50 protein-coding genes, 2 rRNA genes and 1 pseudogene (2 of these 53 only partly in view) are annotated in these 56,612 nt (G+C 59.0%); 30 read left to right on the forward strand and 23 right to left on the reverse strand.

Features of this window, described 5'->3' with window-relative positions; translation table 11 throughout:
* The 6 genes from ABVN21_RS02275 to ABVN21_RS02300 all read left to right on the forward strand — a co-directional run.
* Positions 1-1,899, forward strand: a 23S ribosomal RNA gene (locus tag ABVN21_RS02275) (it extends 993 nt beyond the left edge of the window).
* Positions 1,900-2,068: 169 nt separating this feature from the next.
* Positions 2,069-2,184: ribosomal RNA gene (gene rrf, locus ABVN21_RS02280) — 5S ribosomal RNA — on the forward strand.
* Positions 2,185-2,531: 347 nt separating this feature from the next.
* Positions 2,532-4,136 (forward strand): response regulator, encoded by a 1,605-nt coding sequence (locus ABVN21_RS02285; RefSeq protein WP_339556452.1) that lies wholly within the window; start codon positions 2,532-2,534, stop codon positions 4,134-4,136.
* Positions 4,133-4,825 carry a HAMP domain-containing sensor histidine kinase gene (locus ABVN21_RS02290; RefSeq protein WP_339556453.1) on the forward strand — a complete coding sequence of 231 codons (693 nt, stop codon included), beginning with the start codon at positions 4,133-4,135 and terminating at the stop codon, positions 4,823-4,825. The genes ABVN21_RS02285 and ABVN21_RS02290 overlap by 4 nt, the downstream gene beginning before the upstream one ends.
* A 236-nt stretch (positions 4,826-5,061) precedes the next feature.
* On the forward strand, positions 5,062-6,303 hold the full coding sequence (locus ABVN21_RS02295) for a glutamine synthetase family protein (protein WP_339556489.1): 1,242 nt from the start codon (positions 5,062-5,064) through the stop codon (positions 6,301-6,303).
* A 70-nt stretch (positions 6,304-6,373) separates the two neighbouring features.
* A complete protein-coding gene (locus ABVN21_RS02300) occupies positions 6,374-7,744 on the forward strand; it encodes an MFS transporter (RefSeq protein ID WP_339556454.1) in 1,371 nt (456 codons plus the stop codon).
* A 59-nt stretch (positions 7,745-7,803) separates the two neighbouring features.
* Here the strand turns inward: ABVN21_RS02300 and ABVN21_RS02305 are convergent, their stop codons facing one another.
* The 4 genes from ABVN21_RS02305 to flgA form a co-directional block, all read right to left on the reverse strand.
* Positions 7,804-8,550, reverse strand: a complete 747-nt coding sequence (locus ABVN21_RS02305) for a flagellar regulator YcgR PilZN domain-containing protein (RefSeq protein WP_339556455.1) — start codon at positions 8,548-8,550, stop codon at positions 7,804-7,806.
* A gap of 92 nt (positions 8,551-8,642) precedes the next feature.
* Positions 8,643-9,110 (reverse strand): flagellar protein FlgN, encoded by a 468-nt coding sequence (locus ABVN21_RS02310; protein WP_339556456.1) that lies wholly within the window; start codon positions 9,108-9,110, stop codon positions 8,643-8,645.
* 48 nt (positions 9,111-9,158) lie between these two features.
* Entirely contained in the window at positions 9,159-9,485 is a 327-nt protein-coding gene (flgM, locus tag ABVN21_RS02315) for a flagellar biosynthesis anti-sigma factor FlgM (RefSeq protein ID WP_339556457.1), read from the reverse strand.
* A gap of 164 nt (positions 9,486-9,649) precedes the next feature.
* On the reverse strand, positions 9,650-10,411 hold the full coding sequence (flgA, locus tag ABVN21_RS02320; RefSeq protein WP_339556458.1) for a flagellar basal body P-ring formation chaperone FlgA: 762 nt from the start codon (positions 10,409-10,411) through the stop codon (positions 9,650-9,652).
* Between the two features lie 83 nt (positions 10,412-10,494).
* Here flgA and ABVN21_RS02325 point away from each other — a divergent pair, with 83 nt between their 5' ends.
* From ABVN21_RS02325 to flgE, 6 genes and pseudogenes are all read left to right on the forward strand, one after another.
* Positions 10,495-11,427, forward strand: coding sequence for a chemotaxis protein CheV (locus tag ABVN21_RS02325; RefSeq protein WP_034146130.1), 933 nt, complete (start codon positions 10,495-10,497; stop codon positions 11,425-11,427).
* A 46-nt stretch (positions 11,428-11,473) separates the two neighbouring features.
* Positions 11,474-12,299: pseudogene (gene cheR, locus ABVN21_RS02330) on the forward strand (protein-glutamate O-methyltransferase CheR).
* A 243-nt stretch (positions 12,300-12,542) separates the two neighbouring features.
* Entirely contained in the window at positions 12,543-12,950 is a 408-nt protein-coding gene (gene flgB, locus ABVN21_RS02335; RefSeq protein WP_034146131.1) for a flagellar basal body rod protein FlgB, read from the forward strand.
* A gap of 3 nt (positions 12,951-12,953) precedes the next feature.
* Positions 12,954-13,397 carry a flagellar basal body rod protein FlgC gene (gene flgC / locus ABVN21_RS02340; RefSeq protein ID WP_034146132.1) on the forward strand — a complete coding sequence of 148 codons (444 nt, stop codon included), beginning with the start codon at positions 12,954-12,956 and terminating at the stop codon, positions 13,395-13,397.
* A 15-nt stretch (positions 13,398-13,412) separates the two neighbouring features.
* Positions 13,413-14,135, forward strand: a complete 723-nt coding sequence (flgD, locus tag ABVN21_RS02345; protein ID WP_339556460.1) for a flagellar hook assembly protein FlgD — start codon at positions 13,413-13,415, stop codon at positions 14,133-14,135.
* 31 nt (positions 14,136-14,166) lie between these two features.
* A complete protein-coding gene (flgE, locus tag ABVN21_RS02350) occupies positions 14,167-15,510 on the forward strand; it encodes a flagellar hook protein FlgE (RefSeq protein WP_339556461.1) in 1,344 nt (447 codons plus the stop codon).
* Positions 15,511-15,752: 242 nt separating this feature from the next.
* On the opposite strand, the gene ABVN21_RS02355 is transcribed toward flgE, so the two are convergent.
* A complete protein-coding gene (locus tag ABVN21_RS02355; RefSeq protein WP_339556462.1) occupies positions 15,753-18,647 on the reverse strand; it encodes a ribonucleoside-diphosphate reductase subunit alpha in 2,895 nt (964 codons plus the stop codon).
* 733 nt (positions 18,648-19,380) lie between these two features.
* Between ABVN21_RS02355 and ABVN21_RS02360 the strand changes: the two genes are divergently transcribed.
* Both ABVN21_RS02360 and ABVN21_RS02365 read left to right on the forward strand, forming a co-directional pair.
* Complete coding sequence (locus tag ABVN21_RS02360) at positions 19,381-20,103, forward strand: response regulator (RefSeq protein ID WP_339556463.1); 723 nt, start codon at positions 19,381-19,383, stop codon at positions 20,101-20,103.
* Positions 20,100-21,710 carry an ATP-binding protein gene (locus tag ABVN21_RS02365; protein ID WP_339556464.1) on the forward strand — a complete coding sequence of 537 codons (1,611 nt, stop codon included), beginning with the start codon at positions 20,100-20,102 and terminating at the stop codon, positions 21,708-21,710. The genes ABVN21_RS02360 and ABVN21_RS02365 overlap by 4 nt, the downstream gene beginning before the upstream one ends.
* Before the next feature lie 55 nt (positions 21,711-21,765).
* Here ABVN21_RS02365 and ABVN21_RS02370 read toward each other — a convergent pair whose 3' ends face one another.
* Entirely contained in the window at positions 21,766-22,491 is a 726-nt protein-coding gene (locus tag ABVN21_RS02370; RefSeq protein ID WP_339556465.1) for a 4'-phosphopantetheinyl transferase superfamily protein, read from the reverse strand.
* Between the two features lie 90 nt (positions 22,492-22,581).
* Complete coding sequence (locus tag ABVN21_RS02375) at positions 22,582-23,373, reverse strand: dienelactone hydrolase family protein (RefSeq protein WP_339556466.1); 792 nt, start codon at positions 23,371-23,373, stop codon at positions 22,582-22,584.
* Between the two features lie 142 nt (positions 23,374-23,515).
* On the opposite strand from ABVN21_RS02375, the gene ABVN21_RS02380 reads away from it, so the two are divergent.
* The 3 genes from ABVN21_RS02380 to ABVN21_RS02390 are packed head-to-tail and all read left to right on the forward strand — an operon-like array spanning position 23,516 to position 25,930.
* The gene (locus tag ABVN21_RS02380; RefSeq protein ID WP_339556467.1) at positions 23,516-23,854 is read left to right on the forward strand and encodes a hypothetical protein; all 339 of its coding nucleotides are present in this window, start codon (positions 23,516-23,518) and stop codon (positions 23,852-23,854) included.
* Between the two features lie 55 nt (positions 23,855-23,909).
* Entirely contained in the window at positions 23,910-24,587 is a 678-nt protein-coding gene (locus ABVN21_RS02385; RefSeq protein WP_034146140.1) for a response regulator, read from the forward strand.
* Positions 24,584-25,930 (forward strand): ATP-binding protein, encoded by a 1,347-nt coding sequence (locus ABVN21_RS02390; RefSeq protein WP_339556468.1) that lies wholly within the window; start codon positions 24,584-24,586, stop codon positions 25,928-25,930. The genes ABVN21_RS02385 and ABVN21_RS02390 overlap by 4 nt, the downstream gene beginning before the upstream one ends.
* 85 nt (positions 25,931-26,015) lie before the next feature.
* Here the strand turns inward: ABVN21_RS02390 and ABVN21_RS02395 are convergent, their stop codons facing one another.
* The gene (locus ABVN21_RS02395; RefSeq protein ID WP_339556469.1) at positions 26,016-27,029 is read right to left on the reverse strand and encodes an AraC family transcriptional regulator; all 1,014 of its coding nucleotides are present in this window, start codon (positions 27,027-27,029) and stop codon (positions 26,016-26,018) included.
* 338 nt (positions 27,030-27,367) lie between these two features.
* On the opposite strand from ABVN21_RS02395, the gene ABVN21_RS02400 reads away from it, so the two are divergent.
* Positions 27,368-28,699 (forward strand): dicarboxylate/amino acid:cation symporter, encoded by a 1,332-nt coding sequence (locus ABVN21_RS02400; protein ID WP_339556470.1) that lies wholly within the window; start codon positions 27,368-27,370, stop codon positions 28,697-28,699.
* A 144-nt stretch (positions 28,700-28,843) separates the two neighbouring features.
* Positions 28,844-30,025 (forward strand): CaiB/BaiF CoA-transferase family protein, encoded by a 1,182-nt coding sequence (locus ABVN21_RS02405; protein ID WP_339556471.1) that lies wholly within the window; start codon positions 28,844-28,846, stop codon positions 30,023-30,025.
* A 40-nt stretch (positions 30,026-30,065) separates the two neighbouring features.
* On the opposite strand, the gene ABVN21_RS02410 is transcribed toward ABVN21_RS02405, so the two are convergent.
* Both ABVN21_RS02410 and ABVN21_RS02415 read right to left on the reverse strand, forming a co-directional pair.
* Positions 30,066-30,560 (reverse strand): SprT family zinc-dependent metalloprotease, encoded by a 495-nt coding sequence (locus ABVN21_RS02410; RefSeq protein ID WP_339556472.1) that lies wholly within the window; start codon positions 30,558-30,560, stop codon positions 30,066-30,068.
* A gap of 161 nt (positions 30,561-30,721) precedes the next feature.
* Positions 30,722-31,324, reverse strand: coding sequence for a Yip1 family protein (locus tag ABVN21_RS02415; RefSeq protein WP_034146146.1), 603 nt, complete (start codon positions 31,322-31,324; stop codon positions 30,722-30,724).
* A gap of 279 nt (positions 31,325-31,603) precedes the next feature.
* Here ABVN21_RS02415 and ttcA point away from each other — a divergent pair, with 279 nt between their 5' ends.
* Both ttcA and ABVN21_RS02425 read left to right on the forward strand, forming a co-directional pair.
* A complete protein-coding gene (ttcA, locus tag ABVN21_RS02420; RefSeq protein WP_060540767.1) occupies positions 31,604-32,428 on the forward strand; it encodes a tRNA 2-thiocytidine(32) synthetase TtcA in 825 nt (274 codons plus the stop codon).
* A gap of 129 nt (positions 32,429-32,557) precedes the next feature.
* A complete protein-coding gene (locus ABVN21_RS02425; protein ID WP_339556473.1) occupies positions 32,558-33,232 on the forward strand; it encodes a DNA-3-methyladenine glycosylase I in 675 nt (224 codons plus the stop codon).
* Positions 33,233-33,334: 102 nt separating this feature from the next.
* Here ABVN21_RS02425 and ABVN21_RS02430 read toward each other — a convergent pair whose 3' ends face one another.
* The 3 genes from ABVN21_RS02430 to arsC are packed head-to-tail and all read right to left on the reverse strand — an operon-like array spanning position 33,335 to position 34,709.
* On the reverse strand, positions 33,335-33,760 hold the full coding sequence (locus ABVN21_RS02430; RefSeq protein ID WP_339556474.1) for a DUF2069 domain-containing protein: 426 nt from the start codon (positions 33,758-33,760) through the stop codon (positions 33,335-33,337).
* Between the two features lie 2 nt (positions 33,761-33,762).
* Positions 33,763-34,359: an NAD(P)H:quinone oxidoreductase gene (wrbA, locus tag ABVN21_RS02435; RefSeq protein WP_273919074.1), complete on the reverse strand. Its 597-nt coding sequence runs from the start codon at positions 34,357-34,359 to the stop codon at positions 33,763-33,765.
* Positions 34,356-34,709, reverse strand: coding sequence for an arsenate reductase (glutaredoxin) (gene arsC / locus ABVN21_RS02440; protein ID WP_339556475.1), 354 nt, complete (start codon positions 34,707-34,709; stop codon positions 34,356-34,358). The genes wrbA and arsC overlap by 4 nt, the downstream gene beginning before the upstream one ends.
* Positions 34,710-34,823: 114 nt before the next feature.
* Here arsC and ABVN21_RS02445 point away from each other — a divergent pair, with 114 nt between their 5' ends.
* Positions 34,824-35,291, forward strand: coding sequence for a TlpA disulfide reductase family protein (locus tag ABVN21_RS02445; RefSeq protein WP_339556476.1), 468 nt, complete (start codon positions 34,824-34,826; stop codon positions 35,289-35,291).
* 134 nt (positions 35,292-35,425) lie between these two features.
* Here the strand turns inward: ABVN21_RS02445 and ABVN21_RS02450 are convergent, their stop codons facing one another.
* The 4 genes from ABVN21_RS02450 to ABVN21_RS02465 all read right to left on the reverse strand — a co-directional run bounded on the left by ABVN21_RS02450 (position 35,426) and on the right by ABVN21_RS02465 (position 40,189).
* Entirely contained in the window at positions 35,426-35,830 is a 405-nt protein-coding gene (locus ABVN21_RS02450) for an META domain-containing protein (protein WP_339556477.1), read from the reverse strand.
* Entirely contained in the window at positions 35,830-36,264 is a 435-nt protein-coding gene (locus tag ABVN21_RS02455; protein ID WP_339556478.1) for a hypothetical protein, read from the reverse strand. The genes ABVN21_RS02450 and ABVN21_RS02455 overlap by 1 nt, the downstream gene beginning before the upstream one ends.
* Before the next feature lie 77 nt (positions 36,265-36,341).
* A complete protein-coding gene (locus ABVN21_RS02460; RefSeq protein ID WP_339556479.1) occupies positions 36,342-37,334 on the reverse strand; it encodes a 2-hydroxyacid dehydrogenase in 993 nt (330 codons plus the stop codon).
* Positions 37,335-37,435: 101 nt separating this feature from the next.
* On the reverse strand, positions 37,436-40,189 hold the full coding sequence (locus ABVN21_RS02465) for a response regulator (protein WP_339556480.1): 2,754 nt from the start codon (positions 40,187-40,189) through the stop codon (positions 37,436-37,438).
* A 214-nt stretch (positions 40,190-40,403) separates the two neighbouring features.
* Here ABVN21_RS02465 and ABVN21_RS02470 point away from each other — a divergent pair, with 214 nt between their 5' ends.
* From ABVN21_RS02470 to ABVN21_RS02500, 7 genes are all read left to right on the forward strand, one after another.
* Positions 40,404-41,123, forward strand: a complete 720-nt coding sequence (locus ABVN21_RS02470; protein ID WP_339556481.1) for a response regulator transcription factor — start codon at positions 40,404-40,406, stop codon at positions 41,121-41,123.
* Complete coding sequence (locus tag ABVN21_RS02475) at positions 41,113-42,534, forward strand: sensor histidine kinase (protein ID WP_339556482.1); 1,422 nt, start codon at positions 41,113-41,115, stop codon at positions 42,532-42,534. The genes ABVN21_RS02470 and ABVN21_RS02475 overlap by 11 nt, the downstream gene beginning before the upstream one ends.
* A 104-nt stretch (positions 42,535-42,638) precedes the next feature.
* Positions 42,639-43,541: a cysteine synthase CysM gene (cysM, locus tag ABVN21_RS02480; protein WP_339556483.1), complete on the forward strand. Its 903-nt coding sequence runs from the start codon at positions 42,639-42,641 to the stop codon at positions 43,539-43,541.
* Positions 43,541-44,893 carry a 23S rRNA (uracil(1939)-C(5))-methyltransferase RlmD gene (gene rlmD, locus ABVN21_RS02485; protein WP_339556484.1) on the forward strand — a complete coding sequence of 451 codons (1,353 nt, stop codon included), beginning with the start codon at positions 43,541-43,543 and terminating at the stop codon, positions 44,891-44,893. Before cysM ends, rlmD begins: the two co-directional genes overlap by 1 nt.
* Before the next feature lie 122 nt (positions 44,894-45,015).
* Complete coding sequence (relA, locus tag ABVN21_RS02490; RefSeq protein ID WP_339556485.1) at positions 45,016-47,259, forward strand: GTP diphosphokinase; 2,244 nt, start codon at positions 45,016-45,018, stop codon at positions 47,257-47,259.
* Between the two features lie 127 nt (positions 47,260-47,386).
* Positions 47,387-48,220 (forward strand): nucleoside triphosphate pyrophosphohydrolase, encoded by an 834-nt coding sequence (gene mazG, locus ABVN21_RS02495; protein WP_339556486.1) that lies wholly within the window; start codon positions 47,387-47,389, stop codon positions 48,218-48,220.
* 28 nt (positions 48,221-48,248) lie between these two features.
* The gene (locus ABVN21_RS02500; RefSeq protein WP_339556487.1) at positions 48,249-48,791 is read left to right on the forward strand and encodes a DUF2058 domain-containing protein; all 543 of its coding nucleotides are present in this window, start codon (positions 48,249-48,251) and stop codon (positions 48,789-48,791) included.
* A gap of 69 nt (positions 48,792-48,860) precedes the next feature.
* Here ABVN21_RS02500 and ABVN21_RS02505 read toward each other — a convergent pair whose 3' ends face one another.
* From ABVN21_RS02505 to ABVN21_RS02530, 6 genes are all read right to left on the reverse strand, one after another.
* Positions 48,861-49,049 carry a hypothetical protein gene (locus ABVN21_RS02505; RefSeq protein WP_339556488.1) on the reverse strand — a complete coding sequence of 63 codons (189 nt, stop codon included), beginning with the start codon at positions 49,047-49,049 and terminating at the stop codon, positions 48,861-48,863.
* Between the two features lie 380 nt (positions 49,050-49,429).
* The gene (fabB, locus tag ABVN21_RS02510) at positions 49,430-50,650 is read right to left on the reverse strand and encodes a beta-ketoacyl-ACP synthase I (RefSeq protein WP_007957797.1); all 1,221 of its coding nucleotides are present in this window, start codon (positions 50,648-50,650) and stop codon (positions 49,430-49,432) included.
* 11 nt (positions 50,651-50,661) lie between these two features.
* On the reverse strand, positions 50,662-51,177 hold the full coding sequence (gene fabA, locus ABVN21_RS02515) for a 3-hydroxyacyl-[acyl-carrier-protein] dehydratase FabA (protein ID WP_003179264.1): 516 nt from the start codon (positions 51,175-51,177) through the stop codon (positions 50,662-50,664).
* A 247-nt stretch (positions 51,178-51,424) separates the two neighbouring features.
* On the reverse strand, positions 51,425-53,323 hold the full coding sequence (locus ABVN21_RS02520) for an ATP-binding protein (protein WP_339554056.1): 1,899 nt from the start codon (positions 53,321-53,323) through the stop codon (positions 51,425-51,427).
* A complete protein-coding gene (locus ABVN21_RS02525; RefSeq protein ID WP_339554055.1) occupies positions 53,320-54,252 on the reverse strand; it encodes an ABC transporter substrate-binding protein in 933 nt (310 codons plus the stop codon). The genes ABVN21_RS02520 and ABVN21_RS02525 overlap by 4 nt, the downstream gene beginning before the upstream one ends.
* 1 nt (position 54,253) lies before the next feature.
* Positions 54,254-56,377: a TonB-dependent receptor gene (locus tag ABVN21_RS02530; protein WP_339554054.1), complete on the reverse strand. Its 2,124-nt coding sequence runs from the start codon at positions 56,375-56,377 to the stop codon at positions 54,254-54,256.
* A 195-nt stretch (positions 56,378-56,572) separates the two neighbouring features.
* Between ABVN21_RS02530 and ABVN21_RS02535 the strand changes: the two genes are divergently transcribed.
* Positions 56,573-56,612, forward strand: the 5' portion of a protein-coding gene (locus tag ABVN21_RS02535) for an NAD(P)H-dependent glycerol-3-phosphate dehydrogenase (RefSeq protein ID WP_339554053.1). The gene runs 986 nt beyond the window's last position; the window shows 40 of its 1,026 coding nt (coding positions 1-40); its start codon is at positions 56,573-56,575; its stop codon lies beyond the right edge, outside the window.

Consider the following 56,612-nt stretch of genomic DNA (forward strand, 5'->3'; position numbering starts at 1 on the left):
GTCCCAAAGTTATGGTTAAGTGGGAAACGATGTGGGAAGGCTTAGACAGCTAGGAGGTTGGCTTAGAAGCAGCCACCCTTTAAAGAAAGCGTAATAGCTCACTAGTCGAGTCGGCCTGCGCGGAAGATGTAACGGGGCTCAAACCATACACCGAAGCTACGGGTATCACTTAGGTGATGCGGTAGAGGAGCGTTCTGTAAGCCTGTGAAGGTGAGTTGAGAAGCTTGCTGGAGGTATCAGAAGTGCGAATGCTGACATGAGTAACGACAATGGGTGTGAAAAACACCCACGCCGAAAGACCAAGGTTTCCTGCGCAACGTTAATCGACGCAGGGTTAGTCGGTCCCTAAGGCGAGGCTGAAAAGCGTAGTCGATGGAAAACAGGTTAATATTCCTGTACTTCTGGTTATTGCGATGGAGGGACGGAGAAGGCTAGGCCAGCTTGGCGTTGGTTGTCCAAGTTTAAGGTGGTAGGCTGGAATCTTAGGTAAATCCGGGATTCTAAGGCCGAGAGCTGATGACGAGTTACCCTTTGGGTGACGAAGTGGTTGATGCCATGCTTCCAAGAAAAGCTTCTAAGCTTCAGGTAACCAGGAACCGTACCCCAAACCGACACAGGTGGTTGGGTAGAGAATACCAAGGCGCTTGAGAGAACTCGGGTGAAGGAACTAGGCAAAATGGCACCGTAACTTCGGGAGAAGGTGCGCCGGTGAGGGTGAAGCATTTACTGCGTAAGCCCACGCCGGTCGAAGATACCAGGCCGCTGCGACTGTTTATTAAAAACACAGCACTCTGCAAACACGAAAGTGGACGTATAGGGTGTGACGCCTGCCCGGTGCCGGAAGGTTAATTGATGGGGTTAGCTAACGCGAAGCTCTTGATCGAAGCCCCGGTAAACGGCGGCCGTAACTATAACGGTCCTAAGGTAGCGAAATTCCTTGTCGGGTAAGTTCCGACCTGCACGAATGGCGTAACGATGGCGGCGCTGTCTCCACCCGAGACTCAGTGAAATTGAAATCGCTGTGAAGATGCAGTGTATCCGCGGCTAGACGGAAAGACCCCGTGAACCTTTACTATAGCTTTGCACTGGACTTTGAATTTGCTTGTGTAGGATAGGTGGGAGGCTTTGAAGCGTGGACGCCAGTTCGCGTGGAGCCATCCTTGAAATACCACCCTGGCAACTTTGAGGTTCTAACTCAGGTCCGTTATCCGGATCGAGGACAGTGTATGGTGGGTAGTTTGACTGGGGCGGTCTCCTCCTAAAGAGTAACGGAGGAGTACGAAGGTGCGCTCAGACCGGTCGGAAATCGGTCGTAGAGTATAAAGGCAAAAGCGCGCTTGACTGCGAGACAGACACGTCGAGCAGGTACGAAAGTAGGTCTTAGTGATCCGGTGGTTCTGTATGGAAGGGCCATCGCTCAACGGATAAAAGGTACTCCGGGGATAACAGGCTGATACCGCCCAAGAGTTCATATCGACGGCGGTGTTTGGCACCTCGATGTCGGCTCATCACATCCTGGGGCTGAAGCCGGTCCCAAGGGTATGGCTGTTCGCCATTTAAAGTGGTACGCGAGCTGGGTTTAGAACGTCGTGAGACAGTTCGGTCCCTATCTGCCGTGGACGTTTGAGATTTGAGAGGGGCTGCTCCTAGTACGAGAGGACCGGAGTGGACGAACCTCTGGTGTTCCGGTTGTCACGCCAGTGGCATTGCCGGGTAGCTATGTTCGGAATAGATAACCGCTGAAAGCATCTAAGCGGGAAACTAGCCTCAAGATGAGATCTCACTGGGACCTTGAGTCCCCTGAAGGGCCGTCGAAGACTACGACGTTGATAGGTTGGGTGTGTAAGCGCTGTGAGGCGTTGAGCTAACCAATACTAATTGCCCGTGAGGCTTGACCATATAACACCCAAGCAATTTGATCCTCCTCGTTGAAAAGACGAACGAGACCAGATTGCGGTGTGTGAAGACGAAACGAACCGAAAGTTCGACGCTTACAAAACACCGAAAGCTGTCACATACCCAATTTGCTGAAGCGAGGCCATCTGGTCACGACTCAGTACCCGAATTTCTTGACGACCATAGAGCATTGGAACCACCTGATCCCATCCCGAACTCAGCAGTGAAACGATGCATCGCCGATGGTAGTGTGGGGTTTCCCCATGTGAGAGTAGGTCATCGTCAAGATTAAATTCCGAAACCCCAATTGCGAAAGCAGTTGGGGTTTTGTTTTGTCCGCAGGAAAGTGGATTGAACAACAGCTCTAGATTCCCCCCATCACTTCTCCAGACTTCTCAATACGTACGGTGCGAATGCGCGCCTAATGCTTCAAGAGAACGCTATCACCGGCCGATAACCATTTGGTACAGCGATCTTCACTTCTCATAGCTTCCTTTGGCAGTTGCAGTTTAAGAGAAATCGCTTGATAGCTTATGGCTACTAGCTATCATCTGCGCGCCGGAATAGGCGGGTGTAGCTGATTTTGTTTATTGATTGCCTTCAGTTCTTCTTCTTAAATTGCCTGGAAATCTTCGATGCTGTCGTACCACCAAAAGAGTTTTCTGATCGTCGATGATTTTTCGGATTTCCGTAGTTCGGTAAGGTCCATGTTGCGGGAGCTGGGCGTAAAGGATGTGGATACCGCGGACACGGGCGAACAGGCGCTGAAAATGTGTTCGCAGAAATCCTACGACTTCATCCTGCAGGATTTCCATCTGGGCGATGGCAAGAAGAACGGTCAGCAGGTACTCGAAGATTTGATGATCGAGAAACTGATCAGCCACGAAAGTGTATTCGTCATGGTCACTGCTGAAACCAGTCAGGCGATGGTGCTCAGCGCTCTCGAGCACGAACCGGACGCCTACCTGACCAAGCCTTTCAATCGTTCCGGTCTGGCTCAGCGCCTGGAACGTCTGGTGCAGCGCAAGACCTTGCTCAAACCAATACTGCAGGCGCTTGACCGGGGCAAACCTGTTGAAGTGCTTAATGCCTGCATTGCACTGTGCAAGCAAGATATCCGCTATTCGCCGTTGTGCCTGCGTTATCGAGCAGATGCCCTGCGTGACCTTAATCAAAATGAAGCTTTAGAACGCCTATACGACAGCATCATTGCCGATCGGCCTCTACCGTGGGCATTTGCCGGACTTGGCCAGTTGCTATTCAAGCGTGGTCAAGTCAGTCAGGCCAAGGGGATCTATGAAAAAGCCCTGAAAGTATTTCCGCTGATGCCGGCGCTCTATGACGGCATGGCTGATGTGCTGGTCGCCGAAGGGGACACAAAGGCTGCCCAAAGTGTATTGGAGGAAGCTATTCGTCTTTCGCCACTGGCCGTGCGTCGGCAAGCGTTGCTGGGTAAATTGGCGATGACCAACGAGGATTTTGACACAGCTTCGAAAGCCTACCGTCAGGCAGTGTCGCAAGGTGCTCAGTCACGGTTCAAGGACGCAGAAAGCAACCTCGGGCTGGCCCACGCCTTGATCAGCAAGGGGAGCGAAAGAGGTCTGGATAACCGGACTCGACTCGAAATCAATACGACACTGAGCGCAGTAGCCAAGGAAAACCCCACTGATCCTGGTCTGCAAATTCGAGCGCGGCTGATGAAAGCCACCAGTCTGTTGCTTAACGACGGCGAAACAGCCGAAAAACTCACCGAGCAAGCCATGATGCGTCTCGACGGCATGGAACAGTTCATGAGTGCAGAAGCGGCGCTATTGGTTGCCAAGCAACTGCAAATGCTCGGCAAGTCGGAGGCGGGCGCCTCGATGCTTAAGAACTGTGCAGAAATCTATGGTGACGATCCGGCGGTCATGAAAGACATCGCCAAGCTTACCGATGATCCAACGATTCTCAAATCGAGCAATGCTGCTGCTGACCTCAACCGTCAAGGTGTTCGGGTGTACAAGACCGGTAACCTCGTTGAGGCGCGGGATGTGTTCCGCAAAGCCCTGGCGTTGCAGCCGAAGAACATCAGTATCGCGTTGAACATGGCGCAGGCACTCTTGCATGGCACCGATACCAGTGTGCAATCGCCCGAGCTCGAAGAATGCAGAACGTGCCTGAAAATGGTCGGAATGATGCCTGACACCGACGCACGATATTCGCGTTATCAAAAACTTAAGAGCAAGGCGTTCGGCGAATGAATGACCACCAACCGGCACTGGATTTCTCAACGGTGATTGCTTCCACCGTACACGACATGAAGAATTCTTTGGCCATGCTCATGCAGGCCCATAGCCAATGGTTGGCGAGCCTGCCAACTCCTGCGCGCGCCACCCCGGAGCAAGGCGTAATCGAGTACGAGTTCGCTCACTTAAACGGAATGTTGGTGCAGTTGCTGGGCCTTTACAAGCTGGGTGTCAACCAGTTGCCCTTGCAGCCGGCCTACCATGAACTCGATGATTTCATCGAAGCACAATTGGCGTGTCATCAGGATGTCTTCGCCAGCCGCGATATTGCCGCGACCTATGAAGTCGATCCGCTGAGTCCGCTGGGGTTCTTCGATCGTGAGTTAGTCGCTTCGGTGCTGGCCAATAGCATCAACAATGCCATTCGTTTTGCGCGTCATGCGGTGTTGATTAGCGTCAGTGATGAGGCCGGGCAACTGGTGATGACCATCAACGACGATGGCGAAGGATATCCACCCGAGATGATCGAGCGTCAGGCCGAATACGTGCAAGGCATCAATCAAAGCAGCGGCAGTACGGGGTTGGGTCTGTATTTTGCGGGGCGGATTGCGGCGTTGCATCAGCGTAATGGTGTCGGCGGGCGCACCGAAATCAGCAACGGCGGACCGTTGGGAGGCGGCGTCTTCAGTCTCTACCTGCCCTGAAAAATCCAACCCAAAAGATCGCAGCCTTTGGCGGCTCCCACATTTTGTTTGCAGCCTGCTTGATATTCTGAACAGGCGGAGCCTATTTTGTACGGGTCGCCGTTCGCGGCCCGAACAACAACAAGGATTGCGTCATGACAACCGATGGCCTGAGTTCACTCGCTCAGCGATTGACGGGCATTGATGAGATTGAATGTGTCACGCCGGACTTGAATGGCGTACCTCGGGGCAAGGTGATGACCGCCGAAGGTTTCCTTGAGGGGCGGCGTCTGCAGATGGCGCGGGGTGTGCTGCTGCAATGCATCATGGGCGGATACCCGCCGGCGCGTTTCTACGGTAGCGATGATGGCGACCTGGCGCTCGTTCCAGACCCTGCGCAGATCCACCGCTTGCCCTGGAGCAAGAAACCGCGCGCATTCGCCATTTGCGATGCGGATGAGTTGAGCGGTGCAAGCTCCAGCCTCTCTACTCGCGGCCAGCTCAAATCAGTCATCGCACGGTACGCGGCCCTTGGCTTGGCGCCAGTAGTGGCGACTGAAGTGGAGTTCTTCGTCTTCGCCCCCAACACCGACCCGACCCAACCCTTCCAGCCCCCATTGGGCCTCGATGGCCGTCGCGAAGAGGGGCATTCGGCGTTCAGTGTCAGTTCCAATAACGGTTTGCGGCCCTTTTTCAGTGAGGTCTATGAAGCCATGGCTGCACTGGGCGTGCCTCGCGATACCTTTATGCACGAAATGGGTGTCAGTCAGTTCGAGATCAACTTGCTGCACGGCGATCCGCTGCTGCTGGCCGACCAGACATTTCTGTTCAAACATTTGCTGAAAGAAATTGCGCTCAAGCATGGACTGATCGTCGTTTGCATGGCCAAGCCTTTGGCGCATACGCCTGGCAGTTCGATGCATATTCATCAGAGCATCGTCGATATTGGCTCCGGGCAAAATGTATTTAGCGACGAAGCCGGTCAAGCGACGGCAACCTTCCGTCATTTCATAGCCGGCCAGCAGGCCGCGATGGCGGACTTCACTGCGTTGTTTGCGCCGAACGTGAACTCGTATCAGCGCTTGTGCCACCCCTTCGCATCACCGAATAATGCCTGCTGGTCCCACGACAACCGTGCAGCAGGGTTGCGCATTCCCGCCAGCGCACCGGTCGCTCGTCGGGTCGAAAATCGGTTGCCGGGTGCTGATGCCAATCCGTATCTGGCAATCGCGGCGAGTCTGGCCGCAGGGTTGCATGGCATTGAGCACCGACTGGAGCCGAGCGAGCCGATTCAGGGTGAATTCGCAGTGCCGGACAATCTTTCGTTACCCTGTACCTTGCATGCCGCACTTGAGCGTCTGAAACGTAGCCAATTGGCGAAGGAACTGTTTGGCAAGGAGTTCATCGAAGGCTACATCGCTTCGAAGGCCATGGAGTTGACCAGTTTCTATGATGAAATTACTCCCTGGGAACGGCGTGTTCTAGCAGCCCAGGCCTGACGCACCATCTATACCGGGCTATCTTTTCGGATAGTCCGATTCTTACTGCAAGGAGCCGCTCGGAACGCCGATGCGCCAAATCTGGAAACCTTTTCGAGCGCTATATTTTGCCTCGCTGATGATGTTGATCGGCTCCGGCTTGCTGAGTACCTACCTGGGCTTGCGCCTGGCGGCTGATCATGTCGACAGTTTGTGGGTCGGTGCGTTGATGGCAGCCAACTATTTCGGCCTGGTGTTGGGTGGAAAGATCGGCCATCGCCTGATTGCCCGCGTGGGGCATATACGGGCCTATTCTGCCTGCGCCGGGATTGTCGGCGCGGCGGTACTCGGCCATGGGCTGGTGGACTGGTTGCCGGCCTGGCTATTTCTGCGGGTTATCGTCGGCCTCGGCATGATGTGTCAGTACATGGTCATCGAGAGCTGGCTCAATGAACAAGCCGAAGCCTCGCAACGCGGCACGGTGTTCAGCGGCTACATGATCGCCTCGTACCTCGGCTTGGTGCTGGGTCAGTTGATTCTGGTCATGCATCCGGGGCTGGGCCTGGAATTGTTGATGCTGGTCGCGCTGTGCTTTGCGCTGTGTCTGGTGCCTGTCGCGTTAACCCGCCGCATTCACCCGGCGCCGTTGCACCCGGCGCCAATGGAGCCGCGGTTCTTCATCAAGCGCGTGCCGCAGTCGTTGAGCACTGTGCTGGGCGCGGGTCTGATCATCGGTTCGTTCTACGGTCTGGCACCGTTGTATGCCTCGCAGCAAGGGCTGTCCACAGAGCAGGTCGGCTTGTTCATGGGTAGCTGCATTTTTGCGGGACTGCTGGTGCAGTGGCCGTTGGGCTGGCTGTCCGACCGTTATGATCGGGCGCTGTTGATCCGCTGTTTTGCGCTGATACTGGCCCTTGCCGCGTTGCCATTGGCGATCTTGAAGCAAGTGCCGCTGGAAGTGTTGTTCATCGCCGGGTTCCTTTGCTCGCTGGTGAAGTTCTGCCTCTATCCGCTGGCCGTGGCGTTCTCCAATGACCACGTCGAAGCTGATCGCCGGGTGTCACTGACAGCGATGTTGCTAGTGACCTATGGCGTAGGTGCCAGTATCGGGCCGCTGGCTGCTGGCGTGCTGATGAAGTTGTTCGGCAGCCAGATGCTCTATGCATTTTTCAGCTTCTTCGCTTTGGTGCTGGTGTGGCGTATTCGCCCGAAAGCGGTGACCAATTTGCATCAGGTGGACGATGCGCCGCTGCATCACGTGGCCATGCCGGACAGTATGTCGAGCTCGCCGCTGGTGGCATGCCTTGATCCACGGGTCGATGAGCAGGTGGTACAGGATCAGATGCAGAATCCGGTCAGTCCGGAGTCGACTCCTGAGCCGGAAGCCGAGCCTGAAACCGATCCTCAACCAAAAGACCCTGACGGTGGTCGCGAGCAAAGCTTCACTGAAGCCCGGCCTTAAATCCGGGCATAAAAAACGGGCAGTCACCGCAAGGGACTGCCCGTTTTTTTGCCGTTGTATCAGAGATCGTCTTTGTCGAAGCGCCGTGCTTCGCGTTGCAACTGATAGACGAATCGCTCGACCTGGCGCTGAACCAGCCCGCTCATGTTGTGGAAGCGGACACCGGCAAAGGTGGTGGAGATTTTTTCTTCAAAGTGCAGATAACGCAGTTCGACCGGCGCCGTCATGTTGCCGAAAGGCAGGGCGGCCATGAAGCGGTCGTAAACCTGGCCCAGCTGCAGACTGCCTGTGATATCACCGTCGAAACGCAATTTGCAGCCGGTGGCGGAAATATCCAACAGCTTGCCACTGATAGGCGCCTTGAGCTTTTCGCCATCCAGATCGACGTTAACCAGTTGCGCCAATTTCAACGCAGCGCGGAACGCATTGCGACGTTGGTGGTAGACCACCTCGTCGGGCAGGGTGCCGCGGTAGCAGCGAGTACCACTGGATTCATCGACGGTCAGCGGGCCGTTGCTTTCCCAGGCGATTCGTACGCCTTCGTGGAAGCCTTCGATCTTGAACGGTTCGCCGGCCATCAAGTAGCGTTCGCCGTCACGCGGAATCATTTCGTCCAGGGCAATCATGTTGCTGTCACGGTCAACAGCCACAAGATAGGTCTGGAAGCGCTGGCTACGCTCGTGGAAGGTGATGATTAGCGGGTCATGACTTTCGTGTAACTGGCGCAGGTTGCTGGAGATTTCCAGAGGCGTGCTGAGCACCTTGGGTGGCTGCGGAGAATCTTCCGCACTTAAGGCATTGGACACGGTTAATCAATCTCCAGACAAAATTTGACTACGGCGAGCCAGCATATTGCCAGCATGTCTCGCGTCTTGATAGAGGGGGGGCATCAACCGGCTTAAGCCTGACTGAGCGGGCGCGGCTTTACAAGTTTGGAGAATGATCCGCTGGCATCGTAGAGCGCAGGAGGTTCACCGCCGGTGAGTATCTTCAGCTGGGTAGCCGTGGCGGCTTGCTGCACCAGGATTGACTGGCCGTTGCTGGCGTTGGTGGTCTGACACTGGGCCAGGAGGTCGGTCAGCACATCGCTTTGCGCCAGCAACGTCTCGCCAATGCTCGACTGGCTTGCCAGTTGCTCCAGGCCGCTGCGGTTGGTCGGCAGGTTGAGGCTGGCAAGGATTTCACTGCGCTTGCGGCCATGCTGTTCGAGCAGAATGATCAGCGCCTGTTTCTGCGCGAGAACGTCTTCAAGCAGAGGCATGTCACGACCATGCAGCGCGAGGGACTCGGTCTGCAGCAGCTCCAGCAAGTGTTGCGCTGGAGCGAAGTCGTCGGTGATCAATTGCAGTAAATTAGTGTCGTGCATGGCTGGCCTTGGGTTTTAAGCGTCCAAAAGCCTGGCGCCGGCCGTGGCCTAGCGCTGGGCTTCGAAGTTGAGCAGTTTGCTGGCTACACGGTTGCTGTCGACTTTATAGCTGCCATCGGCAATCGCTGCTTTCAATTCGGCCACGCGGGCGTTATCGACGACAGGCTGATCGCGCAGCGTATCAGTGACCTTTTGCAACTGTTGAGCCTCATTGCTGAGATGTACCGATTCCCCGCTTTTGACGGTACCAGCCTGTTCGGCCGGGGTATTCAGCGGCGCGGGTTTGCCGGATTCGGCAGTGTCCTTGGTGGCGCTGGTACGTGTACTGCCTGTAAGTGACGAGGAGCTGTTCAAACGGCTGAAATCAATGACCATGATAAAAACCTCTGGGAATTTGGACGCTTGCCATGTTTTCGGCCCTTCCCTGAAAAACTTTAGGCTCATTTATCAATGAGCGTGCGCGCGTCAGCGTTTGCACGGCATGGGACACAGTTTAGGGAACAGCCTCGGTCAGCGCCACAGCTTCACCAAAAGAGACCCTACATGGACACTTCCACCTGGCCCGGCGCGGTAACTTGCGCCTTGATGACCCGCTTGGAGTTGAGGTTTTTGACCCGGATCTGTTCGCTCATGCCGCCGTTGGCCAGCGCTTCGCCCGGCATACGCACGCTGAGCGTACCACTGCGGGCGGTGATCACTACCTGATCCCCCTTGCGGATCACTTCCGCCTGTTCGAGATTGACCAGGGTAATCACCTGATCGGCGACCATTGGTCGGGTAATTCTTTGCCCGATCGCCTGATCCACGGAGGTCAGGTAGCCCTGGCTGATCAGGCTGATATCGCGCTCACGCAGAACGACATCATCAGGCTCGACGATGCCCGATCGCCGCAGCGGTCGGGCGGTGGTCACGACATCACGAAACAGGCGCACTTGAGCGGGTACGAAGACCGTCCACGGGGACGTACCCTCACAGCGAACCTTGACTGTCACACGCCCCAATGGCTTCGCCGGACTCTCCAGCGTGGCTGTCAATTCCTTGTCGCACATTGGCATGTGCATGCGTGGATCCAGCTGGTTGACCTGGATTTCATAGCGACCTTCCGTTTGACTGTTGGCCAGATAGTCCTCTACGGTGAATTCAAGAAAGCCTTGGGTGACGCCGATAAGCATGTCAGGCAAGGTAACCGCGTCAGCAAGGGCAGGGCTGCCAGCGTTGAACAGGCACACAGCCGCCAACACGCCGAGGCATTTGCGGTAGGTCGTGGTCAGGCGTCGGGAAAATGTCGGTTCTGTGTTCATAAAGAGATAAAAAGCAAGCGCCGTGCCGTTTAGTGATGAATGTGCGTCGCAACAACACTTAGCGTTGGTGTAGGAGTCTGGGCATGGCTGGTGTAATGGATTCGGTAAACCAGCGCACGCAACTGGTGGGGCAGAATCGCCTTGAGCTGTTGTTGTTCCGTCTCGACGGCCAGCAGCTGTATGGGATCAACGTGTTCAAGGTGCGGGAAGTGCTGCAATGCCCGAAATTGACGCTGATGCCCAAGTCCAGTCCTGTCGTGTGCGGCGTGGCGAATATTCGGGGGGCGACCATTCCGATCCTGGATCTGGCGATGGCGACCGGCTCCGGTGCTTTAAAGGACAAGAACAATCCCTTCGTGATCATCACGGAGTACAACACCAAGACCCAGGGTTTTCTGGTGCGTTCGGTTGAACGCATCGTGAACATGAACTGGGAAGAAATTCATCCGCCACCCAAGGGCACCGGGCGCGATCACTACCTGACGGCTGTGACTCGGGTCGACAATCAGTTAGTCGAAATCATCGACGTCGAGAAGGTGCTGGCGGAAGTGGCGCCGACCCCGGAAGCGATTTCCGTTGGCGTGGTGGATGTCGAAACCCAGCACAAGGCGCTGTCCTTGCGCGTGCTGACGGTCGATGACTCGTCAGTGGCGCGCAAGCAGGTCACGCGTTGCCTGCAAACGGTCGGTGTCGAAGTGGTGGCGTTGAACGACGGCCGGCAAGCGCTGGATTACTTGCGCAAACTGGTCGACGAGGGCAAGAAGCCGGAAGAAGAGTTCCTGATGATGATCTCCGACATCGAGATGCCGGAGATGGACGGGTACACCCTGACGGCAGAGATCCGCAACGACCCTCGCATGCAAAAGCTTCATATCATCCTGCATACTTCGTTGTCGGGTGTATTCAATCAGGCGATGGTCAAGAAGGTCGGTGCCGATGACTTCCTTGCCAAATTCCGTCCTGATGACCTGGCATCCCGGGTAGTCGACCGGATCAAAGCAGCAGACATCAACTAGGGGCGTTTGGCCCCTGGCAGTCAACACGATTTTAGAGGCGGCAGCATTGTCTACGGGTAATTTGGATTTCGAACAGTTCCGGGTATTCCTGGAAAAAGCCTGTGGCATTTTGCTCGGTGAAAACAAGCAGTACCTGGTCGAGCCGTCTCAACAAGCTGATGGAACAGCAAGGCATCAAGTCGTTGGGTGAGCTTGTCCAGCGCATGCAGACCCAGCCACGCAGCGGTTTGCGCGAGCAGGTAGTGGATGCCATGACCACCAACGAAACCCTGTGGTTTCGTGACACCTATCCATTTGAAGTCTTGAAGAACAAAGTGCTGCCCGAGGCGATCAAGGCCAGTCCCGGCCAGCGTTTGCGGATCTGGTCGGCGGCCTGTTCGTCGGGGCAGGAACCGTACTCGCTGTCGATGTCCATCGACGAGTTCGAGCGGGTCAATATGGGCCAGTTGAAGATGGGTGTGCAGATTGTTGCCACTGATCTGTCCGGTACCATGCTGAACAACTGCAAGACCGGCGAGTACGACAGCCTGGCCATCGGTCGTGGTCTGTCGCCTGAGCGGCTGCAGCGTTACTTTGATCCAAAAGGGCCGGGGCGCTGGGCAATCAAGGCGCCGATCAAGAGTCGCGTGGAGTTTCGTTCATTCAACCTGCTGGACAGCTACGCGAGCCTCGGCAAGTTCGACATCGTGTTCTGCCGCAACGTGCTGATCTACTTCTCCGCCGAGGTGAAGAAGGACATCCTGTTGCGTATCCACAGCACGTTGAAGCCCGGTGGTTATTTGTTCCTCGGTGCTTCCGAAGCGCTGAACGGGTTGCCCGATCATTACCAGATGGTCCAGTGCAGTCCGGGGATTATTTACCAGGCGAAGTGATGCAAAAGCGACGGTCATAAAAAGGAGCCCAATGGGCTCCTTTTTTTTGTCCGTCACTTTTGCATTACGTAGGGGAAGCACTAGCGGCAGAAAAGCGGCAGAAGGCGGAAACCGGTTGCCGCTTTTCTGGCATTGCCGCGTTGCCACTGCCCGCAAAGCCCCGGTTTATGGGCTTTTTTGAATTGGCATGACGCTTGCTATGTTCATCGTACGAAAAATCAGGTCACCCGAAGGTTTCCCGACATGAGCATCAGCTTCGATAAAGCGCTCGGCATTCACGAAAAGGCTCTGGGCTTCCGCGCTCAGCGTGCCGAAGTCCTGGCCAACAACATTGCCAACGCAGACACCCCGAACTACAAGGCGCGGGATCTGGAATTCTCGAAAGTGCTCGAGGCGCAGAACGATAAAGCCAAGAACGGCACGTTCGCTTTGAACATGACCAACAGCCGTCACATCGAAGCCGAAGGCCTGGGCAATGGCGACGAGTCGTTGATGTACCGCACGCCGATGCAACCGTCGATTGACCAGAACACCGTGGACGCCCAACTGGAACAGTCGAACTACGCGGAAAACGCCGTCGGCTTCCAGGCCAGCTTCACCCTGCTCAACAGCAAATTCAAAGGGCTGGTGTCAGCCCTGCGCGGAGAGTAAGTCATGTCTCTATCCAGTGTTTTCAACATTGCCGGTAGCGGCATGAGTGCGCAAACCACTCGCTTGAACACCGTTGCTTCGAACATTGCCAACGCCGAGACAGTCTCGTCGAGCATCGACCAGACCTACCGTGCGCGTCACCCGGTTTTTGCCACCATGTTCCAGGGTGGCCAGAGTGGCGGCAGCGATTCGCTGTTCCAGAATCAGGACGCTGCCGGTCAGGGCGTGCAGGTCATGGGCGTCGTCGAAGATCAGAGCAACCTCGAAGCGCGATACGAGCCTAACCATCCGGCTGCCGATGCCAAGGGCTACGTCTACTACCCGAACGTCAACGTGGTGGAAGAAATGGCCGACATGATTTCCGCGAGCCGTTCGTTCCAGACCAACGCCGAAATGATGAACACCGCCAAAACCATGATGCAGAAAGTGCTGACCCTCGGTCAGTGATAAGGGGCGACTCAGATGAGTGTCAGCGATTCCACCAGCAGTTTGAGCCTCAATGACATCCTGGCCAATTCCTCGGTCAAGACCAACACCACGACGGACGGCCTGGCGGGGGCGGCCAGCAGCGCCACGGGCAACAAGGCCCTGGGCAAGGACGCGTTCCTGCAATTGCTGGTGACCCAGCTTAAAAACCAGAACCCGCTGGAGCCGCAAGATAACGGCGAGTTCGTTGCCCAGTTGGCGCAGTTCAGTAGCCTGGAAGGGATCACCACCCTCAACGATACCGTTACGGGCATTGCCAGCAACTACAACTCCTCCCAGGCATTGCAGGCCTCGTCGCTGGTCGGTCGTACGGTCATTGCTCCTGGCGACAAGGCGGTGGTTGACACTTCCAAGCCGCTCAAGGGGACAGTCTCAATACCGTCGTCGGTGCCGAGTGCCACGCTGAAGATCACCGACGCGGACGGTAAGGTAGTACGCACCATCGATATGGGCTCGCAGAGCGCGGGCAACGCCGACTTCATCTGGGACGGCAAGAACGATGCGGGTGAAGTTGCAGCCCCTGGCACTTACACCTTTGCCGCTACGACCACCATCGACAGTCAAGCCGTATCACTGATCACCAACCTGCCAGCGACCGTCAATAGCGTGACCATCAGCCAGACTGGCGGCGAGTTGATGCTCAACCTGGCCGGGCTGGGCAGCATCGCCCTGTCCAAAGTGCAAACCATTGGTATATAGAGCCGACTAGCACGGCACAAAGGAGTGGAATATGTCTTTCAATATCGGCCTTAGCGGTCTCTATGCAGCCAACAAACAACTGGACGTGACCGGCAACAACATCGCCAACGTCGCGACCACCGGTTTCAAATCGTCCCGCGCGGAATTCGAAGACGTGTATTCGGCAACCAAGCTGGGTACGGGCAGCAAGACCATCGGTAACGGCGTGCGTCTGGCCAACGTTTCCCAACAGTTCAGCCAGGGTGACGTGAACGGCACCGGCAACGTGCTGGACATGGGTATCCAGGGTTCGGGTTTCTTCGTGCTCAGCAACAACGGCGCATTGACCTACACCCGTGCCGGTACCTTCAAGACTGACAAGGAAGGTTACATCACCAACACTGACGGTACTGCACGCTTGCAGGGCTATGGTGTGGATGCCAATGGCAAGATTCTCAATGGCGTGCTGACCGACCTGCGAATCGACACTTCCAACCTGGCGCCGAAGGCGACCAACAGTGTTTCGTCGACGATCAACCTGAACTCCACGGCTGATGTGATCGACCAGACAGTTGCGGCCAACAAGTTTGATCCGAGCAAGACGGCCACTTATACCAAGCAGTTCACTACCCCCGTTTTCGATACCCAGGGTAACAAGCACGACATGGACCAGTACATGGTCAAAACCGGGCCGAATACTTGGGATACGTACACCGTGATCGATGGTCGCAACCCGGATGGCAGCGACCCTGCCGTGACTGCTCCGATCCCTTCGACCATGACGTTCGACTCCAGCGGCAAACTGGTTTCGGTCAGCACCCCGGTACCGCCGACTGTTCCGCCAACCATTCCGACACCTGCGCCGATTATCAGCAGTGATCTCAAAATCACCAACTGGACTCCAGGTTCCGTGACCGGTGGTGTCTGGACTGCCAACGGTGCAAGCGCTGACCCGGCCGGTGTGACCATTTCGATGGCCAACACCACGCAGTTCAACGCTGACACCGCACGTTCGATTCCGGCACAGAACGGCTATGCCACTGGCCAGATCACCAGCCTGACCATCGACGGCAGTGGTGTGTTGCTGGCCAACTTCAGCAACAGCCAGACCAAGCCGATCGGCCAGATTTCGTTGGCCAGTTTCACCAACGAGCAAGGTTTGCAGCAAGTTGGCGGTACCAGCTGGAAGGAAACCTACGCATCGGGCATTCCAGGCTACGACGCACCGGAGACCGGATCCCTGGGCCAAATTGTTTCCAACTCCCTGGAAGAGTCCAACGTCAACCTGACCAACGAACTGGTCGATTTGATCAAGGCGCAGAGCAACTACCAGGCGAACGCCAAGACCATCTCCACCCAAAGCACCATCATGCAGACCATCATTCAGATGACTTGATGCTGGCTAGCTGAGTCGCAGTACAAGGAGCCCCTCGGAAGAGGGGTTTTTTTGTGGCTGATAGATCAAAAGAAAATGTGTAGGAGCCGGCTTGCTGGCGATCCAGGCACCGCGGTTATCCAGACAGACCGCGTCATCGTTCATCGCCAGCAAGCCGGCTCCTACAAAAAGAAAACCCCCGATCAACCAGAGGCTCATCGGGGGTTGTCGAGTAAGCGCCTTGCGGCGCTCACCGGCTCAGCTTATTGGCAAGCTTCGCAATCCGGCTCGTCGATGGCGCAAGCCTTCGGCACTGGAGCAGGACCGGCAGGGGCTGCCAGGACCGAGTCGTCACCGTGGTTGCCGCCGCTGGAAACAGCGTTCAGCTTGCCGGTGTTGATGGTCGACTTCTCGGTGCTGGTCGCGGCCAGGGCACGGAGGTAGTAAGTGGTTTTCAGGCCACGGTACCAAGCCATGCGGTAGGTCACGTCCAGCTTCTTGCCCGAAGCGCCAGCGATGTACAGGTTCAGCGACTGAGCCTGGTCGATCCACTTCTGGCGACGGCTTGCCGCGTCAACGATCCACTTGGTGTCCACTTCGAAGGCGGTCGCGTAGAGCTCTTTGAGTTCTTGCGGGATGCGCTCGATCTGCTGCACCGAACCGTCGTAGTACTTCAGGTCGTTGATCATGACCGAGTCCCACAGGCCGCGAGCCTTCAGGTCGCGAACCAGGTACGGGTTGATCACGGTGAATTCGCCCGACAGGTTCGATTTCACATAGAGGTTCTGGTAGGTCGGTTCGATCGACTGTGAAACGCCAGTGATGTTGGCGATGGTCGCGGTCGGTGCGATGGCCATGATGTTGGAGTTACGAATACCTTTTTGTACACGGGCGCGAACCGGTGCCCAGTCCAGGGTTTCATTCAGGTCGACGTCGATGTACTTCTGGCCACGGGCTTCGATCAGGATCTGTTGCGAATCCAGCGGCAGGATGCCTTTGGACCACAGCGAACCCTGGAACGTCTCGTACGAGCCGCGCTCGTCAGCCAGGTCGCAGGAAGCCTGGATCGCGAAGTAGCTGACCGCTTCCATCGATTTGTCGGCGAACTCGACGGCAGCGTCGGAACCGTAAGGAATGTGCTGCAGGTACAGAGCGTCCTGGAAGCCCATGATGCCCAGACCGACTGGACGGTGCTTGAAGTTGGAGTTCTTCGCTTGTGGCACCGAGTAGTAGTTGATGTCGATCACGTTATCGAGCATGCGCACGGCGGTGTTCACAGTGCGTTGCAGCTTGGCGGTGTCGAGCTGGCCGTTGACGATGTGGTTCGGCAGGTTGATCGAGCCCAGGTTGCAAACGGCGATCTCGTCCTTGTTGGTGTTCAAGGTGATCTCGGTGCACAGGTTCGAGCTGTGGACCACGCCGACGTGCTGCTGCGGGCTACGCAGGTTGCACGGGTCTTTGAAGGTCAGCCATGGGTGGCCGGTTTCAAATAGCATGGACAGCATTTTGCGCCACAGGTCTTTGGCCTGGATGGTCTTGAACAGCTTGACCTTGCCTGGGTACTCGGTCAGGGCTTCGTAGTACTCGTAACGCTCTTCGAAGGCCTTGCCGGTCAGGTCGTGCAGGTCCGGTACTTCGGATGGCGAGAACAGGGTCCACTTGCCGTCATCGAAGACGCGCTTCATGAACAGGTCAGGGATCCAGTTGGCGGTGTTCATGTCGTGGGTACGACGACGATCATCACCGGTGTTCTTGCGCAGCTCGATGAACTCTTCGATGTCCATGTGCCAGGTTTCCAGGTAGGCACACACAGCGCCTTTGCGCTTGCCACCCTGGTTAACGGCGACGGCGGTGTCGTTCACCACTTTCAGGAACGGTACGACGCCCTGGGACTTGCCGTTGGTGCCCTTGATGTAAGAACCCAGCGCACGAACCGGCGTCCAGTCGTTGCCCAGGCCGCCAGCGAATTTCGACAACATGGCGTTATCGTGGATCGCGTGGTAGATGCCCGACAGGTCATCCGGCACGGTGGTCAGGTAGCAACTGGACAGCTGTGGACGCAGGGTGCCGGCGTTGAACAGGGTTGGCGTCGAGGACATGTAGTCGAAGGACGACAACAGGTTATAGAACTCGATCGCACGGTCTTCTTTCTGCTTCTCTTCGATCGCCAGGCCCATGGCCACGCGCATGAAGAAGATCTGTGGCAGTTCGAAACGCACGCCATCCTTGTGGATGAAGTAACGGTCGTACAGGGTTTGCAGGCCCAGGTAGGTGAATTGCTGGTCGCGCTCGTGGTTGATCGCCTTGCCGAGTTTTTCCAGGTCGAAAGTGGCCAGGACCGGGTTCAGCAATTCGAATTCGATACCCTTGGCGATGTAGGCAGGCAGGGCCTTGGCGTACAGGTCGACCATCTCGTGGTGGGTCGCGCTTTCGGCTACGCCGAGGAAGCCCAGACCTTCGGCACGCAGGGTGTCCATCAGCAGGCGGGCGGTCACGAACGAGTAGTTCGGCTCACGCTCGACCAGGGTACGGGCGGTCATCACCAGAGCGGTGTTGACGTCGGTCAGGGCCACGCCGTCGTACAGGTTCTTCAGGGTTTCGCGCTGGATCAGATCGCCGTCGACTTCTTCCAGGCCTTCGCAGGCTTCGGTGACGATGGTGTTCAGGCGACCCATGTCCAGCGGCGCGAGGCTGCCGTCGGCGCGGGTGATGCGGATCGACGGGTGAGCGTTGACCGCTTCCTCGGCCGGGGCGTGGGCAGCGCGTTCTTTCGAACGACCGTCACGGTAGATCACGTAGTCGCGGGCAACTTTCTGCTCGCCGGCACGCATCAGGGCCAGTTCGACCTGGTCCTGGATTTCTTCGATGTGGATGGTGCCGCCCGATGGCATGCGACGCTTGAAGGTGGCGGTGACCTGTTCGGTCAGGCGGGCAACGGTGTCGTGGATTCGCGACGAAGCGGCAGCGGTGCCGCCTTCAACTGCGAGAAACGCCTTGGTGATAGCGACGGTAATTTTGTCATCGGTGTAAGGAACGACAGTGCCGTTACGCTTGATCACGCGAAGCTGGCCCGGCGCGGTGGCGGACAGATCCGAATTCGAATCAGCGGCCTGCGGCAAGGTGCCCTGCGGGTTCTCGCGAGTTGTGTCGGTTTGCATGGGTGTCTCCACGTTCTCTATGTTTGTTTGGGCACCATCACGGTGCCCACCGTTCCGTCCTGAAGCACTACAACCGGCGAGTGCCGGGCATAACAACTTCGGGACAGTAGGAAGGGGGCTATATGGGCGCCGCTTCCATGCCGAAGTCTTTGGTCTCACGCCAGGGGCGAAAGACCGGGGTCCTTTGAGGTGACAGTTGGGGACTGCAACACCCGTACCGTTTTCACCCTTTTGGGCCGAAATACAGTAGCCATCCGCACGCGCGGTTTGGTCTTTCGAAAATACGTTTGGTTCAACCGGACAGAGGCAATAAAAGCGCTTGAAATTGGTGTCTGGTTTGTGTTTGGTTTTTTGCGCCAACCCCTACATCTAGGGTTTTTTTCGCGCCGGGGTACAAGATAATGCGTTTTGGGGGGGCATTGCAACGTACTACCTGTGGATAAACCTGTGCGTAAATTGTGTGTGAAAGATGGAATCGGCGTGTAGGCCGCGATGCTGCTGGACCGGACCTTTTTTCATCGATTTTCGACGAGCGAAAACGGCCGGGCGGATTTTTAAGGGCGCGAACCCTATCACAAAAATCTGCCTTGTCCGAACGCATTTACCGGCTTGTGTTCTGCGCGGGCGACGTTTATACATTCGGCCGGCGTCTATTCAATTTATCCTCCCCAATCATTACAAAAAGACGGGTGGATCCTTCCTTATTAGAGTTATTGGCAAGTAGAGGTTTTCCGTGGAGCAGCAAGCCTGGCAGGTATTGATTGTGGAGGACGACCAGCGTCTGGCCGAACTGACCCGTGATTACCTGGAAGCCAACGGCTTGCGTGTGTCGATAGAGGGCAACGGTGCCCTGGCCGCGGCGCGCATCATCAAGGAGCAACCGGACCTGGTGATCCTCGACCTGATGCTCCCCGGCGAAGATGGCCTGAGCATTTGTCGCAAGGTCCGTGATCGTTATGACGGTCCGATCCTCATGCTCACCGCCCGCACCGACGACACCGACCAGATTCTCGGCCTCGACCTGGGTGCTGACGACTATGTCTGCAAACCCGTGCGCCCGCGCTTGCTGCTGGCGCGCATCCAGGCATTGCTGCGACGCAGTGACACACCAGAAGCGATCCCGGAAAAACAACGGCGCCTGCGATTCGGCCCGCTGGTAGTGGACAACGCTTTGCGCGAAGCCTGGCTCAATGACAATGGCATCGAACTGACCAGCGCCGAGTTCGACCTGCTCTGGCTGTTGGTGGCCAACGCCGGACGGATTCTGTCCCGGGAAGAAATCTTCACCGCGCTGCGTGGCATCGGCTATGACGGCCAGGACCGTTCCATTGATGTGCGCATTTCGCGCATCCGCCCGAAAATCGGCGATGACCCGGATCATCCACGGCTGATCAAGACCGTACGCAGCAAAGGCTACCTGTTCGTTCCCGAGGCTTGCGTAGATCAAACCCTGTGAACTCGATCTTCCTGCGTATTTATGGCGGCATGTGCGCCGCGCTGATCCTGGTCGCAGTGCTCGGCGTGCTGGCGTTGCACATGCTCAACCAGGTGCGCAGCGAGCAGTACCGCGAGCGCTTGGCGCACGGCACGTTTTCGCTGATGGCCGACAACCTGCAACCGATGAACCAGACCGAGCGCCACCGCGCCTTGCTGGTGTGGGAGCGCTTGCTGGGTATTCCGCTGGCGCTGAAAACCTTCAACCAGACCGACCTCGACCTCACGCAGCGCACCCGAGTGTTGCGCGGCCAGGCGCTGGTGGAGCAGACCGGTCCGCATGCGGCGAAGGTTTACCGGTTGGTCAGCGACAAGGAACAACTGGTGCTCACGGGCGAAGTCCAGCAGATCAGCGAGCAACTGGCGCGGGCGACGATCTACCTGTTGACCGACGAACTGGTGCGCGTGCCGGTGGCCGAGCAACCTCAGCGCTTGGCGCAATTGAAGCAGGACAAAGGCTTTGGCTTCGACCTGCACCTGGTCACCGTCGATGAAGCGGACATGGACGAGGACCAGAGTCGCCGTATTTCCGAAGGCGATACGGTGATGGCGCTGGGCAAGGGTGGCGATTCGATCCGGGTGTTCGCCGGCATGGTCGGCACGCCGTGGGTACTGGAAATCGGCCCGCTGTATCAAATGAATCCTTATCCACCGGAGTGGTTGGTGCTGATTGCCGCGCTGGGCTTGACCCTGATCGGTTTGATCGTCTATTTGCTGGTGCGGCAACTGGAGCGCCGATTACGCGGGTTGGAAGCCGCCGCCACACGCATCGCCAAGGGCAGCCTGGAAACCCGGGTGCCGGCGCGCGGTGCGGACTCGGTGGGGCGTCTGGCATCGGCGTTTAACGGCATGGCCGAGCACCTGCAACAACTGCTGGCGATCCAGCGGGAACTGGTGCGTGCTGTGTCCCACGAACTGCGTACGCCGGTGGCGCGTCTGCGTTTCGGCCTGGAGATGATCGGTTCCGCCACTACGCCGCAAGCCCTGGAAAAATACTGCGAAGGCATGGACCACGACATCGAGGATCTCGACCGATTGGTGGACGAGATGCTGACGTATGCGCGACTGGAGCAGGGTTCGCCGGCGCTGAATTTTCAGCGCATCGATCTGGATGCGCTGGTCAATCAGGTGATCGAGGAGCTGGCGCCGTTGCGCGCCGAGGTCACGGTGCAGCGCGGGTTGTGCCTGTCGGCGGCCGATTGCGACGACGCATGGGTCGAGGCCGAACCGCGTTACTTGCATCGTGCTTTGCAGAACCTGGTGAGCAACGCCATGCGCCACGCGCAATCGCGGGTGACCATCAGTTATCAGGTGGGGCAGCAGCGTTGCCGGGTGGATGTCGAGGATGACGGGCCGGGCGTGCCGGAGCTGGCCTGGGAGAAAATTTTCACCCCGTTCCTGCGCCTGGATGACAGCCGCACCCGTGCTTCGGGCGGGCATGGATTGGGACTGTCGATTGTGCGGCGCATCATTCATTGGCATGAGGGGCGGGCGTTGATTGGCAAGAGCAAAAGCCTCGGCGGGGCGTGTTTCAGTTTGAGTTGGCCGAGGAATCAGGAGAAACGGTGACATGATTTGAGTACACCGCTGACCTGTAGGAGCCGGCTTGCCGGCGATGCCGTCCTCAGGCCTTGAGACTGACCAGACTCAACAACTGCCCATCCTTCACCCCGAACTGCGCATCCAGCTCGGTGCCGTTGCGCCATTCGCCGGACAGATCGGTCAGCAGGCGCAGGCGTACTTCACCTGCCGCGGTCCACTCCAGCACTTCAGCGTGCTCAAAATAAAAGCGCTGCTGAACGATCGGGTAGAGCGCCTTGAACAGGCTCTCTTTCACCGAGAAGGTCAGGGTCACCAGCAATGCCAATTGATCCCGCGGGCCAGCCGCCATGCGCTGTAACTCCGGCGTGGTAAGAATTTCCCCGGCCAGGCGTTCGGCGCGTTCGGCATTGAGCAGGTTTTCCAGGTCCATGCCCAATCCGCGCCAATGGTTTTTCCGCGCGACGATGGCCGCTGCCCGGCCGGTGCTGTGGGTGATCGAGCCGCTGATATGCGCCGGCCAGACGGGCGCCCGGTCTTCGCCGATGGTCGGGCTGAAATTCAAGCCTTCCAGCTGCTGCAGCGCAGCCCGGGCGCAGACCCGTCCGGCGAGAAACTCCGCCTGCCGTTTCGCCACCGAGCGCTGGATGGTCGCTGGCGCTTCAATAGCGCTGCGCTGGAAATCATCGTGGGCCAGTTGCGAAGTATTGAAACGGGTACTCAACAGCACCGCATCGGGTAGCACGAAGGGTAGTGGCCAGTGGGGATCCAGGGGCGTACAGAAGTCGGGCGGGGCGGGGATGGAATTCATGTGGGGCATTTTGCCGGGTTGCCTTGGAGCTGGGTAGTAGTGACTGGCTTTTGTGGTGAGGGAGCAAGCTCCCTCACCACAAGGGTACTGCTAGCTAAAGATTTTTTTGAAAAACGCCTGCATATCCGCCCACGACTTCTCGTCCGCGGCTTTGTTGTAACCGATGTCCGGCCCGCCATGCTCGCCATGCCCCAAACGATCGGCATCAGGATTGCTGAATCCGTGCTTGGCGCCATCGAGGCTGACGAACGTGTAGTCGGCACCGGCCTTGTCCATTTCTGCCTTGAAGGCCGCGACGTTATCCGGCGTTACCATACTGTCCAGCGCGCCGTGCTCGACCAGGATTTTCGCTTTCACGCTGCCGGGTGTCGCAGGCGTAGTGGTCGCGAGCGCGCCGTGGAAGCTCACCACGCCGGCCAATTGCACACCTTGGCGTGCCGCATTCAGCACCACTGCGCCGCCGAAGCAGTAGCCGATGGCGGCGATTTTATTCGGGTCGGTTTGCGCCTGACTCTTCAGTAGATCCAGCCCGGCCTGGAAGCGCGCATTGGATGCCGAGCTGTCTTTCAACGCGGTTTGCATGAACGCCATGGCGTCCTTGGGGTGTTCGGTGTTCTTGCCATCGCCATACATGTCGATGGCCAAAGCGCTGTAGCCCAGGCCGGCGAGATCGCGGGCGCGGCGCTTCGTATATTCGTTGAGCCCCCACCATTCATGCACCACCACGACTCCGGGGCGTTTGCCCTGGATGGCATCGTCGTAGGCGTAATAGCCAACTAATTTCGTGCCGTCGGCACTTTCATAGGGAATTTCCTGGGTCTTGATAGCGGCTTGGCTTAGCCCGCTCATGGCCAGCAAGAGGACAGCAAGGAACATGCGCATGGTCGAATCTCCTGTTCAAACATGGAAACACTCGGGTCGAGTTGATTCAGCTTAGGTTCAGTCTGCGTTCAGGGGGAGTTCAGGGCGGAGTGAGTAATCTTGCCCGTACCCGAAAAGCGAACAGCGCATGAGGAAACTCCCTATGACTGGCTTTAAAAATCTGCTTCTGGCGTTCACCGTCTTGGGCGTCAGTGTTGCCGCCCATGCCGCCGAAGATAACTTCGCCAGCCTTACCTTTGGAGAGACTGGCGGCAAGGTCAAAAAGTCCCGTGTGCTGAGCCGTTCAAGCGTTGAGGTTGTGCCGGGTAGCAGCAGTGCCTGGGGCGCGAGTCTGAGTCAACAAACCATTCACTCAGGCTATTACGCCACGTACGCCAATGTGTCGGTCTCGCACAATGGCACTAAACTCCGCCACGAGGACCTCATGGGCCGCTACGATTTGTCTTATCCAGTGGGTATCAGCAAGCAGTTGTCATGTTAGCCACCGAGGTGCAAGTTTGTACCTCTGGAGATGTTGATTTACCCGGGAGTGCGTTATGAAATTGCTGGTTGTCGAAGATGAAGCGCTGTTGCGCCATCACCTGCAAACCCGCCTGACCGACAGCGGCCATGTGGTCGAGTCGGTGGCCAATGCCGAGGAGGCGTTGTATCAGACCGAGCAGTTCAACCACGACCTGGCGGTGATCGACCTCGGCTTGCCGGGCATGGGCGGCCTCGACCTGATCCGTCAGCTGCGCTCGCGGGGCAAGACCTTTCCGATACTGATCCTCACCGCGCGCGGCAACTGGCAGGACAAGGTCGAAGGCCTCGCTGCCGGGGCCGACGATTACGTGGTCAAGCCGTTCCAGTTCGAGGAGCTCGACGCGCGCCTGAATGCCTTGCTGCGCCGTTCCAGCGGATTCACCCAGTCGACCATCGTCGCCGGGCCGCTATTGCTTGATCTCAATCGCAAGCAGGCGACCCTCGATGAACAGCCGCTGGCGCTAACCGCCTACGAATACCGCATCCTCGAGTACCTGATGCGTCATCACCAGCAAGTGGTGGCGAAAGATCGCCTCATGGAACAGCTGTACCCGGACGACGACGAGCGCGATCCGAACGTGATCGAAGTGCTGGTCGGCCGTCTGCGCCGTAAACTCGAAGGCCCGGCCGGGTTCAAGCCGATCGACACCGTGCGTGGCCTCGGCTACCTGTTCAATGAGCGCTGCACTTGATCCGTTCCCTTCGTGTCCGCTTGATGCTCGCCGCCACTTTGCTGGCGGTATTGTTCATGCTGGCGTTGTTGCCGGCGATGCAGGGCGCGTTCAGCCTGGCATTGCAGGATTCCATCGAGCAGCGCCTGGCGTCGGACGTCACCACGTTGATCTCCGCCGCCCGGGTGGAGAACAACCAGTTGCAGATGCCGGCGCAATTGCCCGACGAGCGCTTCAATCTGTCTGACTTCCGCTTGCTCGGCTACATCTACGATCGCGAAGGTCATCTGGTCTGGCGTTCCAAGGCCACCCAGGAAGAGAACCTCAATTACACACCGCGTTACGACGGCCGCGGCAACGAGTTCGCCCGGATTCGCCAGGCCAATGGCGAAGAGTTTTTCGTCTATGACGTCGAAATCAAGCTGCTGGGTGGCAAAAGCGCGGCGTTCAGCATTGTCGCGCTGCAACCGGTTCGCGAGTACGAAGTCACCCTCGAAGGCCTGCGGGAAAACCTTTATCTGGGCTTCGGCGCGGCGTTGCTGGTGCTGCTGGCATTGTTGTGGATTGGCCTGACCTGGGGCTTGCAGGCGCTGCGCCGGCTAAGTCAGGAACTCGACGAAATCGAAGGTGGCGCACGCGAAAGCCTCAGTGAACAACACCCGCGCGAGCTGCTGCGCTTGACCGGCTCCCTTAACCGCTTGCTGCACAGTGAGCGCGAGCAACGCAGCCGCTATCGTGATTCCCTCGACGATCTGGCGCACAGCCTGAAAACCCCGTTGGCGGTGTTGCAAGGCGTCAGCGAGGACATGGCGCAACGTCCCGAAAATCGCGATCAGGCCTGGGTGTTGCAAACCCAGATCGAGCGCATGAGCCAGCAGATCAGCTATCAATTGCAGCGCGCCAGCCTGCGCAAAAGCGGACTGGTGCGGCACCAGGTCCGCCTGCGTCCGGTGCTGAAAAGTCTGTGCGACACGCTGGACAAGGTCTACCGCGACAAACGCGTGCAGGTCGCTTTTGAACTGCCGGAAGAATGTTACGTGCCGATCGAGCAGGGCGCCTTGCTGGAAATGCTCGGCAACCTGCTGGAGAACGCTTATCGCCTGTGTCTGGGCGAAGTGCGAATCAGCGTGCGCCAGACCCTCGGCGGCATCGAGTTGTGCGTCGAGGACGACGGCCCTGGCGTGCCAGCGGATCAACGTGCGCGAATCCTGCAACGTGGTGAACGCCTGGATCGCCAGCATCCGGGGCAGGGCATTGGCCTGGCGGTGGTGAAAGACATCATCGAAAGCTACAGCGCCAAATTGACCCTGGGCGACTCACCCTTGGGCGGGGCGGCGTTCAGGATTCATTTTCCGCTGGTTTGATCGATTTCCTGCAGGAGCCCGAATTGCCGCGATGGCATCCTTGAAAGCGCCATCGCCGGCAAGCCGACTCATCCAGGTTATGCGTTCAGTTCTCCTGCGCGCGGTAAGCCCCCGGCGTCAGCCCCGTCCATTTCTTGAACGCCCGATGAAACGCCGAAGGCTCGGAAAATCCCAATTGCTCGGCAATCTGTTGCAACGACAAATCCGCACGCCCCAAGTGATAAATCGCAATATCCCGACGCAACTGATCCTTCAATTCCTGAAAACTGCTGCCTTCCTCACGCAGATGCCGGCGCAATGTCTGCGGGCTGATGTGCAGGTGCGCGGCGACGGCTTCCAGATCCGGCCAGCGTGAACTATCGCGACTGAGCAAGCGCCTTAACTGGCTGCTCAGACTGTCGCCATCATCCGGGCGCGACAGCAGGTCGGCGGGTGAGCGTTCGAGGAAATGCTTGAGCGTGCGTTCGTCCTGTAACAGCGGCATGCTCAGGTAGCGGCTGTGAAACAGCAGGCTGCTTCGGGCGGTAGTGCTTTTCACCGCGGGAAATTCGAGCGCGCAGGCAAACAGCAAATCATATTCGGCGCCATGCTCCGGTCGCGGGTAACTGAACTTGGCTTGTTCCAGACGAATGCGCTGGCCAATCAGCCAGCTGCCGAAGCGGTGCCAGATCACCAGCAGGCTCTCGGTGAGAAAATGGTCCGGGTCCCACAGGTGCGAATCGTCCAGGCTCAAGCGGATCATTTCGTCTTCGCGCGTCAGGCTCAGACGCGGGGCACCGGGGAATAGGCTATAAAACAATAAGCCGCGATTGAGCGCTTTATCCAGATTGCGACAATGGATCACGGCGTGACACATCATCGCGAAGCTGCCTGGCTTGCTTGGCGCTTGTCCGAAGCCGAGGTACTCGTCGTCCAGTGCCAGCCACATGGCCTGGATCAGTCGGGTGAACTGCTCCGGGGCAATGCGTGCCCGCGGCTCGTCAAGCAATTCAGGGCTGATTCCCAATTGCTGTAACAGGCCCGAGTAATCGTAGCCACACCGTTGCGCCCCACGGAGGGCTGCACGGGCGAAATGACTGGCGATGGTGCGTTCGCGCATAACAGGCAGGTCCGTCCATTGAGCGACGGATGGTAGCTGCGAACTTTGCTGATGAACAAGGCGGATATCCGCCAATTTGCAGGATGCGATTTGGTCGATCGGCGGAAATCCGCCACCGTGTAAGGGCCGTTACGAGACATGGAAGTTCTTTAACCCTTGATGTCATACGGCTTGCAGGGATTTCAAAGAAGGTGGCACGGGCCTTGCGATAGAACGAGTAGAAGCCTGCCGTCGAGCAGCTCGAAAAAACAAATCCCTCCAGTGCAGGAGGGTTCGCAATTCAGGTGTCGCGGGCAACAGATGGATGTTGTCACCGGGCCCCCTTGAGGAACTTTGCAATGACGACTCGTCAGCCACTGTACAAATCCCTGTATTTCCAGGTGATCGTTGCAATTGTCATCGGTATTTTGCTCGGTCACTTCTACCCACAGCTTGGTGTGGCCGTTAAACCGTTGGGTGACGGGTTCATCAAACTGATCAAAATGATCATTGCCCCCATCATCTTCTGCACCGTCGTCAGCGGTATCGCGGGCATGCAGGACATGAAGTCGGTCGGCAAGACCGGCGGTTACGCGTTGCTGTACTTCGAAATCGTTTCGACCATCGCTTTGCTGGTTGGCCTGGTCGTGGTCAATATCGTCCAGCCAGGCGCCGGCATGCACATCGATGTCAGCACGCTGGATGCTTCCAAAGTCGCTACCTACGTTGCGGCCGGTGCCGATCAAAGCGTCGTTGGCTTCCTCCTCAACGTGATCCCGGCCACCATCGTCGGCGCGTTCGCCACGGGTGACATCCTGCAAGTGCTGATGTTCTCGGTGATCTTCGGTTTCGCCCTGCATCGCCTCGGTGCCTACGGCAAGCCGCTGCTGGACTTCATCGATCGCTTCGCCCACGTGATGTTCAACATCATCAACATGATCATGAAGCTCGCGCCAATCGGTGCCTTCGGCGCCATGGCGTTCACCATCGGTGCCTACGGTGTGGGTTCGCTGGTGCAACTGGGTCAGCTGATGGCCTGCTTCTACATCACTTGCCTGCTGTTCATCCTGATCGTGCTGGGCGGTATCGCCCGCGCTCACGGTTTCAGCGTGCTGAAGATGATTCGCTACATCCGTGAAGAACTGCTGATCGTGCTGGGTACTTCCTCTTCGGAGTCAGTGCTGCCACGCATGCTGATCAAGATGGAGCGTCTGGGTGCACAAAAATCCGTGGTGGGCCTGGTGATTCCGACCGGCTACTCGTTCAACCTCGACGGCACAGCCATTTACCTGACCATGGCGGCCGTGTTCATTGCCCAGGCTACCGACAGCCACATGGACATCACGCACCAGATCACCTTGCTGGTGGTTTTGCTGCTGTCCTCCAAAGGCGCTGCGGGCGTGACCGGTTCGGGCTTCATCGTCCTCGCGGCCACCCTGTCCGCCGTGGGCCACCTGCCGGTTGCCGGCCTGGCGCTGATCTTGGGTATCGACCGTTTCATGTCCGAAGCCCGCGCCCTGACCAACCTGGTCGGTAACGCGGTGGCGACCATTGTCGTGGCCAAGTGGGTCAAGGAACTGGACACCGACGTGCTGCACGCCGAGCTGGCCTCGGGTGGTCGCGGCATTGCCGACGAGCCTAAAGACGATGTTCTGGGCCACGAAGCGGTAACCCCGACTAACGCCAAATAAGCCTTGTTGAAATGAAAAACCCGCTTCGGCGGGTTTTTTCATGCCCGAGGTTTGAGCGTAACGGTCATCGTTCCTGGCGCATAAGGTGATTGCCGGCATGCGCTCGGCTGCCTAGGCTGGGGCATCTGTTTAGGGAGAACACTCATGCTCGGTCCACTGGCATCACTCAAGGTTCTGGATTTCTCGACACTGCTGCCGGGGCCGTTCGCCTCGTTGTTACTGGCGGACATGGGCGCCGAGGTATTACGCATCGAATCGCCGACCCGCCTGGACCTGCTGCGCGTCTTGCCGCCGCACGATCAGGGCGTTTCCGCCAGCCACGCCTACCTCAATCGCAACAAACGCAGCCTGGCGCTGGACCTCAAGCAACCCGAGGCGCTGGAGGTGATCAAGCAGTTGTTGCAGGATTACGACATCGTCCTCGAGCAGTTCCGTCCCGGTGTCATGGAACGCTTGGGCCTGGGCTATGACGCCCTGAAAGAGATCAACCCGAAACTGATTTATGTGTCGATCACCGGATACGGCCAGACCGGCCCCTACAAGGACCGCGCCGGTCACGACATCAATTACCTGGCGCTGGCCGGGCTCTCCAGCTACACCGGCCGCGCCGACAGTGGCCCGCTGCCTTTGGGTGCGCAGGTGGCGGACGTCGCCGGTGGTTCGCTGCATGGGGTAATCGGTCTGCTGGCGGCGGTGATCGCCCGACAGCAAACGGGGCAGGGGCAGCATCTGGATGTGAGCATGACCGATTGCGCGTTCAGCCTGAACGCCATGGCCGGTGCCGGGTATCTGGCCTGCGGCGTCGAGCCGGGCCGGGAAGAGCAGATGCTCAATGGCGGCAGCTTCTACGACTATTACCGCTCGCGGGATGGGCGCTGGTTGTCGGTGGGCAGCCTGGAGCCGGATTTCATGAAGCGGCTGTGTGTGGCGTTGGGGCTGGAAGAGCTGGCGGTTCTCGGTCTGTCTACGCAACCGGCGCAGCAAAGAAAGCTCAAGGACGCGCTGAAAGTCGAATTCGAGAAGCATGACTTCGCGCAGCTGTGTGCGATGTTTGCCGAGCTTGATGCTTGCGTCGAGCCGGTCCTGAGTCTGGGCGAAGCAGTGCAGCATCCACAGTTGCGGGCGCGGGAGCTGGTGACAGAAGTGCCGCGAGGCGATGGTTCGAGCCAGTCGCAGATGGCTTGTCCGTTGAAGTTTTCAGAGGGGTTGCCGGAGCCCAGGCATATTGGCGCAGCGCTCGGACAGCATACGGATCAGGTGTTGGGGGAGTTGGGTTATAGCGCTAAGCGGATTGCCGAGTTGCGGCGGGTCAAGGTCATTCTTTAGCGCCTGATAAATTGCCATCGCCAGTACAGGCGGCGGATCTCTACTCGACCCGCATCTCCCCACTGAACACCAAGGTACTCCGACACCGCCGGCACAAATACCGCCGCCCCTGCCGCACTAAACCATGGCGCTGCGCCGAAAACGGGAAATCGCTGTAGGCACACGGGCATTTATAGATGTAGCGGGTCACGCTGCGGCGTTTGACGTCGTAGGTGTGGCAACGATTGGGCGGCAGTTCGTAGACGCCACGCATGATCAGTTGCCACTCTTCGCCATGGGGCTGGATGCGGTCGCCGAACAGCTGATGGGCAATCAGGTGTGCCACTTCGTGGGCCACGGTCTGCTTGAGGAAGTCTTCGGTGTTTTCCCGGTACAACTGCGGGTTGAAGCGCAGCAGGTTCTCGTGCAAATGCGCGACACCGGCTTTTTGCCCGCGCAGCTTGAGGCTCACCACGGGGCGTTTGAAAGTTCGTTTGAAAAAGGATTCGGCTTGTTGAAAACAGTCTTCGACGCGGGAATTGAGTTGCTCGGGCATGCTTGATGGATCTCCAGAGGTGTCGAGTATGCCGCAACCCTCGGGCCTTGCGAATCGTCGAAGCGCCGAATGGTTGTCGCCGTTGTCTGTACTGGAGGCATTAAAAGGCCGCCTTGCGGCGGCCTGTGTTGGCAGATCTAGTTTTTTTGGGTGGTGTGTTGCTAATTAGTGTAGACCGGCCCCACGCCGAGTCCCCATACAATGACCGTAAACGCCATGATGGCTACCAGCACCACCAGGCCTACTGCAAGAACCGAACTGGAAAACAAAAAGCCCTCGTCAGATGGAATGTTCATGAACGTCGGCAGCCCGACATACAGCAGGTAGACCGTGTAGCAGATCGCCGCGGTGCCGACGACCATTCCCAGCCACATGTGCGGATACAGCGCCGCAAGGCCGCCGATGAACAGCGGGGTCGCGGTGTAGGTCGCAAACGCCACGCAGCGCGCCAGGCTTGGATTGGCGTCATAGGTGCGGGCCATCCAATGGATGAACGCGCCCATGACTGCAACGCCGCCCAGCATTGCCAGGTACGACATGATCGTCATCCATAATGCGCTTTCCTGGGTCAGCATCACCGGTGCTCGATTGCCGATGACCCAGCCGACCTGCGTCGTGCCGATAAAGGCAGACACCGCAGGGATAGCCGCCAGAATCAGCGTGTGTGTCAGATACATGTGGCTGATACTTTCCTCCTGATCGCCACGAATCTCTTTCCATTCTTGGTCAGGGTGGGTGAAGAGCCCCACTACGTGATGGATCATGCCAGTCACTCCTCTTGTTTTGCCGTCGCCCCCCAGTGGAGCGCCTACGGGCCAATGCGGCCAAGCAAGTAATAGGTCTTGATGTTTGTGCGACCTTAAGACGCAGTATAGGAAGTTGTTAACCCCGCAGGAGCCGTGGCTTAGAGCAAATTGCGCTGTAAAGAGGTGGGGTAATCGCGGAAGTGTCTGTTCATGTGTAGGCGATAGTGGGCACTTCGCCCTCGAGGTGTTTTTTGCGTAAAATGCCGGCCTTTCGGCACACCTCACGGATTTCGCGTCATGGGCACTCTCACGGTCAACCAGAACAAACTGCAAAAGCGCCTTCGCCGCCAGGCCGGTGAGGCTGTCGCGGATTTCAACATGATTGAAGACGGCGACAAGGTCATGGTCTGCCTGTCCGGCGGCAAGGACAGCTACACCATGCTCGATGTGCTGATGCACTTGCAGAAGGTCGCACCGATCAAGTTCGAGATCGTGGCCGTGAACATGGACCAGAAGCAGCCTGGCTTCCCTGAGCACGTGCTGCCGGCCTATCTGAAAGAGTTGGGCATCGAGTACCACATCGTCGAGAAGGACACTTACTCGGTGGTCAAGGAATTGATTCCGGAAGGTAAAACCACCTGTTCGCTGTGCTCGCGCCTGCGTCGCGGCACGCTCTACACCTTCGCCGACGAAATCGGCGCGACCAAGATGGCCCTCGGTCACCACCGTGACGACATCGTCGAGACGTTCTTCCTGAACATGTTCTTCAACGGCTCGCTCAAAGCCATGCCGCCGAAACTGCGCGCCGACGACGGGCGCAACGTGGTGATCCGCCCGCTGGCCTACTGCAACGAAAAAGACATTCAGGCCTACTCGGATCTCAAGCAATTCCCGATCATCCCGTGCAACCTCTGCGGCTCCCAGGAAAACCTGCAACGCCAGGTGGTCAAGGACATGCTGCAGGACTGGGAGCGCAAGACCCCGGGCCGCACCGAGAGCATTTTCCGCAGCCTGCAGAACGTGATCCCGTCACAACTGGCGGACCGCAACCTGTTCGATTTCACCAGCCTCAAAATCGATGAAACGGCGGCTTCGCGCTTCGTCAACGTGGTCAACCTCTAGACACCATCACTGTGGGAGCCAGCCTGCTGGCGATGGCGGTGTGTCAGACACATCTTTGTTGACTGACACTCCTTCATCGCCAGCAGGCTGGCTCCCACAGGTTTTTCGTTTCTATCCTCAGGAGAGGGCATGCGCGACTATAAGTGGCTGAACGAATACTGCTTGAACCGCTTTGGTTCGGCGGCTGAACTGGAAGCCCATCTGCCCGTCCCCAAGACCCCGGCACAACTGCGCAAGATCAGTGACGATCGCTACCTCTCGACCATGGCATTACGCGTGTTCCGCGCCGGGCTCAAGCACAGCCTGGTGGATGCCAAATGGCCGGCCTTCGAAGAAGTGTTCTTCAAGTTCGACCCGGAAAAAGTTGTGTTGATGAGCGCCGAGCACTTGGAGCGCCTGATGCAGGACGCGCGGATCATCCGTCACCTGGGCAAGCTCAAGAGCGTACCGCGCAATGCGCAGTTCATTCTGGACGTGGCTCATGAGAAGGGCAGCTTCGGCGCGATGATCGCCGATTGGCCGGTGACTGATATCGTCGGGCTCTGGACCTTCCTGAAAAAGCGCGGCCATCAATTGGGCGGACTGTCGGCGCCGCGCTTCTTGCGGATGGTCGGCAAGGATACGTTTGTGCCGAGCTACGATGTGGTGGCGGCGCTGAATGCGCAGAAGATCGTCGACAAGGTGCCGAGCAGCCAGCGGGACCTGGCGTTGGTGCAGGATGTGTTCAACCAGTGGCACGAACAAAGTGGCGGACGGCCGATGAGCCAGATTTCGATGATGCTGGCTTACACAGTGAATCATTGAGACTCGGTCGGTCGAGCGCGACCCCGGCCCATCGCTGGCACGCCAGCTCCTACAAGTTCACCGCAACCCTGTAGGAGCTGGCGTGCCAGCGATGAGGCCCGATCAGGCGACCGAAATCTCGCCTTCGCCCGCCAACTTGCGGTTCAACTGATACCGCCAGCGCACATACAGTAACGCCGAGCAGAACACCGCGAGGCTGGCGCCCATTTCCAACAAGCCGAAAACCTGCCGGTTCGGGTCATACGCCGCCAATGCGCCCTTGATGAAATACAAGTTCACCACAAAACACATCCACGAATGCCCACGCGGGCTGCCGACAATCATCCCCGGCGCCAGCAACAGCAACGGCACCAGTTCGATCAGCAGGATTACCCAGGGCCGCGCGCCGTGCAGGTCGGCGAACACCAAGTAGTAGGCGCACAGCAGCCCCACCAGGCCGAAAAAACACAACAGACTGATGGCGCGCATGGCCCGGACGCGAGGTTCGAGCCATTCGATGGCGGGCAGAATCTTCGGCTTCTTGGCCACCCTCAACCCTCCAGTTTCTGTGCCGTTTTGGCCAGGCGCATGCCCAGCGCGCGGCACAGGGCCACTTCGTGTGTGTCCAAACCGCTTTTGCCATCCGCCCCGGCGTGGTGGCTGGCGCCGTAAGGCGTGCCGCCACCTTGGGTTTCCAGCAGCGCCGACTCGCTATACGGCAGGCCGGTGATCAACATGCCGTGGTGCAGCAGCGGCAACATCATCGACAGCAGGGTGGTTTCCTGGCCGCCGTGCAGGCTGGCCGTGGAGGTGAACACGCCGGCGGGTTTGCCCACCAGCGCACCGGTCAGCCACAGGTTGCTGGTGCCATCGAGGAAATACTTGAGCGGCGCCGCCATGTTGCCGAAGCGGGTAGGGCTGCCCAGCGCCAGGCCGGCGCAGTTCTTCAGGTCGTCGAGGCTGGCGTAGAGCGCGCCTTCGTCGGGAATGTCCGGCGACACGGCTTCGCATTCGGTAGAGATCGCCGGCACGGTACGCAGTCGCGCTTCAAGACCGGCCTGTTCGACGCCACGGGCGATTTGCCGGGCCATTTCATTGGTCGAGCCGCTGCGGCTGTAATACAGGACCAGAATGTACGGTGCGCTCACGGCAGCAACTCCAGGATTTGCTCCGGTGGACGGCCGATGACGGCTTTATCGCCGACTTCGAGAATCGGTCGCTCCATGAGTTTTGGATTCGCGGCAATGGCGGCGATCAATCGCGCCTCGCTCAGGCTGCTGTCAGCCAGGTTGAGGGTTTTGTACTCGTCCTCGCCGGTACGCAGCAGTTGCCGGGCGCTGATCCCGAGTTTGCCCAACAGACTCTGGATTTGCGCGGCGTCCAGCGGGGTTTCCAGGTAGCGGACCACGGTCGGGGTCAGGCCACGGGCTTCGAGCAATTCGAGCGCACCGCGGGATTTCGAGCAGCGCGGGTTGTGATAAAGCGTCAGATCGGTCATGAGCGGGTCGCATCTTGCGTAAGGTGGCGGCTATTCTAACTGTGCAGCGCGTAATCCAGAACCTTGGGAGGCGATGGGTCGCAGGCGCATTCAATTTTTAACAAGGAACACGACATGACAAGGCGACTGGCAGCAGCATTGGCGATCATCGGAACGTTGATGCTGGGGGGCTGCGGTAACGACTATGGCATTGACCAGTATGGACAAAAGGTCGCCGCCGAACGTCTGGACAGCAAATGGCTGGTGCTCAACTACTGGGCCGAATGGTGCGGCCCGTGCCGTACCGAGATCCCGGAGCTGAACCACCTGGCGGAGCAACTCAAGGACAAGAAGATCGGTGTGTTCGGGGTCAATTTCGATAATGTGCAGGGCGAAGAGCTGAAAAGTGCCAGCGAGAAACTCGGGATCAAGTTCACCGTGCTGGCGCAGGACCCTTCCGAGGTATTCGAACTGCCGCGCAGCGAAGCGTTGCCGGTGACCTACATCATCGACAACAAGGGCAAGGTGCGCGAGCAGCTGATGGGCGAGCAAACAGCGGCGGGGGTGATGGCGAAGCTGGAGGCGTTGCAGGCGAAGAATTAATCGCAGTGATGATGACGAACAGACGAACTCTGTAGGAGCCGGCTTGCTGGCGATGGCATCGGATCGGCCATCATGGATGTCGCCTGACACATCCCTATCGCCAGCAAGCCGGCTCCAACAGGTTGAAAAGGGGATCAACCCTCTTCAAGCCACCAGCGCAACGGCTTGCCTTCGGCCGGCCAAAAACGCATCTGGTCGATCGACGAAACGTCCCAGCGTTGCACCTGCTCCAGCGCCTGGAGGAAACGCTTTTCCTGCTCCATCAGTGCCGGTGCACAGAGCTTGCGGGTGCTGCCGACTTTGCCGAAGCTCAGCTTGTCGCCTTCCAGGGTGTATGGCGCGAACCAGTGGTTGCAGCCGCCGTTACCGTAGGCCCGGCCGTCTTCACCGAGGGTGATGGTCAGGTGGCTGTAATCCATCAACGGCCGTTCACCGATCCATTCCAGGATGTAGCTGCGGTTCTGTTGCAATTGCACCGGCTCGGCGGCGCAGCCCAGCAGGCTGGCGCCAACCATTGCGGTCAGAGCGAGGCGTTTCATCACGCAGGCTCCTGGCATTTCGGGCACAAGTGTTTCTCGCCAACCGACTTCCAGCCCAACTCGGCGATTCGCGCACTGGCGGCAGGCTTTTCGGCCTTGTTGCCCAGTTTGGCGTCCACTGCGAACTCGAAGCTCAGCTCTTTGGCGCAGCTGTCGCAGTTCACCTGCCAGGTGTGGATCGCCAGTTCGCCGAACACCGGACCACTGGCCACTGCGACCCATTGGCCCGGCGGGTTGATCAAGTGGCGAACCGTTTCGACGGTCAGGCGCATGGACAAGTCCTTGGCACCCTTGAGGGTCACTACCAGCACGTCGTTATTACGAATCGAGCCGCCGTTGCCGGTGACTTGATAACGCCCCGGCACCAGGGCGCGGCATTCGGTGAGGGTGTGTTGCGGGTTCATCAGGCTGTAGCGGAAATCGTGTTCGACCATGGGTCCTCCAAATATGCGCGATATGCTAGCACGGGCATACGCGCAGCATGGCGCGGGGACATGACCTTCGATCAGGTTCAGTCGCCCTCGACCCGGTTCTGCGCTGTTCCGGCCGCCCACGCGGCGATGTTGTGCAAGGTGGTCGCGGCAATCGCGCCCAGGGCTTCGCGGGTCAAGAAAGCCTGGTGCGCAGTGATTATCACGTTGGGAAAGGTCAGCAATCGCGCCAGAACATCGTCCTGCAAGGGCTGATCGGAGCGGTCCTCGAAAAACAGCTGCGCCTCTTCTTCATACACATCCAGCCCCAGATACCCGAGCTGACCGTTCTTCAAGGCGTCGATCAGCGCTGGCGTATCCACCAGCCCCCCACGGCCGGTGTTGATCAACATCGCGCCCGGTTGCATGTGCGCCAATGATTCGCCGTTGATCAAATGCTTGCTTTGCGCGTTGAGCGGGCAGTGCAGGCTGATGATCTGCGACTCGGCCAGCAGCTGCGGCAAATCCACATAACGGGCGCCCAGCGCTTCGACTTGAGGGTTGGGATACGGGTCGTAGGCCAGCAATTGGCAGCCGAAGCCGTTCATGATTTTCGCGAAGGTCGCGCCGATTTGCCCGGTGCCGACCACGCCGACGGTCTTGCCCACCAGGTCAAATCCGGTCAGCCCGTGCAGGCTGAAATCACCCTCGCGGGTGCGGTTATAGGCACGGTGCAAACGGCGGTTGAGCGCCAGGATCAACGCCACCGCGTGTTCGGCCACGGCATGGGGCGAGTAGGCCGGGACACGCACAATCGTCATCCCCAAACGTTTCGCCGCCGCCAGGTCGACATGGTTGTAACCGGCCGAGCGCAGGGCGATCAGGCGTGTGCCGCCGGCCGCCAGGCGTTCGAGCACCGGGGCGCTGAGGTCATCATTAATGAAGGCACAGACCACTTCGTGATGTTCCGCCAGCGCCGCGGTATCGAGGCTCAGGCGCGCCGACTGGAAGTGCAACTCAATGCCGGCCGGCAGATCCGCGGCGAGAAAACTGTCGCGGTCGTAGGTCTGGCTGCTGAAAAGAATCGTGCGCATGCTTCACTCCCTTGTCCCTTTCCTGTAGGCGCTGGCAAGCCAGCGCCTGCACTGATTGCGGTGAGTTTAGCGCTCTACGTGTGCAAGGTGATTGCGCTGCGTCAGGCATTGATACGCGCCTGGGTGGCCAGGCGGTTGATCGCCCGGTCGAGGTCTTCGAGTGCGCCGAAAGCTTTCGGGTCTTGTTGCTTGAGCAGGGTTTCGCTGCGTTGGCAGGCGGCGCGCAGTTGCGGAACGCCGCAATAACGGGTCGCGCCGTGCAAGCGATGGACCCGTTCGATCAAGGCGTTGTGGTCGTTGCTTTGCTGAGCCTGGCGGATCGCTTCGCGGTCGGCTTCCAGCGAGGCCAACAGCATCGCCAGCATGTCCGCTGCCAGATCGGCCTTCCCGGCGGCCAGGCGCAAGCCTTCTTCGTGATCGAGTACCTGCAACTCGTAGGCGCCACCATGGCTGTCGCCGGATCGTTCCGCACGCTGGTTGCGCAGCGCCAGGCCACTCCATTTCAACACCACTTGCGCCAGTTGCCGCTCGCTGATCGGTTTGGTCAGGTAGTCGTCCATGCCGCTTTGCAGCAACGCGCGTTTTTCGTTGGCCATGGCGTGGGCGGTGAGGGCGACGATTGGCAGCGGTGTGCAATGCCGTTCGCTCTCCCACTGGCGGATCGCTTCGGTGCTTTGGCGTCCGTCCATGCCGGGCATTTGCACGTCCATCAGCACCAGATCGAAGGTTTCGTTTTGCACCGCTTTGACGGCGGCGTAACCGCTTTCAACCGCCAGCACCTTGGCGCCCATGTCTTCGAGCAGGGTTTGCACCAGCAGCAGGTTGGCCGGGTTGTCGTCGACGCAAAGCACTTTCGGCGCACGGCTGGACACCGGCTCGCCGGGTTCACTGCGTGGCTGGCGCGGGTTGACCAGGTCGGACAGTGCACGCCGCAACTTGCGCGTGCAGGCCGGTTTGGCCTGGAGCTGGCTGTGGGGGTTGGGGACAGAGAGGTGGAACATCGTCTGTTCCGTGGTCGGACACAACACCAGCACCTTGCAGCCCAGGTGTTCGAGGTCCCAGATGTACTGATTCAGACGCTCCGGCGGCATGTCGTTACTGGTCACGCCCAGTACCGCCAGGTCGATCGCCTGATCCGTCTGATGGGCAACGGTCACTCCATTGGTCAGGCTTTCCAGCGTATTGAAAGGCGTGACGGCGAGGCCGCAGTCTTCCAGTTGGTGCTGCAACGCCTGGCGGGCCAGTTCGTGATTTTCCAGCACGGCCACGCGGCGACCGGACAGCGGCGGGCCGGGCAGGTCTTCGGCGTCGTCGCGGGTTTTCGGCAGGCTCAGGCTGATCCAGAACTCCGAACCTTCGCCAGGCGTACTGTCGACACCGATTTCGCCGCCCATTTGTTCGATCAGGCGCTTGGAAATCACCAGCCCCAGGCCGGTGCCGCCGGGTTGGCGGGACAACGAATTGTCGGCCTGGCTGAAGGCTTGGAACAGGGTGCGCACGTCCTGGTTCGACAGACCGATGCCGGTGTCCTGGATACTGATGCGCAATTGCACGCTATCTTCTTGCTCGTCTTCGAGCATGGCGCGGGCGACGATTGTGCCTTCGCGGGTGAACTTGATCGCGTTGCTCACCAGATTCGTGAGGATCTGCTTGAGTCGCAGCGGATCGCCCACTAGCGACAGCGGCGTGTCGCGATAAACCAGGCTGACCAGCTCCAGCTGTTTGGCGTGCGCCGCCGGGGCGAGGATGGTCAGCGTGTCCTGAAGCAGGTCGCGCAGATTGAACGGAATATGGTCGAGCACCAGTTTGCCGGCCTCGATTTTCGAGAAGTCGAGGATCTCGTTGATGATTCCCAGCAAGCTGTCGGCGGACTTTTCGATGGTGCCCAGATAATCGAGCTGGCGCGGGGTCAACTCGCTTTTTTGCAGCAAATGGGTAAAACCGAGAATGCCGTTGAGCGGCGTGCGGATTTCATGGCTCATGTTGGCGAGGAATTCGGATTTGATCCGGCTCGCTTCCAACGCTTCCTTGCGCGCCAGGTCGAGTTCGATGTTCTGGATTTCGATGGTTTCGAGGTTTTGGCGCACGTCTTCAGTGGCCTGGTCGATGCTGTGCTGCAATTCTTCCTGGGCATTTTGCAGGGTGCCGGCCATGCGGTTGATGCCGGACGCCAATTCGTCCAGTTCCTGGCTGCCCAGCGGCGGCAGGCGGGTTTCCAGGTGGCCGTCCTTGAGTTGGGTCACCGCTTGCTTGATCTGGTTCAGCGGTCGATTGATCGTGCGGCCCATGCGTAATGCCAACAGCGCCGCACCGACCAGTCCCGCGCCAATCATCAGCAAGCTGGCAAACAGGCTTCGGTAACCGCGCAGCAGCATGCCGTTGTGGGACAGTTCGAGTTCGACCCAGCCCAGCAGGCGGTCGGTTTCATCGGGGATCACATCACCGGCCAGATTGCGATGCTTGCCGAACACCGGCAGCAGGTAGCGCGTCGCATCGTTGCCGCTTCGATGCAGCATCCGCGAATCGTCGCCCAGCGGCGCCTGATTGAGCATGGTTGGGCCGGCGTGGGCCAGCGGCGTGCGGTCTGGAGCGAGGAAGGTCACGGCGCGCACATCCGGTTGCTCCAGAGATTGCGTGGCAATGCGCTCCAGCAGCTCACTGTTTTTGTGCCCCATCGCTGGCGCCACCAACGGGGCCAGTTGCTCGGCGATCATTTCCCCGCGCTGCATGAGTTGGGTTTGCAGGTCGGATTGCTGCATCCAGGTGAAATAGCCACCCAAAACCAACGCCATCAGGCTGGTCGGCAGCAGGGTCAGCAACAGCACGCGGCCTTTGATTCCCAGTTTCTTGAGCACGCCTCTCTCCTGCATCCAGCTATCTATAGACCTGCACTAGCGTGCGGCACGCATCACTTGCGCAGTGTAGCGATTTGCAGGCGGGCAATCTTCGTAAAATTGATGTCGTCATTCGTCGGCAAAATCTGCACTTTTGCGTCCTTTGCAAACCTTGGGTTGCCCCCGGAGACGCAATCTTTAATAATTATTAACTGAGAATTAGTTGCAGATAGATATGACTCCCATCGCTGCTGGCCATCCCCGCATCCTCTCCATCGAAGACGACCTCGTACTCGGCGCCTATGTTCACGAGCATTTGGGTCGTAGCGGTTTTCAGGTGACCTGGTGCCAGAACGGCCAGGAAGGCCTGGTCGCTGCCCGCCAACAAACGTTCGACGTGGTGCTGATGGATATTCTGTTGCCAGGCCTGGACGGGCTGTCGGTGCTGACGCAGTTGCGTCAGAGTCATTCGACGCCGGTGTTGCTGATGTCGGCGCTCGGCGCCGAGGCGGATCGCGTCAGTGGGTTTCAACTGGGGGCCGATGACTACTTGCCCAAGCCTTTCAGCATGGTTGAATTGCGGGTGCGCATCGAAGCGATCCTGCGCCGTGTCGCACTTGACCGTCGGCCGAACCCGGTTGCGATTGTTCCTGCGGTGGACAACCTGCGCTTCGACGATGAGTGTTTTGATGTGTTTTATGCCGGGCAGGCCGCCGGCCTGACGCGCAGCGAATACCGATTGCTGGAAACCTTGAATCGCAACGACGACGAAGTACTGAGCAAGGCCTTCCTTTATCAACAGGTGTTGCAACGCGGCTACGCAGCCCATGATCGCAGCCTGGACATGCATATCAGCCAGATTCGCCGCAAGCTCAAGGCTGTCGGCTACACCGAGCGCGAAGTGCGGACAGTCTGGGGCAAGGGCTACATTTTGAGCGCCAGTGATGAAGTGTAATTTGCCGGGCCGGCATTCGCTGTTCTGGAAGCTGGCTTGCCTGTTGGTGGCGTTCTGTCTGCTGATGATCTGGCTGAGCTGGTCCTGGGGCCGCTACATGGAAGAGCGAAACCAGTATCTGTCGGATGATGCCCGAGGCACGCTGACGCGCTACGCCGCCGAAGCGGAACAGGCATGGCAGATGCGTCAACACGCCGGGGTCGATAGCTGGTTGCAGCAGATGCGCCAGCGCGAAGCCAGTTGGGTAGGTGTTATAAGCGGCAATTTGCAGTCTCTGGGCAGTCAGCCGTTGACGGAAAAGGAAGTCGAGCGCCTGACTTTCCTGCGCGGCCTTGATTGGCCCATCCACAAAAAAGGCCAGCCGTGGATGCGGGTGCCGTTCCCCCGTGATCCTTCCGTCGGCAGTCTGGTCATCGAACTGCCCCAACGATTTGTGCCGGGGCATTACCGGGTGTTCTGGCGGGTGATCACCAACGGTGTGATTCCGGCGCTGTTCACGTTGTTGCTGTGCGTCGGCCTGTATCGGTTGCTGGTGGTCCCGCTCAATACCCTGCGCGAACAGGCCAATGCCTGGCGTGCCGACCAGCTCAACGTGCGACTCTCGCGTCGCACCACCAATCGTACCGATGAGTTGGGCGAACTGGGCAGGGCGTTCGATCACATGTCCGAGCGCCTGCAAACCACGGTGGCGCTGCAACAACAATTGCTGCGCGATCTGTCCCACGAATTGCGTACGCCACTGAGTCGCCTGCGAGTGGCCAGCGAAAGCGAGCAGGGCCTGGACGCATTGCGCGAGCGCATTGGTCGTGAAGTCGATGGCATGCAGCGGCTCGTCGAAGACACACTGCAACTGGCCTGGCTTGATACCGAACGCACCCGATTGCCCGACGAAGCGATTCAGGTCCAGGCGTTGTGGGAGATGCTCACGGAAAACGCCTGCTATGAAAGTTGCTGGCCGCAAGGGCAATTACAGTGTTCGGTGGATGCGTCCTGTTGGGTGCGCGGGCATCTCAATACCTTGGCCCAGGCCTTGGAAAACATGTTGCGTAACGCCATACGCCATTCACCCAAGGGCGGCGTTGTCCATCTTGGCGGTCAACGGGATGGCGACTACTGGCATCTGTGGCTGGAGGATCAGGGCGGTGGCGTGGCTGAAGCCGATCTGGAGCGAATTTTCCTGCCGTTTACCCGGCTCGACGGCTGGCGGCCGGGGGATGGTGGGTTTGGCTTGGGGTTAAGCATTGCTCGCAATGCAGTGCGACGGCAGGGCGGTTGGCTGTGGGCGGAAAACACGGGCAGAGGGTTACGGATGAATATGCGGTTGTTGGCCGATGATGGTGGTGTAAGTGATGACGCCATCGCGGGCAAGCCCGCTCCTACAGGTGCGGTGTTTCAAATGAAGACTGTCTGATCGGCTTATTCCTATAAGCCATAAGCACCGCACTTTGCGTGATATGGCCTGCGAACGTTTGCCGGTATGATAGGCGCCCCCGCAGTCTGGATTGCGAATACGCCATGACCTTGCAGTACCCAACCATCGCCGATTGCGTCGGCAACACTCCGCTGGTCCGTTTGCAGCGCCTGCCCGGCGCCACCAGCAACACCCTTTTGCTCAAGCTCGAAGGGAACAACCCGGCGGGTTCGGTCAAGGACCGTCCGGCGCTGTCAATGATCACCCGCGCCGAACTGCGCGGGCAGATCCACGCCGGCGATACGCTGATCGAAGCGACCTCGGGTAACACCGGCATCGCGCTGGCCATGGCCGCCGCGATCAAGGGTTACAAGATGATCCTGATCATGCCGGACAACTCCAGCGCCGAACGCAAGGCAGCCATGACCGCCTACGGCGCCGAGTTGATTCTGGTTAGCCAGGAAGAGGGCATGGAAGGCGCCCGCGACCTCGCCCAGCGTATGGAAGCCGAAGGCCGCGGCAAGGTGCTGGATCAGTTCGCCAACGGTGATAACCCGGAAGCGCACTACACCACCACCGGCCCGGAAATCTGGCGCCAGACCGAAGGCACCCTCACCCATTTCGTCAGCTCCATGGGCACCACCGGTACCATCATGGGCGTCTCGCGCTACTTGAAGGAGCAGAGCGAGAGCGTGCAGATCATCGGCTTGCAACCGATGGAAGGCTCGGCGATTCCGGGCATCCGTCGCTGGCCTCAAGAATATCTGCCGAAGATTTACCAGGCTGATCGCGTAGACCGCATCGTCGACATGGCACAAAGCGAAGCCGAAGACGTGACCCGTCGCCTGGCCCGCGAAGAAGGTATTTTCTGCGGCGTGTCCTCGGGCGGCGCGGTGGCAGCGATGCTGCGTTTGTCCAAAGAAGTTGAAAACGCGGTGATCGTTGCGATCATCTGCGACCGTGGCGACCGTTACCTGTCGACCGGCATTTTCGACGCGCCCAACTGATGGCCAAGCATGAGAGAGGCCTGCGCTTCCAGCCCACCGGCGGCAGCAAGGCCCCGCAAATCCCGACCGGCAAAAAACAGCGCCTGATTATCGAGCGCTTGGCTAACGACGGTCGCGGCATCGCGTTTTTCGAAGGCCGCACCTGGTTCGTCATCGGCGCATTGGCCGGTGAAGAGATCGAAGCGCGCGTGTTGGGTGCCCACGGCAAAGTGGTCGAGGCGCGCACCGAACGCGTGTTCAAGACCAGTGAACTGCGCCGCCCGGCACCCTGTGCCCATGCCGGTCGCTGCGGCGGCTGCAGCGTGCAGCATTTGCCTCATAACGAACAACTCGCCCTGAAACAGCGCATGCTCGCCGAGCAATTGTCCAAGGTCGCCGGTGTCGAGCCTGAAGAATGGGCCGCGCCATTGAGCGGTCCGGAATTCGCCTACCGCCGTCGCGCCCGTGTGGCCGTGCGCTGGGACATGAAGGCGAAGAAACTCGAAGTCGGGTTCCGCGCCGCCGGCAGCCAAGACATCGTTGGCATCGATGAATGCCCGGTGCTGGTCCAACCCTTGCAACCGATCATGAGCCGCTTGCCGGAGATGCTTCGGCGTTTGAGCAAACCTCAGGCGCTGGGTCACGTGGAGTTGTTCAGCGGTTCGTCCCTGGCGGTTTTGCTGCGGCACATGGCGCTTCTGTCCGAAAGTGACATGACCATCCTCAAGGATTTCTGCGCGTTCCATGAAGCCCAGTTGTGGCTGCACGGTGACGGCGAGCCATACCCGGTCAATGCCGAACAGTCGTTGGGCTATCGCCTGGAACAGTGGGATCTGGAATTGGCGTACCGGCCGGGGGATTTCATTCAGGTCAATGCCGTGGTCAACGAAGCAATGGTGGCCCAGGCGCTGGACTGGTTGAAGCCGCAAGCCGAGGAGCGCGTTCTCGATCTATTCTGTGGGTTGGGCAACTTTGCCTTGCCACTGGCCAAAGCCGTGCGCGAAGTCGTGGCAGTGGAAGGTGTGCAGGTGATGGTCGATCGGGCTGCCGCGAACGCCGCTAGCAATAATCTGCATAACGCGACGTTTTTTCAGGCCGATTTATCCCAGCCTCTGACCGACGCCGAATGGGCGCGCGAAGGCTTTTGTGCGGTACTCTTGGATCCACCGCGTGACGGTGCTTTCGAGGTCGTGCGCAAGCTCAAGTCCCTGGGCGCCGAACGGTTGGTGTATGTGTCGTGCAACCCTGCAACGCTGGCGCGCGATACGGTTGAATTGATCAAGCAGGGCTACCGGTTAAAACGTGCCGGGATTCTCGATATGTTTCCTCAAACGGCACATGTCGAAGCCATGGCGTTATTTGAAGCGAGCTAGGATGCTCGTCTGGTCCGACTGACCCGCCCGTGCAGCCGCGCACCAGCCCGACGTGGGCTCACAGGCAACGAAGGTCAGCGATTTTGACGCATTGAATCTGCGTCGTAGGGAAGGTAAGCAAGATGGTACAGGTGAGAGCACACCAGCCGATCAACACCGACGGCAGTATCAATCTCGAGGCTTGGCTCGATCATGCGGTCAGTGTCGATCTGGCACTGGATCGCGAAGCCTTGAAAGAAGCCTGCGAGTACGCTCGCGAGGCCGAACAACAAGCCAATGCGGCGAAGAATTTGTGGTCGGAAGGCAACTCGAGTTTTCGCACCGGCCTTGAGATCGCCGAGATTCTCGCCGACCTCAAGCTTGATCAGGATTCGCTGGTCGCCGCGGTTTTGTACCGTGGTGTGCGAGAAGGCCAGATTCAGTTGCCGGCAGTCAGCCAGCGCTTCGGTCCGGTGGTGGCCAAACTCATCGACGGCGTGCAACGCATGGCGGCGATCAGCGACAGCCTGAGCCCGCGTAAATCCATGGTGATGGGCACTCAGGGCCAGGTCGAAAACCTGCGCAAAATGCTGGTGGCCATGGTCGATGACGTACGTGTCGCCCTGATCAAACTGGCCGAACGCACCTGCGCGATCCGGGCGGTGAAAACCGCCGACGACGAGAAGCGCAACCGCGTTGCCCGTGAAGTCTTCGACATCTACGCGCCGCTTGCCCATCGCCTCGGTATCGGTCACATCAAGTGGGAACTGGAGGACTTGTCCTTCCGTTACCTGGAGCCCGATCAATACAAACAGATCGCCAAGTTGCTCCATGAGCGGCGACTGGATCGCGAGCGCTTCATCAGCGATGTGATGAGCCAGCTGAAAAACGAATTGCAAGCCACCGGTGTCGATGCCGACATCAGCGGCCGGGCCAAACACATCTATTCGATCTGGCGCAAAATGCAGCGCAAGGGTCTGGAATTCAGCCAGATCTACGACGTTCGCGCCGTGCGCGTGCTGGTGCCGGAAATGCGCGACTGCTATACCGCGCTCGGCATCGTCCATACCTTGTGGCGGCATATCCCGAAAGAGTTCGACGACTACATCGCCAACCCCAAGGAGAACGGCTACCGCTCGCTGCACACAGCGGTGATCGGGCCTGAGGGCAAGGTGCTGGAAGTGCAGATCCGCACCCACGCCATGCACGAAGAGGCCGAGCTGGGGGTTTGCGCGCACTGGAAGTACAAAGGCACCGACGTCAAATCCGGCTCCAATCACTACGAAGAGAAAATCTCCTGGCTGCGTCAGGTGCTCGAGTGGCATGAAGAGTTGGGCGACATCGGCGGTCTGGCGGAACAGCTGCGGGTCGATATCGAACCTGATCGCGTCTACATCTTCACCCCAGACGGTCACGCCATCGACCTGCCGAAGGGCGCGACGCCGCTGGACTTCGCTTACCGCGTGCACACCGAAATCGGTCACAACTGCCGCGGCGCCAAGATCAACGGGCGCATCGTGCCGCTCAACTACAGCCTGCAAACCGGTGAACAGGTCGAGATCATCACCAGCAAGCACGGCACGCCGAGCCGCGACTGGCTGAACCCGAACCTGGGTTACGTCACCACGTCGCGGGCGCGGGCGAAGATTGTTCACTGGTTCAAGTTGCAGGCTCGCGACCAGAACGTCGCAGCCGGTAAAACCCTGCTCGAGCGCGAACTCAATCGCCTCGGCCTGCCGGCCGTGGATTTCGAAAAGTTGGCCGACAAAGCCAACATGAAAACCGCCGAAGACCTGTTCGCCGCACTCGGTGCCGGCGATTTGCGCCTGGCGCAACTGGTCAACCTGGCGCAGCAACTGGTCGAGCCGGAGCGCGGCAACGAGCAACTGGAACTGATTCCACGCAAGGCCACCGGCTACAAGCCGGGCAAGCGTGGCGACATCCAGATCCAGGGCGTCGGCAACCTGATGACCCAAATGGCGGGTTGCTGCCAGCCGTTGCCGGGGGATGCGATCGTCGGTTACATCACCCAGGGTCGTGGCGTGAGCATTCACCGCCAGGATTGCGCCTCGGTGCTGCAACTGGGTGGGCGCGAGCCGGAACGGATCATCCAGGTCAGCTGGGGGCCGGTGCCGGTGCTCACCTATCCGGTGGATATCGTCATTCGCGCTTACGACCGTTCCGGTTTGCTGCGTGACGTTTCGCAGGTGCTGCTCAACGAGCGGATCAACGTGCTGGCGGTCAACACCCGCTCGAACAAGGAAGACAACACGGCGTTGATGTCCCTGACCATCGAGATTCCGGGGCTGGATGCATTGGGGCGGTTGCTGGGGAGGATTTCCCAATTGCCGAACATCATTGAAACCCGGCGTAACCGCACGCCTTGAAGATGACTCTGTTCCAATGTGGGAGCTGCCCTGCCAGCGATGCAGACAACTCGGTCTTTCCGGAAATCGAGGTACTGCCATCGCTGGCAAGCCAGCTCCCACAGGTTTCTTTGGTGAGAGAAAAATAATGTACGCACTTGAAGACCTGCTGCACCTGATGAACCGCTTGCGCGATCCGCAGTTCGGTTGCCCGTGGGACATCAAGCAAACCTACGCCACCATCGTTCCGCACACCCTCGAAGAAGCCTACGAAGTCGCTGACGCCATCGAGCGCGGTGACTTCGATCATTTGCAGGGTGAGCTGGGTGATCTGCTGTTCCAGGTGGTTTATTACAGCCAACTGGCCAGGGAAGAAGGGCGCTTCGAATTCGCTGGCGTGGTCGACAGCATCACCCGCAAGCTGATCCGCCGACATCCTCACGTGTTTCCCACTGGCGATCTGTACGCAGCGCTGGATGCCCCACGCCTGAACGAAGAACAGGTCAAACAGCGCTGGGAAGAGATCAAGGCTGAAGAGCGCGCAGAGAAGTCCAGCACACCGCAACAACTGTCCTTACTTGATGACGTCCCCGCCGCATTACCGGCACTGTCCCGTTCGGCAAAATTGCAGAAACGCGCAGGGCAGGTGGGTTTCGATTGGCCGGACGCCTTGCCGGTGCTGGACAAGGTCCGTGAAGAGCTTGATGAAGTGCTCGAAGCCATGTCGGAAAATGATCCCGAGGCAGTGGCGGATGAGATCGGCGATCTGCTGTTTTCCGTGGTCAACCTGGCGCGCCACCTCAAGGTCGACCCTGAAACCGCACTGCGTGGCGCCAACAGCAAGTTCGAAAGACGTTTCCGTTTTATCGAACAGGCATTGCGCGATACCCTGCGTCCCATAGAAGATTGCACCCTCGAAGAGTTGGACGCCCTGTGGGGCGAAGCCAAACGTCAGGAAAAGAATTTGCCCAGCTGCGGTTGAGCAGTTGCCTAAGTGAGTAATAAGCACCATGAGCATTTCCCTTCGCGACCAGTTGCTCAAAGCAGGGCTGGTCAACCAGAAGCAGGCCAAGCAGGTCAGCAAAGACAAACAGAAGCAGCAACGCCTGGCCCACAAAGGCCAGGTCGAACTTGATGATTCTCAGCAGCGTGCAGCTCAGGAAGCCATGGCCGAGAAGGTCAAGCGCGATCAGGAGCTCAACCGCCAGCAGCAGGAGAAGGCCGAGGCCAAGGCCCGCGCCGCACAGGTCAAGCAGTTGATCGAAGCCACGCGTTTGCCGAAGCTGACGACCGAGGACTACTACAACTTCGTTGATGACAAGAAGGTCAAACGTATCTCGGTCAACACCCTGATGCGCAACAAGCTCAGCAACGGCTCGCTGGCGATCGTGCATCACGCCGGTGGCTACGAAGTCATCCCGCGTGAAGCGGCGCTGAAGATCCAGGAGCGCGATCCTCAGCGTATCGTGCAGCTGAATGTGCAGACCGAAGAAGTCGCTGCCGAGGACGATCCGTACGCGGCCTATCAGATCCCTGATGATCTGATGTGGTAAGCGGTTAAGGCTGCAATAACGACGAACCCCGCTCATGGCGGGGTTTGTCGTTTTCAATGCTGTTATCGCTCAAGCGGAGCGTAGCGCTCGTTGTTGCTCCAGGATTTCCAGTTCGGCCTTGTAATTGTGGGCGTCGATTTCGTTATGGAACATCCCGACCAGTAAACCCTGTTGATGCACGTCCCAAATCCGGACACCGGCGGCTACGCCTTCGTGGGACATGTGTGAATCGTCGCGTTCAGTTACTTTTACAGTCATCTGCTAGCTCCAATCTCTGATATCTGCAGCAAGGCATGTGCAGGACTCTGTTATAGGGTTTGGTAGCTTGCTAAGTAAACGACTGAGTTTGGAAAGGGTTTTTTGCAAAAACGGCAACAGTCCTGCAGCCCGCTAAATCCGCGACATTCGGTCGCAGTGCCTTTAGTTTCATGACAAAAGCTTCATATACAGGGCAATGAATTCCTGGATTGAAATGCGTACCTGTAGGAGCCCGGCTTGCCGGCGATGGCAATCTCAAGACGCCATCGCCGGCAAGCCGGCTCCTACAAAAAGCGATTTGCGATGCCACATTATGCAGCGCAAAAAAAAACGCCCCGAACCAGTCGGGGCGTTTTCATGTGCGGCTCAGCAGCGGGGAATTACTTGCCTTCCCAGCGCTTCAGTACCAGCGTGGCATTGGTGCCACCGAAACCGAAGCTGTTGCTCATCACGGTGTTGATGGTGGCGTTTTCGCGGGTCTTGGTCAGCACCGGCAGGTCGGCCACTTCAGGGTCCAGTTCGTCGATGTTGGCGGAACCGGCAATGAAGTTGCCTTCCATCATCAGCATGCAGTAGATCGCTTCGTGAACGCCGGCAGCGCCCAGGGAGTGACCCGACAGGCTCTTGGTGGAGCTGATGGCCGGAGCCTTGTCGCCGAACACTTCACGCACACCTTTCATTTCCGCTACGTCGCCGACCGGAGTGGAAGTGCCGTGGGTGTTCAGGTAGTCGATCGGGGTGTCGACGGTGGACAGCGCCTGCTGCATGCAGCGGATCGCGCCTTCGCCGCTTGGGGCCACCATGTCGTAGCCGTCCGACGTCGCGCCGTAGCCAACGATTTCCGCGTAGATTTTCGCGCCGCGGGCCAGAGCGTGTTCCAACTCTTCCACCACGACCATGCCGCCACCGCCGGCGATGACGAAACCGTCACGGTCGGCGTCGTAGGCGCGGGAGGCTTGTTCCGGGGTGTCGTTACGCTTGCTGGACAGGGCGCCCATGGCGTCGAACAGGAACGACTGGCTCCAGTGTTCTTCTTCACCGCCACCGGCAAACACGATGTCCTGCTTGCCCATCTGGATCTGTTCCATGGCGGTACCGATGCAGTGAGCACTGGTGGCGCAGGCAGAAGCGATGGAGTAGTTCAGGCCCTTGATCTTGAACGGGGTGGCCAGGCAAGCGGAAACGGTGCTGCTCATGGTCCGCGTGACGCGGTACGGGCCGACGCGCTTCACGCCTTTCTCGCGCAGGATGTCCAGCGCTTCCATCTGGTTCAGCGTCGAGGCGCCACCGGAACCGGCAATCAGGCCGGTGCGCGGGTTGGACACTTGCTCTTCGGTCAGGCCGGAGTCAGCGATGGCGTCTTTCATGGCCAGGTAGGCATAAGCTGCCGCGTGGCCGACGAAGCGATAGATCTTGCGATCGATCAGTTCTTCAAGGTTGAGGTCAATGGAGCCGGAAACCTGGCTACGCAGACCCATTTCGGCATATTCCGGGTTGAACCGGATGCCAGGGCGGCTTGCACGCAGGTTAGCGGAGACGGTCTCTTTGTCATTGCCCAGGCACGAAACAATACCCAGACCAGTGATAACGACGCGGCGCATGCGAATAACCCTTAGAAGTTGTCAGTGGAGGTGAAAACGCCGACCCGGAGGCCTTCGGCGGTGTAGATTTCGCGACCGTCGACAGTGACCGAACCGTCGGCAATGGCCAGGTTCAGCTTGCCCTTCAGGACGCGCTTGATATGGATGTTATAGGTGACTTTCTTGGCGGTCGGCAGGACTTGGCCGAAGAATTTCACTTCGCCCGAACCCAGCGCACGGCCGCGGCCCGGCAGGCCTTGCCAGCCCAGGAAGAAGCCGACCAGTTGCCACATGGCGTCGAGGCCCAGGCAGCCCGGCATCACCGGATCGCCTTCGAAATGGCAGGCGAAGAACCACAGGTCCGGAGTGATATCCAGCTCGGCGACCAATTCACCTTTGCCGTACTTGCCACCTTCTTCGCTGATCAGGGTGATGCGATCAACCATCAGCATGTTCGGGGCGGGCAGTTGCGCGTTACCTGGGCCGAACAGCTCACCGCGACTGCAGCGCAGCAGGTCTTCCCGGGTAAAGGCGTTTTGTTTGGTCATGCGAGCTCCTCAATAGTCCCATGCGGCAGGTGGGGCAAATCTTCCCGGCCGATCGAAGCGTTCATGCCTCGAACCGGCAGCCTACTCATAGACTATTGCGTTGTGGTGAAAGTCACAGCACCAAGGACATGAAAGTACACTTGTGCACTGAAATTTTTATTCAAGCCCCTTTTCGGGCCTGTTCGGGTGCCTAAGACTGCCGCACTTTCGCCTTTCACGCCAGTCGCAGATGCTCGAAAGGCCTGTACTACTGCACCCAGCGTTGCAGAATTTGCTGCAGATCGTTGCGTTTGAAAGGCTTGGCCAGGTAATCGTTCATTCCCGCCGACAAGCAGGCCTCGCGGTCGCCCTGCAAGGCATTGGCGGTCAGGGCGATGATCGGCAAGTCGGTGCAGCCGGGCAGTTGGCGGATCAGTCGGGTGGCTTCGTAGCCGTCGATGATCGGTAGTCGGCAGTCCATCAGGATTGCTTCGAAAATCAGACTCTCGGCACTGCGCACGGCTTGCTCACCGTCGACAGCGACGCTGACAGTAAAACCCAGGCTGCGCAACATTGCCTCGATGACGGTCTGGTTGACCGGATTGTCCTCGACTAGCAATACATTGCGCCCTTCGCCATCGCCGTTACCGGTTTGCGCACGGGGTGTCAGCACCGGTGTTGGCTGTTGATAGAGCGCCAGCGGAATTTCCAGGGTGAACACCGAGCCACGACCTTCTTCGCTCTGGGCGCGCAAGGTGCCGCCCATGCGTTCGGCGAGGGTGCGGGCGATCGGCAGGCCCAGGCCGGTGCCGCCGTAGCGCCTTGAAATAGAACTGTCGGCCTGCTGGAACGCGTTGAACATCAATTCCAGGCTTTCTGCGGGAATACCAATCCCGCTGTCGCGCACGGTGCAGGTGAACCACAACAACTCGTGATCCAGGGATTGCCATTGCGGTTCGATGGAGACACGGCCCTGCTCGGTGAACTTCAGCGCATTGCCGACCAGGTTGACCAGAATCTGCCGGATTCGCGTCGGGTCGCCCTGGACCTGCAACGCCCGCATGTCCTCGGGGATATGCAATTGCAGATTAAGCCCGCGCTGTGCGGCGCTGTGCTGGAACGACTGGGCGCAAGCGCCGATCAAGTCCGCGAGATTGAACGGAATGTGTTCCAGCTCCAGTTCCGAACGCTCGATACGCGAGAAATCCAGAATGTCGTTGATGACTTTGAGCAGGTGTTCAGTGGACTCCGAGGCCAGCGCCGCGTATTCGACCTGCTCTTCAGTCATCTCGGTGGTTTCCAGCAACTGCAGCATGCCCAGCACGCCGTTCATTGGCGTGCGCAGTTCGTGGCTCATCATGGCGAGGAAGTCGGACTTGGCGTTGTTGGCCTTCTCCGCTTCCTCGCGGGTCTGGATCAGCTGCGCCATGGCCTGATGCTGTTCGCGGCTGGCTTGTTCGAGCCCACTGGCGAGGTTGTTGATGTGCTGCGACAACGCACCCAGTTCAGTGTCGTCAACGATGGGCAGGGGTGTTTTGTAGTCGCCTTCCTGGATCGCCTTGACCGCGTTGCCGATATCGCGGATCGGTTGCGACAGGCTACCCGCCAGGCGTCGTGCAAGCAGAAACGTAAACAACAGGGCGAACAGCGCCAGAATGCCGGCCTTGAGCAGGATCTCCTGCTGGCGCTGGCTGAACGCATCGTTGGACAGGCCGACGATCACGCGTCCCAGGTAATCCTCGGCGGGAGCGGTGGCGGTCTTGCTGCCCTGGAAAAAATCATTGTGCAAAGGGATCCGTTGCAGCCGCACGGGCGCCTGGAACACTTCGACCTGATGCGGGCGGTTGTGGTTCTCCGACGGTTGCTCGACGTACACCAGAATCCGGTTGGTGCTGTCCTGTATTTCCAGGAACCGCACATTGGGCGTGGCCAGCGTGGCCTTGAGCAGACTTTCAAGCACCTCGTTGTTGCCCGAAATCACCCCGTACTCGGTGGCCGGTGCCAGTTGATTGGCGATCAACTGGCCAGTGTGATTGAGTTCCTGGCGCAGGTCCTGGATCCGCACGAAGGTGAAGAAGCTGATCAGCAGCAACGTCAACAGCAAAGCCGGGCCGAGGCTGATGAGCTGGGTCCGGGTGTTGATATCCCAACGGCGACGGAAGGTCATGGGCGGCGTTCTCCTTCAGCCAACAGGGTTGCGACAGACGCTTCGTCTATCTGTTCCATACCTAATGAACGCGCCACTTGCGGGTTGCTTGAGACTTTGAACAGCGGCGGGTAATGCGCACGTGGCCAAGCGGCCGGAGGCTCGTCCAGCAGTTTGTCGAGAATCGCCAGCCAATCGTTCTGATCGCTATAGGTACTGGCCAGGCTGCCGGCTCTGACGAATCCGGCGTTGGGGCCGATCAGCGCCAGTTGTCGGGAATAGCTGCTCAGCAGCAAATTCTTCGCGGTTTTCGGGTTGTACAGATCGGGATCATCAAGGCCCAGCAGCACATCGCAGTTAGTCAGCAACGTCTGTAACGGACGGCTGTCATGGGTGTTGTCCCAGCGTTCGGTGACCAACTCAAGCCCCAGCGGTTGGGCGGCCAGGCGTAGATCCTTCAACAGGAACTCGCTGTGGTGGTCGTACAGCACGCCGATCCGTCTGGCTTGGGGCAGGAGGATTCGGATCAGGCGCAGCTGGCGATCCAGGGGCGGGTCGCTCCAGAGCAGGCTGAGGTGCGGCGGCAGGGAATCGCCCAGATGTTGCCGCGCTTGCAGACGGCTGATGCGCAACACCAGCGTTGCCGGGCCACGGGCCTCTTGCAGGCGCCAGTCGAGGCTCGGCATGTCGAGCAAAATCAAACGGGTGTCGCCCGGCAGTTTGCCGGGCAGCGGCATATCGGCCAGTGGCCGGAAGCGCACGCGGTCTGCAGGGCGCAACTCGCGCAGCGCCTGGGTGAAGGTTTGCACGCCGGCGCTGTCTTCGACGCCGGTCAGCAGAATGTCCGCCGCGCTGGCCGACACACTCGTCAGCCAACCACAGACCAACAGGCACAGCATGGCCAGCAGATGGCCAAAGGTTGGCGGCTTGCGTGGCGGACTGTGCAGCATCTTAAAACGCCAGCTCCGCGCTGAAATACATCACCCGTCGCTCGTCATAGTTGTTGTCGATGAAGGTGGTTGGCTGATTGTCCAGGCGCTGCTGGAGTACGCCAGCCAGTTCCATGTTGGCCTTGCCCAGGCGGATGCGTTTGGCGATGCGCGTATCGACCCGTTCAAATCGGTAGCCGTTGAGAGCATTGTCGCCGTAGTAAAAGAGCGCGCTGTTCCAGCCGCGGCCCCAGTCGCGCATCCATCCGGCGGAGCCGCTGTTGCCTGCGGTCTGTTGCGCGTCCTGCGGGTTGCTCGCGTCGGCATCGACGTAGGCATAGGTCAGGCGCAAGCGGTCTGCACCGCCGATTCGCCAGTCAAGTTGGGTTTCCGCTCCAGAAAAACGGGCAGTGTTGCTGTTACTGGCGATGAATTGATTGTTGCGCAGCGGCTCGCTGACCATGCCGGTGATTTCGTCGTAGAACAGCTTCACATCGACCGCCAGTCCCGTCTCGGCAAAGTAGCCGTTGTAACCCAGTTCCCGGGAGCGCATGTGCTCTTGATCGAGGTTGCCGGGGCCGCGGGTCCTGACGAAATAACGTGCACTGGACTGGCCATAGGCGGCCGGCTGCAGCTTGGTGACCCGGTAACTCCAGTTGACGCTGTTCTCGAACATGTCCGGCGATCGGATAGCTTCCGAGTACACCGCACGCAAGCCGTGGCGCGGGTTAATCAGGTAATTGACCGCGACCCGCGGGGTCAGCGAACTGCCGATCAACTTTGTGTCTTCGTACATCGCGCCGCCCTGCAGCAGCCAGTGTTCGGTGGCGCGCCACTCGAGTTGGCCGAACGTCCGCCAGGTAGTGTCATCAAGCGTGCCATTGAAGTAAGTCTCGGAATCTGCCCGGTCGTAACGATAGTTCATGCCGCTGACCAGCCGCAGGCTGTCGGACAGGCTCAGGGTATCTTGCAATTCTAGATCGTAGCGCGTCTCCCGGGTGCTCTGGTCAATGTCGCCACAGACGGCCTGACTCGCGCCGTTACGCCATTGATCGAGTGCCTGGTTGGCCAGCGCCTGCTCTGCGGGCGTGCCGGGCGGTGCGCCACGACCCGTGAAACGGGTGATGTTGCGGGCCAGGCGTTCGGTGTAGTTCGGATTCAATTGCCAGAGTTCGGTCAGTTGCGGGCTGAACGAAATTTCCGCATCGCAGGCGCGCCAGGTTTGCTGCCGATCCCAATGCTGGGCCGAACCCTGGATATAAAGGCTGTGGTCGGGATGGATGTCCATATTCCAGCGCAATGACCCGGCGTAATCCTTGGCGCTGACGTCGGAGTCATCGCCCGCACGAGTAATCCCCGGGAACACCGGTCGATAGGTATAGGGACGCTGGTTGGTGCCGTCCTTGGCATTCAATTGCCAATCGAGGCTTTGCCGTTCGTCGAGGTTCTGGCTGACGGCGAGGTTGAAGCGATTGAGGCGGCGACTGTCATGGTAGTCAGCGCCGGTTCGGTCGGTGTCGAAGCCGTCGTCTTGCTGGCCGGACAACGACAAACGCAAGTCGCCATCCTCCCAACCCACACCCTGGCTGGCGTAAAAGTCGTTGATGCCACGCTGGCCACGGGTGACTTTCATCCGCGTGCCGTGGCTTTCGGCCGGGTGGCGGGTGATGACATTGACCACCGCCATCAGCGCATTGGCGCCGTAGCTGACGGTATTGGGGCCACGGAAAACCTCGATGCGCTCGATGTCTTCCATGGCCACCGGAATATCGCTCCAGTCCACCGTGGCCAGGCCGGCGCGGTACACCGAACGACCATCGATCAACACCTGCATGCGCCGCGCTTGCGTGGCATTGGTGCCGTGATAGTTCACCGCCGCCTGATTGCCGCTGATGTTGCCGACCATCATGCCCGGCACCAGTCGCAACACTTCGCTGATGTCACGGGCGCCGCTGGCGTTGATCAGGGCGCTGTCGATCACCGTCATGCTTCCCGGCACCGCCGCCGGCGACTGCTTCAGGCGCGTGGCCGTCAGCACTTGCGGCAGCGTTTCGCTGTCGAGGAACAAGTCGTCGGCCAGCAACGGCGAGCTGAAGACCAGCGCCAGAACCAGCGGCGATCGAGGTGACGAAGCAGCCAGAGACACAACACATCCTTGTTAACAATGGGTGGCGCGCATGTTAACCGAGCGCGGTGACTTTTCCAGTCACGATCTCTGCATTTTCCTCGGCTTTAGCGCGCTGGTTGGCTAATGCGCTGCTAATTGACGCGGGGGCTGGCCGCCACTGGGCCGCTCCGTATAATGCCGACATCGCCACTGGTATGGATTAACGGATTACATATGACTGAACAGCGCCCGATTGCGGTCCTGGGAGGCGGAA

The organism is Pseudomonas sp. MYb327, from assembly GCF_040438925.1.
Taxonomy (GTDB): domain Bacteria; phylum Pseudomonadota; class Gammaproteobacteria; order Pseudomonadales; family Pseudomonadaceae; genus Aquipseudomonas.

What these genes read in the sequence shown, in the direction of transcription:
- ABVN21_RS02425 (WP_339556473.1), top strand. Translation starts at nt 32,558, where the DNA reads ATGCGCGACTATAAGTGGCTGAACGAATACTGCTTGAACCGCTTTGGT.
- ABVN21_RS02460 (WP_339556479.1), bottom strand. Translation starts at nt 37,334, where the DNA reads ATGCGCACGATTCTTTTCAGCAGCCAGACCTACGACCGCGACAGTTTT.
- ABVN21_RS02500 (WP_339556487.1), top strand. Translation starts at nt 48,249, where the DNA reads ATGAGCATTTCCCTTCGCGACCAGTTGCTCAAAGCAGGGCTGGTCAAC.
- ABVN21_RS02395 (WP_339556469.1), bottom strand. Translation starts at nt 27,029, where the DNA reads ATGCGCGAACGCACCATCGCCAGTCATTTCGCCCGTGCAGCCCTCCGT.
- ABVN21_RS02525 (WP_339554055.1), bottom strand. Translation starts at nt 54,252, where the DNA reads ATGCTGCACAGTCCGCCACGCAAGCCGCCAACCTTTGGCCATCTGCTG.
- ABVN21_RS02405 (WP_339556471.1), top strand. Translation starts at nt 28,844, where the DNA reads ATGCTCGGTCCACTGGCATCACTCAAGGTTCTGGATTTCTCGACACTG.
- flgA (WP_339556458.1), bottom strand. Translation starts at nt 10,411, where the DNA reads ATGAACACAGAACCGACATTTTCCCGACGCCTGACCACGACCTACCGC.
- flgD (WP_339556460.1), top strand. Translation starts at nt 13,413, where the DNA reads ATGAGTGTCAGCGATTCCACCAGCAGTTTGAGCCTCAATGACATCCTG.
- ABVN21_RS02455 (WP_339556478.1), bottom strand. Translation starts at nt 36,264, where the DNA reads ATGGTCGAACACGATTTCCGCTACAGCCTGATGAACCCGCAACACACC.
- relA (WP_339556485.1), top strand. Translation starts at nt 45,016, where the DNA reads ATGGTACAGGTGAGAGCACACCAGCCGATCAACACCGACGGCAGTATC.
- ABVN21_RS02290 (WP_339556453.1), top strand. Translation starts at nt 4,133, where the DNA reads ATGAATGACCACCAACCGGCACTGGATTTCTCAACGGTGATTGCTTCC.
- ABVN21_RS02300 (WP_339556454.1), top strand. Translation starts at nt 6,374, where the DNA reads ATGCGCCAAATCTGGAAACCTTTTCGAGCGCTATATTTTGCCTCGCTG.
- ABVN21_RS02415 (WP_034146146.1), bottom strand. Translation starts at nt 31,324, where the DNA reads ATGATCCATCACGTAGTGGGGCTCTTCACCCACCCTGACCAAGAATGG.
- flgC (WP_034146132.1), top strand. Translation starts at nt 12,954, where the DNA reads ATGTCTCTATCCAGTGTTTTCAACATTGCCGGTAGCGGCATGAGTGCG.
- ABVN21_RS02400 (WP_339556470.1), top strand. Translation starts at nt 27,368, where the DNA reads ATGACGACTCGTCAGCCACTGTACAAATCCCTGTATTTCCAGGTGATC.
- flgE (WP_339556461.1), top strand. Translation starts at nt 14,167, where the DNA reads ATGTCTTTCAATATCGGCCTTAGCGGTCTCTATGCAGCCAACAAACAA.
- ABVN21_RS02375 (WP_339556466.1), bottom strand. Translation starts at nt 23,373, where the DNA reads ATGCGCATGTTCCTTGCTGTCCTCTTGCTGGCCATGAGCGGGCTAAGC.
- fabA (WP_003179264.1), bottom strand. Translation starts at nt 51,177, where the DNA reads ATGACCAAACAAAACGCCTTTACCCGGGAAGACCTGCTGCGCTGCAGT.
- ABVN21_RS02475 (WP_339556482.1), top strand. Translation starts at nt 41,113, where the DNA reads ATGAAGTGTAATTTGCCGGGCCGGCATTCGCTGTTCTGGAAGCTGGCT.
- ABVN21_RS02410 (WP_339556472.1), bottom strand. Translation starts at nt 30,560, where the DNA reads ATGCCCGAGCAACTCAATTCCCGCGTCGAAGACTGTTTTCAACAAGCC.
- cysM (WP_339556483.1), top strand. Translation starts at nt 42,639, where the DNA reads ATGACCTTGCAGTACCCAACCATCGCCGATTGCGTCGGCAACACTCCG.
- flgB (WP_034146131.1), top strand. Translation starts at nt 12,543, where the DNA reads ATGAGCATCAGCTTCGATAAAGCGCTCGGCATTCACGAAAAGGCTCTG.
- arsC (WP_339556475.1), bottom strand. Translation starts at nt 34,709, where the DNA reads ATGACCGATCTGACGCTTTATCACAACCCGCGCTGCTCGAAATCCCGC.
- ABVN21_RS02385 (WP_034146140.1), top strand. Translation starts at nt 23,910, where the DNA reads ATGAAATTGCTGGTTGTCGAAGATGAAGCGCTGTTGCGCCATCACCTG.
- ABVN21_RS02380 (WP_339556467.1), top strand. Translation starts at nt 23,516, where the DNA reads ATGACTGGCTTTAAAAATCTGCTTCTGGCGTTCACCGTCTTGGGCGTC.
- mazG (WP_339556486.1), top strand. Translation starts at nt 47,387, where the DNA reads ATGTACGCACTTGAAGACCTGCTGCACCTGATGAACCGCTTGCGCGAT.
- fabB (WP_007957797.1), bottom strand. Translation starts at nt 50,650, where the DNA reads ATGCGCCGCGTCGTTATCACTGGTCTGGGTATTGTTTCGTGCCTGGGC.
- ABVN21_RS02505 (WP_339556488.1), bottom strand. Translation starts at nt 49,049, where the DNA reads ATGACTGTAAAAGTAACTGAACGCGACGATTCACACATGTCCCACGAA.
- rlmD (WP_339556484.1), top strand. Translation starts at nt 43,541, where the DNA reads ATGGCCAAGCATGAGAGAGGCCTGCGCTTCCAGCCCACCGGCGGCAGC.
- ABVN21_RS02310 (WP_339556456.1), bottom strand. Translation starts at nt 9,110, where the DNA reads ATGCACGACACTAATTTACTGCAATTGATCACCGACGACTTCGCTCCA.
- ABVN21_RS02325 (WP_034146130.1), top strand. Translation starts at nt 10,495, where the DNA reads ATGGCTGGTGTAATGGATTCGGTAAACCAGCGCACGCAACTGGTGGGG.
- ABVN21_RS02445 (WP_339556476.1), top strand. Translation starts at nt 34,824, where the DNA reads ATGACAAGGCGACTGGCAGCAGCATTGGCGATCATCGGAACGTTGATG.
- flgM (WP_339556457.1), bottom strand. Translation starts at nt 9,485, where the DNA reads ATGGTCATTGATTTCAGCCGTTTGAACAGCTCCTCGTCACTTACAGGC.
- ABVN21_RS02285 (WP_339556452.1), top strand. Translation starts at nt 2,532, where the DNA reads ATGCTGTCGTACCACCAAAAGAGTTTTCTGATCGTCGATGATTTTTCG.
- ttcA (WP_060540767.1), top strand. Translation starts at nt 31,604, where the DNA reads ATGGGCACTCTCACGGTCAACCAGAACAAACTGCAAAAGCGCCTTCGC.
- ABVN21_RS02370 (WP_339556465.1), bottom strand. Translation starts at nt 22,491, where the DNA reads ATGAATTCCATCCCCGCCCCGCCCGACTTCTGTACGCCCCTGGATCCC.
- ABVN21_RS02520 (WP_339554056.1), bottom strand. Translation starts at nt 53,323, where the DNA reads ATGACCTTCCGTCGCCGTTGGGATATCAACACCCGGACCCAGCTCATC.
- ABVN21_RS02355 (WP_339556462.1), bottom strand. Translation starts at nt 18,647, where the DNA reads ATGCAAACCGACACAACTCGCGAGAACCCGCAGGGCACCTTGCCGCAG.
- ABVN21_RS02295 (WP_339556489.1), top strand. Translation starts at nt 5,062, where the DNA reads ATGACCGCCGAAGGTTTCCTTGAGGGGCGGCGTCTGCAGATGGCGCGG.
- ABVN21_RS02450 (WP_339556477.1), bottom strand. Translation starts at nt 35,830, where the DNA reads ATGAAACGCCTCGCTCTGACCGCAATGGTTGGCGCCAGCCTGCTGGGC.
- ABVN21_RS02470 (WP_339556481.1), top strand. Translation starts at nt 40,404, where the DNA reads ATGACTCCCATCGCTGCTGGCCATCCCCGCATCCTCTCCATCGAAGAC.